Below are 43694 nucleotides of genomic sequence, written 5' to 3' on the forward strand. Positions count from 1 at the left end.
CCCCAGGCCCCGACCCCGGGCCTCAGGCACCACCCCGATGTAGGCCACCTCGGCCTCTTCGTCCCCCAGCTCGAGCTCGGCTAGGCCCACCGCCTGCCCCTTTCGGTCGTAGGCTAGGAAAAGCTCCACCCCGGCCTCCAAAAAGTGCTGGCAGAGCTCCTCGTCGGTCCAGCGCAAACGCAGGCTCCAGCCGTCCTCAGCCCGGCTGTAAAGCTCCCGGTAGACCTCGGGTTCGCAGCGCGCCACCCGTTCAATCCGAAAACCCCGGGGCACCGGATAGGAAAGGCCGGTGCGGGCAATGGTGAAGAAGTAGGTGGTGTGCTGGGCAGAAAAGCCCATCCCCTCCAGAAGCTCCCGGAGCTTGAGGTTGCAGGCCTCGGGAAAGGCGTACAGGGTAGGGTAGCCCCGCTGGCGGGCCTTGCGGATCAGGTGGACCAGCAGCGCCCGGCCATTTCCCCCTCGGACAATGGGGCCCTCAAGCGCCGCCCCATCCCAGAAGGGCACCAGGCCCCCATAGCCTTCCACCCGGCCTCCCTCGAGCCAAACCCAGGCCTGCTCCCCCTCCCCCGCCAAAAGCTCCCACCAGAGCCCTTCTGGGGTACGGGCCTCTGGGGCTAGGGCCCGGCGCTCAGGGGCCTGGTCCATCCAGGCCAAGAGTTCGGCGAGCTGGGAAAGGTGCTGCTGGGCCACCGGCCGGTTCACCGCACACCCCCACAAATGGCGTTTTGTGTATTGTACTACGGCTGTTTTTGTTAGAATCGGGCCACGCAAAATGAGCCCCTACGTCCTATTTGTCGTCAACCCCGCCGCCGGGCGGGGCAGGGTCGGCCAGATGCTGGAGCGCCTGGAGCGCCTCATCCACCAGCAGGCCAGTGGCCTAAAGGTTGAGGTGGCGGTAACCCAACGCCCCGGCCACGCCACCGAGCTAGCCCAGCAGGCCCCACCCCAAAGCCGGGTAGTGGCCGTGGGCGGCGACGGCACCGTGCACGAGGTGGTGCGGGGTCTGGTGGGCTCGGACAAGGTCCTGGGGGTGGTGCCCATCGGCAGCGGCAACGACTTTGCCCGGATGGTGGGCCTTCACCGGCTCGGCTTGGAAGGCGCAGTGGAGGCCGCACTGCGCGCCCCGGCGCAACCGGTGGACCTAGGTCTGGTCAACCAGCAACCCTATGGGGCCAGCCTGGGCATCGGGTTTGACGCCGCGGTGGCCCGCAAGGCCTTGGAGGCCCCCACTTTTCTGCGGGGCATGCCGCGCTACCTGTACTCCCTCTTCGGGGTGCTTCGGGAGCTCGAGCTGCCCCACCTGGAGCTTTACCAAGACGACCACCTGGTCTACCAAGGTCCGAGCCTGCTGGTGGCGCTTATGAACGCGCCCACCTACGGCGGGGGCATCCCCATCGTGCCCCAGGCCGTGCCCACCGACGGGCGGCTCTCGGTGGCGGTGGCGGGCAGGTTCAGCCGGCTGGGGGTGGTGGGCATCCTGCCCCGCCTGCTCACAGGCCGGCACGTCCACCATCCCCGGCTGCGCTTTTTCCAGGGGGAGGCCTTCCTGGTTCGCTTTGACCGCCCCGTCCCCGCGCACACCGACGGTGAGCTCATCCCTCCTTCCAGCGAATACCGGGTGCGGGTGCTGCCAAAGGGCCTGGCGGTGGCCGGCTTTGCAGGGTGATGTATAACCACACCGACCACGGGCCGGCTTGGTACAGTAAGTACACAGGGCTCAGCGCCCCTACGGGAGAGGATCAGCGTTGGTGAACGAGGCTAGCTGGAAGCTATTCGCACCGCTCTCAATTGAAGGGGCCACCCTCCTGATTGAGCACCAGGACCTGCCCTCGGGCATGGCCATCCGGCTGGGAGGGGCGGGGGGGGTGGTGCTCAAGCCCCAGGAAGCCCAGGAGCTCCTGCTCAACCTGCTCACCGGCGAGTCTTGGGTCAGCAGCCGGCTGGTCTGGGCCGCTCCTCGCCTGCACATCGGCCAACGGGGCTACAACCTGAACGAGCGGGCCAAGCTGGCCCTAATTGAAGCCCTGCAGGCCCTTTTGGTGGAGTCGCAGGGGACCGCCATCAACCCCATGCCCAAGGAAACCTGGCAGCGGGCCCTGCTCGAGCTCTCCCGGCAGCGCTTTATAAACGTGGAGGAGGCCCTGCCCAAACTGGGGGAGATGCTCATCGGGCTGGGGCTCAAGGGCCTCTGCCTCTGGCTGCGGGAGGGCAACCAGACCCTCCTGAAACCCGTGGGGCAGTACCCCGAGGCCGCCCCCCTCGAGGCCCTCTCCCCGGAGCGCCAACCGGTCTACTTCCAGGTCCTCGAACACAACCTTCTCATCGCCGCCGAGGACGCCCGCCAGGACGCCCGCATGAACGAGCTGAGGGAGGTGCTGTTGGGCCGCGGGCTGGGCGCGGTGCTGCAAGTGGTTCTGCACGGCGAAGGCGGTCTGCGGGGGCTTCTTTGGATTGAGAGCCTGCAGCCGCGCAAGTGGAACCCCAGCGACGAGACCATGGCCCTAGCCGTGGCCCAGGTCATTGAGCGCATCCTGCGCCCGTTGGGAAACGAGCTCAACATCCAAACCCCTGAGCGCCGTACCCTCGCGGTGCGGCGCGGCGAGTTTGAAATCAACCTGGCCCAGGCGCTTTCACTGGCCCAGCGGCATGGCCGCTCGTTGGCCCTGCTGCGCATCCGAATAGAGGGCATGAACCGGGCCCAGACCGAGCAGGCTGCCCGTGAGATCGCCTACACCCTGCGACAAAGCGACTCCCTGGCCTACCTGGGGGAGCAGGGCTTTGCCCTCTTGCTCTCCGAGGTGCGCTTTACCGCGGGGGCCAGCCGGGTAGCCCACCGCCTTTTGGGGCGGCTCAGGGCCGCTTTGGCCGGGCTCAAGGTGGGCATCGGGATTGCCATGTATCCTCAGGACGCCACCAGCCCAGAGGGCCTCTGGACCCAGGCCGAGCAGGCCTGCGCCAAGGCGCTGGAGAGCGGGGGGGGCATCCGCCTCCTAACCCCGGGGGCCAGCGAGTTCCAGGAGGCCCTAAACCAAAACAGCCTGACCCTGCACTTCCAGCCGGTCTACAGCCTGGGGGACCTTGAGCTCGCCGCGGTGGAGGCCTTGGCCCGCTGGCCCAAGCCTAAAGGGCTCTACCAGGCTGGGGAGTTCCTTCCCTTGGCCGAGCAGGTGGGCTTGCTCAGCGCGCAGGACCGCTGGACCCTAGAAAAAGTTCTAGACCAGGCCGCGCTCTGGAAGCCCTCTGGGGTAAACGCCCGGTTCAGCGTGAACATCTCCGCGGAAACCCTGGCCGATCCCAACTTCCCCACCCTGCTGCAGGAGATGCTCTCTGCTAAACGGCTTCCCGCCGACACCCTGATCCTGGAATTCAAGGAAGAGGCCATCCTAAGCGACCTGGAAACTGCCAGCCGCAGCCTGGAAATCCTAAAGCACCTCGGGGTGGCCATCGCCTTGGACAACTTTGGGACCAACCCCCTACCCCTCACCCAGCTCCGCCGCCTGCCGCTGGACTGGATTAAGCTCAACCCGGCCCTATCCACCTCGGAAAACGCTCCACTGGCCAAAGCCGCCATTGAGATGGTGCGCGCTGTGGGGGCCAAAGCGGTGGCCAAGGGGCTGGAGGAGCAGTCCCAGCTCACCCGCATGAAGGAGCTGGGCGCCGATCTCGGCCAGGGCCACATCCTGGGCTGGCCAGTGCCCGCTGAGGACCTGGGGGCCCTTCTGGTCTGGGGCATCGGCTCCTAAGCCATGACCGAGGGCGCCTTTTTGCTGCTCCGGCTGTTCTTTTGGCTTCTGCCGGGCCTGCTGGCTTTCCTATGTGGGCGGGCCTTTTGGAAGGGGCGTACCCGGGTCGCCCTGGGCCTGCTCACCGTCGCCCTGCTGGCGGCCTCCTTGAGCAAGCCTTTCCCGGCGGGCCTGGCCTCCCTCCTCCTCGGGGGCCTGCTCGGGCTGGTCCCTCCCCGGCCCTCCCGCTAGGCCTACTTCCTCCCAAAATCGGCTGGATTCTCGCCCCAGCGCTCGGTCTGCCACTTGAGGATGGGGTTGGTGTAGGCATTAGCACGCAGCCACGCCTCTGCCTCGGCGATGCGCTCAAAAAGCTCGGCGTTGGCTGGGGTCCGGTCCAGGCCGGTGCGGGCCCTTTTCCCCTTGACCCAGCGGATGGCGTTTAGGGAGTCGGTGTAGATGGGCCAGTCCCAGCCCCTTTCCTTACAGAGCCTCAGGGCCTCCACGATGGCCAAGAACTCCCCCACGTTGTTGGTCCCCTGAAGGGGGCCCTGGCGAAAAAGCTCCCGGCCCGTAGCGGTTTCCACGCCGCGGTACTCCAGCTGCCCGGGGTTGCCACTGCAGGCCGCGTCCACCGCCAGGCTGGGGATGATGGGGGGAGGCCCAGAGGGCCTCCTCCTCGGCCGGGGCCTTGGGTGCTCCTCCGGCCCCCTCAAAAGGGCCCGCTGGGCTTCGGCGAGGCTGGCAAAGGCCTTGTACCGGGCCCCGGGGAAGCCCTTGACCTGGGCCTCCGCCTCCGCCCAAGAACCAAACACCCCGGTTTGGCGCCCTTTCCAGACCACGTAGTACCGGCCCACCAGGCAGAGTCTACCCTAGCCCAGGGGTTGAAAGCTCAGGGAACTCCTGGAGGAACCGGGCCAGCTTGGGCGCAATCACGAAGGCGCAGTAAGGCTTGTGGGGGTTCCGGCGGTAGTAGCCCTGGTGGTACTCCTCGGCCGGGTAGAAGGCCTCAAAGGGAACCAGCTCGGTCACCAGGGGCTTATCCCAAACCTGGGCCGCCTCGAGCCGCCGCATGACCTCCTGGGCCTCCTCCTTTTGGGTGGGGGAGTGGTACAGGATGATGGAGCGGTACTGGGGGCCCACATCGGCACCCTGCCGGTCCTTGCTGGTGGGGTCGTGGATGGCAAAAAAGACCTCCAAAATCTGGCGGAAACTGACCTCAGCGGGGTCAAAAGTGAGCTGCACCACCTCGGCGTGACCGGTCTGCTGGCTGCAGACCTGCTCGTAGGTGGGGTTGGGCAGGTGGCCCCCCGCATATCCCGGGACCACCCGGCGCACCCCCCTCACCCGCTCAAACACCGCTTCCAGGCACCAAAAACACCCGCCCCCCAAAGTGGCTACCTCGAGCCCAGCCATTCCTCCCTCCTCAGTCCGCCGCCGCAAAGCGGGATGGGAAAAGCGGCCGGGCCTGTTGGACCAGCCGCCCCCTTAGCTCCAAGAACCGCTCCTTGGCCTGCTGCCCCAAGAACCCCGGTGGGGTGAGCTCGGGGGGCAGGCCAGGGTCCAGGAAGAGGTTCTTTCGGGCCTGATGAATCATATGGGTCAGCCGCGCAAAGGCCTCCTCGGGGGTTTTAGGCTGCGACACGGGCTGGGCCAGGAAAGCCTGATAGCGGGCCTGGGCCTCCTTGAGGTTGAAGGCTTTCTCCACCAGCTCTGCAGAGGGCGTGGCGGAGAACCGCTCGGCTTGAAAGAGTTCCACGTAGTTTTGAAGACCATAGAAGCCCACCAGGTCGCGGGCCGCCTCGAGCGAGGCGTTGGGGCTTACCCAGACCCCTGGGGCAGGGGTACCGAAGCCCAGAAGAATCAGCTCGTTGCGGAAACGGTCGCGCACCGTGCGCTTGGCCTCAGGAACCGCATACACCAGAATGCGCCAGCGGCCATCCCAAGGGGCCCCGTAGCCATACAACCGCTCCCTCACCCGCTCCACCTGCCAGGCCACCCGAGGAGAGAGCCGATAGTAGGCGCGCCGGCCCTCCTTCTCCGGAATTATCCAACCCCGCTTCACGCTGCGAGAGACCGCGGCCCGCACGGCGGGCTCGCTAAACCTCAGCAGCTGCATCCAGCGAATCAGGTCACCCACCCAAGCCCGGTTTTCCGGGTAGAGGTACTCCATGTAGAGGGTGAACAGGTACGACCGCGCCCGCATCGGGCCCAGTCTAACCCCAAGGGCCCTACCCCGCCAGGCAGGTAGCCCAAAACCCACCCAACAACCGAAGGGAAAAGGGCATCACCATTGGGTGTGTAAGGGGTCCTGTTCCTGGCTGTTTGGGCGGCGCAAAGGGGCTTCGTACCGGCCAAAGTACCCCTTGGAGGTCACCAAAACCCCCTCGCCTGGCCGTAGCTGGTTGACCACCAGGCCCAGCACCTGGGCGCCAATCCGGGTTAGGTTGTCCACTGCCACCCTCAGGCCGCGCCGGCTGGTGATCCCTACGCTGACCACCACCAGCACCCCCGAGACCTGGGGGGCCACCACCAGGGTATCGGTCACCGCCAGCACCGGAGGGGTATCTATGACGATGGTGTCCCACTCCCCCGCCTCACGCAAGCGGCGCAGGAAGGGGCGGAGCTGTTGAGAAAGCAGCCCTGAGGGGTCGTCCACGCTCTGCAAACAGGGCAGCAGGGAGAGCCCCCGCTCCACCTGGTGGGCGGCAACGCCGAAGAGCGGATCCCGCAACACCGAGACGACGTCTGGCCCGCTTTTTACGCCAAACTCCTCATGCAAAACGGGGCGGTGCAGGTCTAGATCAATGAGCAGGGTGCGCTTTCCGGTGCGGGCGTAGGCCCGGGCCAGGGCAATGGCCACGCTGCTCTTGCCGTCCTTGGCCTCTGGGCTGGTCACCGCCACGATCTTGGGGTCATCCTCGCTCATCAGCCCGCGGTTGACGTAGGTGCGCAGGTAGCTGGCCGCCTCTTTAGGCAGCTCGCGGCCGGGGCCCAATAGCCGGGGAAACTCCCCCAACACCTGCAGTCCGGTGAGCCCCATAGCCTCCTCGCTGCTGCGCACCGTGCGCACCAGGGCCTCCCGCAAAACAAAGAGCAAAACCCCCAGGGCCAAAGTGAGCATTCCCGCCAACAGGGCGTTGAGCAGCGGACGGGGCGCCACCGGCCGAAGGGGCACCTCGGCCAGGTCAAGCAGGCTGAGCTGGCCGGTGGCCCCCTGCTCCAGGGCCCGCACCAGGTCCAAGTCGCGCAAAAGGCTCCCCTGCAGGCTGCGCAGCCCCTCCCGACGCTCAGGGGAGTTGGCGCTCCGCTCCAGGTCGGCCTGCACGGTGCGGAGCTGGGCCTCGAGCGAGACCCGGTACCGGCTAAAGCTGCCCCGCACCCGCTGGTCGTCCCAACGGCGCAGGGCGTCGGCCCACTCGTTGGCCAGCCGGGCGGCTCGAGCCGGATCGTTGTCCCGCACGCTCAGAATGACGATACTAGACTGCCGCCCCTCCACGGTGCGCACCCGCAGCCGGCGGCGGAACTGCTCGAGGGTCTCCCGGCCCTGGGAGCCGCCGAGGGTTTCCTTGAGCACCTGGCTGCTCAAGGCCGCCTCGCGGTAGGCCTGGCTGTCCAAAGGGCTGGCGACGGGCAGGCTGTTGAGCCCGCTGGAGAAGGCGGTGGGCTGGGCCGCCAGAAGCCGGGCAGTAGCCTGGTAGACCGGGGTCTGCAAGCGGGAGAAAAAGTAGACCGCCAGCGTAACCCCCGCGCAGAGCAAAAGCAGAAGCCAGCCATACCGCCAAAGCTGCTTGGCAAGCTCGTTGAAGTCCACCCTAATCAGGCCCGGAAGCTCCCTCATTTGGACCGGATTGTACTACGAAAAAAACCCCAACCCCATCGTAAAAATGGGCATTACCCCGGGCTTCACGCAGCAAATCCGCCCCAGAGGCTATAGGCCCAGGGGCGGCTGTGGGGGTTACTTGGGATTAACGCTGGGCGTTGCGCCAGGCTTAGGGCTGCAGGCGCTCGTAGGCGGGCAGGGTGAGGAACTCCTTGAACTCGGGTTGTAGGACCAGCTCATCCAAAAGCTCGGCCGCTGCTTCCAGGTTCTTCAACCCCCCCAGCTTGGCCATCTCCTCCTGCTTGAGCTGCCGGTAGAGTTCTGGGGTAAAAGGCCGCCCGTCGTCCAGCTTCGCCCCCTTGCGCAACCACTGCCAGAGCTGGGAGCGAGAGATTTCGGCGGTAGCCGCGTCCTCCATCAGGTTAAAGATGGCCACCGCCCCGCTCCCCCCAAGCCAGGCCGCGATGTACTGCAGCCCTACGCTGATGTTGTTGCGCACCCCAGCCTCGGTGATCCTGCCACCCGGCACCTCAAAATTGAGCAGGTCCTGGGGCCGCACCTTCCCGTCCACATCCTCCCGCAGGCGGTCTTTTTGGTGCGGCTTTTCCCCTAGCACCCGGTCAAACACCGCCATCGCCACCGGCACCAGGTCGGGGTGGGCCACCCAGGTACCGTCAAACCCATCCCCCGCCTCCCGCTCCTTGTCCTTGGTGACCTGCTCAATGGCCCGGGCGTTCACCTCGGGGTCTTTGCGGCTGGGGATGAACGCCGACATTCCCCCGATGGCGTGGGCCCCCCGCTTGTGGCAGGTACGGACCAAAAGCTCGGTGTAGGCCCGCATGAAGGGTACGGTCATGGTCACCTGGGCCCGGTCGGGAAAGAGCACCTCGTGGGTGGCGAACTTCTTGATGCAGCTAAAGATGTAGTCCCAGCGGCCCGCGTTGAGGCCAGCGGCGTGCTCACGCAGCTCATAGAGGATTTCCTCCATCTCAAAGGCGGCCAGGATGGTCTCTATGAGCACTGTGGCCCGGATGGTGCCCCGTGGGATACCTAGGTAGTCTTGGGCGAAGTTGAAGACCTCGTTCCAAAGGCGGGCCTCCAGGTGATTCTCCAGCTTGGGCAGGTAAAAATAGGGTCCGCTGCCCCGCCTCAGGAGCTCGTGGGCGTTGTGGAAGAAGTACAGGCCAAAGTCAAAGAGGCTGGCCGAAATGGGCTCCCCGTCCACCAGAAGGTGCCGCTCCAAAAGGTGCCAGCCCCTGGGGCGCACCACCAGGGTAGCGGTCTTCTCCGCAAGCCGGTACTCCTTTTCCGGGGTGCTCAGGCTAATCGTGCGGCGCACCGCGTCCATCAGGTTCTGCTGGCCCTGTACCACGTTTTCCCAGGTGGGCGAGAGGGCATCCTCGCAGTCGGCCATGAAAACCTTGGCCCCCGAGTTGAGGGCGTTGATCATCATCTTGCGCTCGGTGGGCCCGGTGATCTCCACCCTGCGGTCGTTGAGGTCAGGGGGCGCAGGCGCCACCCTCCATTCCCCCTCCCGGATAAACCGGGTATGCTCCAAAAAGCCCGGTTTTTCCCCAGCCGCTATGCGCCGAGCCACCTCCGCGCGGCGCTGAAGCAAGCCTTTCCTCAGCGCGCCAAACTCCCGCTGTAAGCCCGCCAGAAAGGCCAGCGCTTCTGGGGTCAGCACCGACTCAGAGGCGGGCAGCCTAGGGCCTAGTATCTCCACACCACGGGGCATCTCGCTCATAAGCCTCTCCTTTTCCCCACCTTCGCCGTCCAAGCCTAGCGCCCGCCCACGGCATTTGTCAATAGATGACGCTGTTTTGCATCTATTGAAAAATATCGGCCCCTGGCTTAGCCTGCTGAAGTATGGAAGCCAAACGCCGCCCTGGGCGCAGCCGCAAGACCGAGGTGGGGGAGGTGAGGACGCTCGAGCGCGGTCTACACCTCCTGGAGGTGCTCTCTGAAGCCGAAACCCTATCCCTCTCCGAGCTGGCCCGAAGGACCGAGCTCTCCCCCAGCACCACCTACCGGCTCCTAGAGACCCTACGCCGGAGGGGTTTTGTGGACTGGGACGAGGGCAAAGGGCTGTGGAAGGTGGGCCTGCGGGCCTACCAGGTGGGGTCGGCCTTCCTAACCCGGGGAGGGCTGATTGAGGCCGCCATGCCGGAGATGGAAAAGCTGGTAGACGAGCTGAACGAAACCGTGAACCTGGCTGTTCTAGACGGCAACGAGGTGATCTATATCGCCCAGGTGGAGGGCCGGCAGCTCATCCGCATGTTCACCCGCATCGGGGCCCGGGCCCCCATCTACTGCACCGGGGTCGGCAAGGCCTTGCTTATGGAGCACTCCGAGGCCGAGGTGCGCCGAATCGTGGGGGCTGGCCCCTTTAAGCCCTACACGGCCAAGACCATCACCACCCTAGAAGGCTTCCTAGAAACGCTAAAAGAGGCCCGGCAGAGGCGGTACGTACTGGACGACGAGGAGCGGGAAGATGGGGTGCGCTGCATTGCCGCCCCTATCCACGACAACCGAGGGAAGGTGGTGGCCTCCATGTCCCTCTCGGCCCCTACCACCCGCGTGCCCGACGAACGGCTGCCCGCGCTGGGGGCCCGCATCCGTCAGGCTGCCGACGCGGTCTCCATCCGGCTGGGCTGGTCGCCCCACCTCACCCCCGGCTAGGCCCTGCGGCTAACCCACCCGTGCCTGCAGGTACTCCCGCTCCCCGGCCACAATCCGGCGGGCCAGCTCCACGTCCTTGGGGTACTCCTTACCCCGGTTGATGAGGTAGGTTTCATAGCGGCCGATCTCAAAGCGCTCCACCACGTACCCCAGCGCCTTGCCCAGATCAAATTCCTTACAGGAGAAAATATCCACGCTGATAAAGCGCTGGGCCGGGAAGGTGTGGATGGCAATGTGGCTCTCCGCGATGATGACCACCCCCGTGATTCCCTCAGCCTGCCCCAAGGCGGCCGGGTAGCGCTGCACCACCGGGGGCAGCACCTTGGTCATCTCCATCTCCTCGGGCAGCCGGTCCAAGACCTCCCGGACCAGTTCGGGGTCGGCCAGCTTTGCTGCGTTGGCGTGGTAGCCGTCAATCATCAGGTGCGGGCCAAAACCAAACAGTTCCAACCTCGTAACCTCCCAAAAGCCGGCGGGGTTCCCCGCGGCTCTTGTCAGACGGCCACCCGGGCCTCTTGACAGCCCCCCATTATGGGGTAGGGGGGGTGGGTGTCAATCTTGGCGCTGAAGGCTTTTCCTACCGAGACAAAGCCCATCCAGGCCGGAGGACTTCGGAATAATTACACCATCCGACGCTTTGTAGGCCCCTTTAGTTTCCCACCCTCCCCCAGAACGGGTATAGTTAGAGGGATGAGCGCGAAACCTGTAACGGGTACAGAGAATCGGCAGACGGAGCGGCAGGACAACTGGTGGATTGAGCCCCTGTTCACCGTGCTGAGCCTGGGCTTGTTTGGGGTCTACGCCCTCTGGGTGGCCTGGAACCGACAGCACTTTGAGTACGGACCCTACCTATCCCCCTTCTACTCCATACCTCTACCCGGGGTCCACGCCAAGGACCTGGAGTGGTTGCCGATCTCTCCAGCTTTCCTGGTGCTCTGGATTCCCCTGGGCTTCCGGGCCACCTGCTACTACTACCGGAAAGCCTACTACCGGGCCTTCTTCTGGGACCCCCCGGCCTGCGCAGTGCCCGAGCTGCGCAAGGCGTACAAGGGGGAGCGGGCCTTCCCCTTCGTGCTCAACAACCTGCACCGCTACTTCTGGTATCTCTCGGTGCCGGTGGTGGCCTTCCTTTGGTACGACGCCATCCGGGCCTTCTTCTTTGAGGACGGCTTCGGCGTGGGGGTAGGCAGCCTGATCATGCTGGGGAACGTTATCCTTCTCTCCTACTACACCTTCTCCTGCCACGCCTGGCGGCACCTGGCGGGGGGCTGCCTCAACTGCTTTTCCAAGCACAAGACCCGCTACACCCTCTGGCAGCGCATCACCCGCATCAACGAGGGCCATGGGTTCTGGGCGGTCATCAGCATGCTTTCGGTTTGGTTCACCGACGTCTACATCCGCCTCTGCTCCATGGGCACCATCACCGACATCCGGCTTTTCTGAAGGAGCCAGATATGGAGTCCTACACCATTCACGACTACGACGTGCTGGTCATCGGCGCGGGAGGGGCCGGTCTACGGGCAGCCATCGCGGCCATGGAGATGGGCGCCAAGGTGGGCGTGGTCACCAAGAGCCTCCTGGGCAAAGCCCATACCGTAATGGCCGAGGGGGGTATGGCCGCTGCCCTCGGCAACGTGCGCCCAGAGGACAACTGGAAGGTCCACTTCCGGGACACCCTCAAGGGTGGCGGCATGCTCAACAACTGGAAGATGGTGATGAACTACACCAAGGAGGCCCCGGAGCGGGTGCGGGAGCTCGAGCGCTGGGGGGCGGTCTTTGACCGCACCCCAGACGGCAAAATCAACCAGCGTAACTTCGGCGGCCACTCCTACCCGCGGCTGGCCCACGTGGGCGACCGCACCGGCCTCGAGCTCATCCGCACCCTGCAGGACCACGCGGTCAAGCTGGGCGTTCACGCCCACATGGAGACCACCATCTACCGCCTCCTGACCGACGCCGGCCGGGTGGTGGGGGCCCTGGGCTTCAACCGCCAGACCGGCGAGTTCCTGGTCTTCCGGGCCAAAGCGGTGGTGCTGGCCACCGGAGGCCTAGGCCGCATCTACCAGATCACCTCCAACTCCTGGGAGTGCACCGGGGACGGCTTCTCCCTGGCCAGCATGGTGGGGGCCGATCTGATTGACATGGAGTTCATCCAGTTCCACCCCACCGGCATGGTCTGGCCGCCCAGCGTGATGGGCATCCTGGTCACCGAAGGGGTGCGGGGCGAGGGGGGCGTGCTCAAGAACAGCCTGGGACGGCGCTTCATGTTTGACAACATCCCCGAGCGCTACAAGGGGGAGTTCGCCGAGACCGAAGAGGAGGCCGAGCGCTGGCTCCAGGGGGACCGGAGCGCCAGGCGGCCCCCAGAGCTGCTAACCCGGGACGTGGTGGCCCGGGCCATCCGCAAGGAGGTCAACGAAGGCCGGGGCAGCCCCCACGGCGGGGTCTTCTTGGACATCGCCAGCCGGCGGCCAGCCGATTACATCAAAAAGAAGCTGCCCAGCATGTACCACCAGTTCATGAAGCTGGGCAACCTGGACATCACCAAGGAGCCCATGGAAGTAGGCCCCACCTGCCACTATGTGATGGGCGGGGTACGGGTGGACCCCGACACCCAGGCCACCAACGTGCCGGGGCTGTACGCCGCGGGGGAGGTAGCCGGCGGGCTCCACGGGGCCAACCGCCTAGGGGGCAACTCGCTTTCCGACCTGGTGGTCTTTGGCCGCCGGGCCGGGATGGCCGCCGCTGAGTACGCCGCGCAGCAGACCGGCTCGTTCCAGGTAGACGAGGCTCAGGTGCGGGCCTACATCGCCGAGGCCCTCCAACCCTTCAACAACCCCCAGGGCGAGAACCCCTTTGCCCTTATGAAGGAGCTTCGGGCCTCCATGCAGAAAAACGCGGGCATCATGCGCGAAGAGGGGGAGCTTAAGGCCCAGCTTGACATCCTCGCTGACCTTAAGAAGCGGGCCTGGAACACCTCGGTCTCCGGGAGCCGGGCCTACAACCCCGGCTGGCACACCGCGCTGGACATCCGGCTGATGGTGGAGGTCTCGGAAGCGGTGGTGCTGGCCGCGCTGGCCCGCAAGGAGAGCCGGGGGGGCCACGCCCGCCTGGACTACCCCGACCCCGACCCCCACTTCGCCAAAATCAACCACGTCATCAAGCGCAACCCCGATGGCAGCCTGAGCGTGGTGGCCGAGCCGCTGCCCGAGATGCCCGAGGAGCTGCGCAAGATTGCTGAGGCCAAAGACCTGAAGGAGCTGAGCGAAATCGTAGGAGCCTGAAGATGCCTAGTGTGACCTTTAGAGTTTTCCGGGGCGACCAAGCCGGCGGTGAGCTGAAAGACTACACCGTTGAAGTGCAAGAGGGCATGGTGGTGCTGGATGTAATTCACAAAATCCAGGCCGAGCAGGCCCCCGATCTGGCCTGCCGCTGGAACTGTAAGGCCGGCAAGTGCGGTTCCTGCGGGGCCGAGGTCAACGGCAAGCCCACCTTGATGTGCATGACCCGGCTGGACACCATTGACACCAGCAAGCCGGTTACCGTCCGCCCCATGAAGACCTTCCCGGTGATTCGCGACCTGGTCACCGACGTGAAGTGGAACTACGAGGTCAACAAGAAGATCAAGCCCTTCACCCCGGCCCCCAACACCAACTGGATCATGTACCAGGAGGACGTGGACCGGGTGCAGGAGTTCAGGAAGTGCATAGAGTGCTTCTTGTGCCAGAACGTCTGCCACGTGCTGCGTGAGCACAACGAAAAGACCGGCTTCATCGGGCCGCGCTTTTTGGTGCGCACCGCGAGCCTCGAGATGCATCCCCTGGACGTAGAAAACCGCCTGGAGATGCTCAAGAACGAGGGGGGCATCGGCTACTGCAACATTACCAAGTGCTGCACCGAGGTCTGCCCAGAGCACATTCGCATCACCGACAACGCCATCATCCCCCTGAAGGAGCGGGTGGTGGATGAGTACTATGACCCGGTGATGAGCTTCTTCCGCCGGCTTTTCGCCAGCAAAAAGCGTCCGGAAGCGGCCGGCACAGCCGCCGACGACTAGCCTGGCCCAGCCTTGGACCCCTCGAGCCGGCTCGAGGGGGTTTTTGTATCCAGCGAGGGGAGGCCAGGTGGCCCGGCGTTGAACTTTTAGAGAAAGGTGTGGAGAATATGAAAGGCCGTGGCCCAAAACACCCTCCAGGAAGACACCACCGTCCCCATGCGGGCCCGGGTGTACTTCTTTATGCTGCCGGTGGCCGCCTGGGCAGCCCTCTTCGCCTGGTCGCAGCTTGACCTAAGCCAGCAAAACACCCTCTACGAGAAGTACTCCCTGCCCGCCATCGCCCTGTGGCTGGGCCTTTGCTGGCTGGGCCTTCTGGCCCCCCGGCGGGTGGGTTTCCGGGCGGTAGAGCAGGGGATTTTCTGGGGAACCGCCCTGCTGATGGTGCTCAACGTCTACTACAACCTGCTCTCCATCGGCAAGGAGGGGCTTTGGAACTCCTCAGTCTGGCTGGCCATCGTGTTTGTAATGGCCTACTTCGTTTTTGAGCCCAAGCAGGCCTGGTGGGTTTCGGTGGGCATCTTCTCGGCCTTCCTGGTGGTCGGACTGTTCGCGCTTACCCCCCAGGCGCTGCGGGGCCAACACCTGGACGCCAACAGCCTGGTGCAGCTTTACGTCTCCCAGCTATGCTACCTGGTGCTCTTCCGGCTTCTGGTGCGCTCTAAGGAGCACGCCCTGCGGGTGCAGCTCGAGGCGGCCCACCTACACCACCTGGCCCACACCGACCCCCTGACCGGGGTAGCCAACCGCCGCTCCATCCTAAAAAGCCTAGAAGAGGCCCTAGCCCACCACCAGAAGACCGCAGAGCCCCTCTGCTTGGTGCTGCTTGACCTAGACCGCTTCAAGCAAATCAACGACCGCTACGGCCACGAGATGGGGGACCGGGTGCTGCTCCATGCCACCCAGGTTCTGCAGCAGCACCTCCGGCCCACCGACCGGCTGGGACGCTGGGGCGGGGAGGAATTCATGCTGGTGCTGCCCAACACCTCCTTGACGGAGGCGGAGGGCCTCTGCACACGCCTACAGCCCCTTTTGGCCCAGCACGACCACCTCCCCCCTGTTTCGGCCAGCTTCGGTGTGGCCGCAGCCTTCCCGGAGGACGACCCAAAGAGCCTGATTGCCCGGGCCGACGCCGCCATGTACGCCTCCAAGCAAGCCGGGGGCAACCGTGTGGCCATCGCGCCTTAGCGGGCAACCTCAGCCCAGACGGCCAAACCTTTCTAGACGCGTTCACCCCATCCACGACAGTATCCTGACGCCCCACAGAGGGCTGGATGAGGCCTTTTATACCAACCCTAGATACCTTCGTGTGCTACTTGATCTAAAGCCCTTGGGTATGAAAAAAGAGGGGTACTATGGAAGCACACCGCCAGCACCCCATTTACTATCTTGACGCAGAAACCCTCCTGGTTGCCACCTACGTCTGGGTAGACGACGCCCTAAAGGCCCTCAAAGCCCAAGGCCTCAAGCTCCCCAAGGGGCAAAAGCATCAAAAGGCTACCTCGCGGCTAAGGTCACCCTACGCGCCGACTTCCCCTCCCTACCCCACCTTGCCCAAACCCTGGCCGGGGGGAATCGGGGGTTTCGCTGGGTGCAGGGGGTGAGGACGCCGCCTTACCGGTTGCGGGGGGGCCGGCCCGCACCACCTCAATCAGATACAAGGTCTACGTCTGGCCGGTGGGCGAGCAGGGCGGGCCTAGGCTCAACCAGAACGCCTTTGGGGTAGACCTCTCGAGCCCCCAACCGGCCCTCGCCGGCCTGAGCTACACGGAGACCATGCACGCCATCACCGTGGGCAAGGACGGCCGCCAGTACCACGTGGCCATCGCGCCCGCCAAGGAAAGCCCCATCAACCGGGGCGACTACTCCATCCGCGGCGGCACCAACGCCCTCACCGTATGGAGCCCTACTGGGTCATCGCTACCGACCCCTACCTCTCCACCCCCAGCAACCAGGTCTTCCGCAAGGGCATCCACGAGCGCACGGAAAAGCTCACCAGGGCCCTGGGCGAGGGCGGGGAGCCCAGCACCATCCAGGAAAGTGTTCAGAAGACCCTGGCCTTTCTCTACAACAACCCCGACGCCCTCTTCCTGGTGGTCCAGGACATCTACATGACGGAAACCGCCCGGGATGCCCACCTCATCCTCCCCGCCGCCTGGGGCGAGGCCAACGAAACCTCCATCAACTGCAATAGCCGCCTCCTAAGGCTCTACGAGAAGTTCATGGACCCGCCTAGGGAGGCCAAGCCCGACTGGGAGATCTTCAAGTGGGTGGGCCTGCGCATCGCCGAGCTCTACCGGCCCGAGGGCAAGGCCCAGGAGGCGGCCAAGTTTGAGTTCGGCAAGAACTGGCGGACGGACGAGGACGTCTTCCTGGCGGGGACCGAGGAGTTCGCCGACAACCGGGTGAGCGAGGAGGACAAGGCCAAGCTGGAGGCGGAGAACTACAAGGGCGTGACCTACGCCTTCCTCAAGCAGCTCGGTCAAAAGGGCATCCAGACCCCCGTGCGCCGCGACCCCAGGACCGGCCAGCTGGTGGGCACGGTGCGCCCGCCGCTACACCTACAAGTTCGGCACCGAGGACGGCAAGTTCAAGTGGTACGGCACCGACGACTGGGAAGGCTACCCGCAGGAGGTGGCCACGGCCCTGCCCCTGCCCTACGTGGAGGTGAGCCCCGAGGACGCCAGGCGCCTGGGCCTCCAGTCCGGGGACCTGGCGGAGGTCTACAACGAGGAGGGGAACGGCACCTTCCTGGTCTACGTCACGGACGCCGTGAAGCCGGGGATGCTCTTCCTGGTCATGTACCACTGGCGGGGCACCTCCAACTCCCTGGTCTCCGGCTACACCGACCCCAAAACCACCATCCCCTGGTACAAGGGCACCCGGGTAGCGATCCACAAGGTGGCAGGGACCATCCCCTCCGTGCAGCAGACGGCGAGCCTCCTGCAGCAGAACAAGTTTGACTAGCCCTCCCCAAAGGCCCCGCCCCCTCGCTCGAGGGGGCGGGGCCAGCCTTCGCTAGCCGAGGTGCCGCGGCGGGCGGCCTGAAGCCTCCCAAAGGTTGTACAGGGGCCGGACAATAACCCCTCCACCCAGCAGCCGCTCTCCATGGTAGAGCACCGCCGACTGCCCGGGCGCAACGGCGAACTGGGGCTCCTCAAACCGGAGCGAGAACCGGCCTGGGGTTATCTCCTCCACTCGAGCCGGCACCGGCCGGGTGCGGTAGCGCACCTGCACCTCCAGCCGTTCGGGCAGCTCCTCCGGCTCCAAGAGCAGGTTGACCTCCTGGGCCTCCAACCCTCCCCACATGCAGGCCTCCCGGGGGCCCACCACCACCTCGTTGCGGGCCACGTCTATTCGCACCACGTAGCGCTCGAGGTGGCTCTTCCAAAGGCCTAGCCCCTTCCGCTGGCCCACCGTGTAGAGCTGGGCCCCGCTGTGCTCGCCAATCTGCGCCCCAGTCTCCAGGTCTATAAGGGGCCCCGGTCTGGTCTCAATGTGCCGGGCCAGGAACTCCCTGAGGTCGCCCTGGACAAAGCAGATGTTCTGGCTCTCGGGTTTTTTGGCCGTGGGCAGACCAAACCGCTCGGCCAAGGCCCGCACCTGGGGCTTTTCCAGATGGCCCACCGGGAAGAGCATGTGGGGGATGGCCTCCTTGGGCGTGCCCCACAGGAAGTAGGTCTGGTCCTTTCTGGGGTCACCCCGGTAAAGCCCACCCTCCCGGTTAATCACGTAGTGCCCGGTGGCCACGTAGTCGCAGCCCAGCATGCGGGCCTTCCTGAGGAGCGAGTCAAACTTGACCCGGGTGTTGCAGTTCACGCAAGGGTTGGGGGTCTGGCCTGCTCGGTACCCTGCGATGAAGGGGCCGATGATTTTCTCCTGAAACTCCTCGCGGTAGTCAAGCAAGTAAAAAGGAATGCCCAGGATGTCCGCCACCCGCCGGGCCTCGTAGGCCGCATCGGGCGAGCAACAGGTTTCAAAGCAGTCCTCTTGCTTGTTGTCGGGCCAAAAGCGCATCATGGCCCCAATGACCTCGTAGCCCTGCTCCTTGAGCAGGGCCGCGCTCACGGAGGAGTCCACCCCTCCGCTCATAGCCGCCAGCACACGCTTACCCATAACCCCATAAAGCCCTAAAGCTCCCCAGACCCAGTCTAACCCAACACCTTTTAGCCTGCGCGCATTCCGTGGTTGACCGGCCCCACCTCCAGGGCTTAGCATAGCGGGCGGGCTTAGGCCCCAACCTTTAAGCCGATCCCGTGAGGTCGGAAAGGAGCGAAGATGCACACCGGTAAAAGACCAAAGGCCAAGCGCCCAAGCGGGCGTATTTTTTTGTCCTGGCCCAAGCTGGGTAGGCTAGGCTTGGAGGGAAGACCATGACCTTCAAGTCCCGCATCCTCAACGCCGACGAGGTACGCCGCGCCCTTACCCGCATCGCCCACGAGGTCATTGAGAAGAACAAGGGCACCCAGAGGCTCTGCTTCGTGGGAATTCACACCCGCGGCATCAGCCTGGCCAAGCGGTTGGTGGAGCTGGTGGAGCGCTTTGAGGGGCAGCGGGTGCCCATGGGCATCCTGGACATCACCCTCTACCGCGACGACCTAACCGAGATTGGCCTGCAACCCCGGGTGCGCGAGACCCGCATCCCCTTTGACCTAAACGGCAAAGCGGTGGTGCTGGTAGACGACGTGCTCTACACCGGCCGCACCGCCCGGGCCGCCCTAGACGCCCTGATTGACCAGGGCCGGCCCAGCCGCATCTACCTGGCGGTGCTGGTGGACCGGGGGCACCGCGAACTGCCCATCCGGGCCGACTTCGTGGGGAAAAATCTGCCCACCTCAAGAAGCGAGGTGGTAAAGGTCAAAACCCTCGAGGACGATGGCGAGGACGCGGTGGAGCTCTGGGAGGTGGGGGAGACGTGAGCGGGGCCACCTTTCCCAAACACCTCTTAGACTTCCAGGAGTGGGAGCGGGCCCAGCTCGAGAGCCTGCTGGAAACCGCCCAAATGATGCAGGAGGTCCTCGCCCGCCCGGTCAAGAAGGTGCCGGCCCTCACCGGATTCACGGTAGCCACGGTCTTCTTTGAGCCCTCCACCCGCACCCGCATCTCCTTTGAGCTGGCCGCCCGGCGCATGTCCGCCGATGTGGTGAGCTTCACGAGCAGCGCCAGCTCCACCGCCAAGGGCGAAACCTACCGCGACACCCTGCGAACCCTTGACCAGATGGGCATAGACGCCTACATCCTCCGCACCGATGCTGCCGGGGTGCCTCACCAGGCCCACCGCTGGCTGCAAAAGCCGGTCATCAACGCTGGGGACGGCTGGCGGGCCCATCCCACCCAGGCCTTGCTGGACGCCTTTACCCTGCGGGAAAAGCTGGGGAGCTTGGAGGGCAAAAAAATCGCCATTGTGGGCGACATTCTGCACTCGCGGGTGGCCCGCTCCAACGCCGAGCTGCTGCCCCGGCTGGGCGCCCAGGTGGTGGCCTGCGGCCCCGCCACGCTGCTTCCGGGCAAGCTGCCCGGGGCCTCCCTTACCACCAAGCTACGCGAAGCCCTAGAGGAGGCCGATGCGGTGATGGCCCTCCGGCTCCAAAAGGAGCGGATGGACAAGGGGCTGCTGCCCTCCCTGCCAGAGTACATCGCCGGCTACCAGATCACCGAGGCCCGCCTGGCCTGGGCCAAGCCCGAGGCCCCCCTCCTCCACCCCGGCCCCATGAACCGCGACGTGGAGATTGAGGGTACCCTGGCCGACTCCCCCCGCAGCCTGGTGGAGCGCCAGGTGGCCAACGGGCAAGCGGTGCGGATGGCGGTGCTTTACCACGTCTTGGTGGGGAAAAGGTAGGGCTGAATGAAGGGTGAAATCCTGTTCAAGAACGCAACCCTGGTGGACGCTCGAGGGGAACACGGCACGGCCGATGTGTTGGTTGGCGAAGGACGCATCCTCTCGCTCTCGGGAGGCGAGGCCCAACGGGTCGTTGAGGCCAAGGGACGCTGCTTGTCCCCGGGCTTCTTTGACCTCCATGCCCACCTGCGGGAACCCGGACAGGAGGTGAAGGAGGACCTAAGAAGCGGTCTGGAGGCCGCGGCCCGGGGCGGTTACACCGACTTGGTCTCTATGCCCAACACCACCCCCGTGGTGGACAGGGCCGAGGCGGTGCGGGCCCTGAGGGAGAAGGCCGCCCAGATTGACCGCGCCCGGCTCCACCCGGCCGCCGCCTTGACCCAGGGACAAGAGGGTCAGGTTCTGTGCGAGGCCCGGCTCTTGCGCGAGGCGGGGGCGGTGCTGCTCACCGACGACGGGCGCACCAACGAGGACGCCGGCGTGCTGGCCCTAGGGCTGCGCTACGCGGCCTCCTGGGGGCTCCCGGTAGCCGTGCACGCCGAGGACGCGGGGCTGCGGCGGGGCGGGGTGATGCACGAAGGGGAGGTCTCCTGGCGGCTTGGCCTGCCTGGGAATCCTGCCTACGCCGAGAGCGCCCGCATCGCCCGCGACTTGGAAGTGGTGCGCTATGTCTGGGAGGCCCTGGAGACGCGCCCCCAGGGCCGGAGCCTGCTCCACTTCCAGCACCTGAGCACAAGGCGAGGCCTCGAGCTGGTCCGCCAGGCCAAACGGGAAGGGCTGCCCATCAGCGCCGAGGTGACCCCCCACCACCTGACCCTGACCGATGCCCATCTGGAAGGCCTTGACCCCCTTTACAAGGTGGCCCCCCCGCTGCGCACCTGGGCCGACGTGGAGGCCCTGGTGGAGGGGCTTTTAGAGGGCAGCCTAGACTGCGTGGCCACCGACCACGCCCCCCACACCGAGGACGAGAAGTCCTTGGACCTGCTCCGGGCTCCCTTCGGCATACCCAGCCTGGAGGTGGCCTGGCCCCTGCTCTACACCGAGCTGGTTCAGAAGCGGGGTTTTCCCCTAAGCGTCCTGGTGGCCCGCTTCACCGATGGCCCCCGGCGCATCCTGGGCCTCCCCCCCATCCACCTGGAGGAGGGCGCCGAGGCCAGCCTGGTGCTCTGGGACCCCTCCCAAAGGCGGACAGTAGACCCCAAGGGCTTCGCCTCCAAGGCTCGGTACAGCCCCTGGGCGGGCTGGGGGCTCTCAGGCTGGCCCCTCCTGACCCTGGTGGAGGGGCGGGTGGTCTTTGAAGGGCTGGGCTAAAAAGCCTCATATCGGCCTTTGCTAATCTACACAGCATGCGACGCTGGACTCTCTCAACCCTTTCGCTTGTCCTGATGGCCTGCAGCAGCGCGCCTATATCGGTGCCCCTGCGGGATTTTGATGTGGACATCGCAGCAGTGCAGTCAAGCCAGGCGGTCTTCGTCAAGCAGAGCTTTGATAAACCCCCCCTGAGCCTGAGCAGTGTGGTCCTGAAGGGCACCCTCAGGTACCAGCAGGCCTCGGCCCGGTTCACCTTCTTCGTGAGCGATACCGAGCCCTGCTCCAGCCAGGCCCAAGGTTTTTACCTGTGCGATCCCAACGCCCCCCACATCCAGCGGGCCGGTGAGGCCAGCTTCCAAAGCGGCGCCTCTCAGCCCCTGGAGCTCACCGGAACGCGGCTCACCCAAGGCATCAACAGCGGCAACCTTTGGATAGGGGTGCGGCTGGAAAGCGGCCTGGCCACCGCGGGAACCCTGGAGTTTCGCAACATGGTGGCCCAGGTGGCGGTGCTGCCCTGAAGGGGACGAAGCGAAAGCGGCGCAGCCGGTGCGCCGCTTTTAGTCCTTCGCCAAAGGACCCCCACCCCTTCCCCAGGCCAGGGGCCGTTACATTTCGTTACGCCTCTTTTTGCCATCAGAAAGGGCTTTTTCTTTTCCTTAAGCCCGCCCCAGGTGGGGCAGTGGGTCTATACCCATCCGGGGTAGGTGACGGATGCACGGGACTCCAGCCCACCCCTCGCTAACCTAAAAACTCGGGTTGCGTGACAGCAACCCCACTTCAGGGAGGAAGGATGCACCCATTCCACTGGTTCGCAGCCGCGCTTCTCCTGCTGGGCAGCGCCCTGGCCCAGGGGCGGGAGGAGGTTCGGCTTGAGCTCAAGGCCTTCTTGGTGACCTCTTTGCAACAGGAGGGCCGGACGGTGGAGCGGCTCCTGCCGGCGTTGGAGGCCAGACCCGGCCAGGTGATTGAGTACCGGCTCGAGGCCACCAACACCACCGACCGCCCCCTGAGCCAGGTGGCCCTGGTTGTCCCGATTCCCACCACCACCCGCTACCTGGAAAACAGCGCCCAAGCCCTGCAGCGTGAGGGCTGGGTCCTCCCCGAGTTCAGCTTTGACGGGGGGCAGACCTACGGCCGCCCACCCCTCAAGCGGGTGGTCCGGGTGGTGGAAAACGGCAAGGAGGTCAGGAAGGAAGTAGAGGTAAAACCCGAAGAGTACACCCATGCTCGCTGGGTCATACCCCAGCTCGGTCCTAAGGAAAGCGTATCGCTCAGACTGCGCGCGGTCGTGCGCTAAAAGGAGGAACGAATGCCCAAAACCCTTTCCGCGCTGGCCCTGGCCCTATGGTTGGTCTTAGGCATCGCCCTGGCCCAACCCACCCCGGCCGGCACCAGCATCGCCAACCAAGCCTCAGCCAGCTACGTTGACTCGGCGGGACAGCCCCGAACCACCACCTCCAACCAGGTCATCACCGTGGTGCAGCAGGTCTACAGCCTGACCATCACCCCCAACGGCACCCAAACCAGCCCGGGCCAGACCCGCACCGCCCTGGCGGGCGCCACCGTCTACTTCGCCTACACGGTGAGCAACACCGGCAACGGCACGGACAGCGTCGCGCTTTCTACCCTGCAGGACTCCACCACCGACAACTTTGACCCCACCGGGGTGACCATCTATCGGGACAACAACTGCAACGGCGCTTTAGACGCCGGCGAAACCCCCGTGACCAGCCTGAGCCTGGCCCGGCAGGGGGCTTCCGGCAGCTCGGCCTGCGTGGTGGTGGCCGCCACCATTCCGGGCGGAACCCCGGGCGGCCAGTACGCGAACCTGAACCTGGTGGGCACCTCCTCGGGCGGCCCCAGCGACAGCGACAACTGGGCCCGGGCCACCGCTACTACCGCCGCGGCCCTCACCGCCTCCAAATCGGCCAGCCCCAGCGGGGCTGTGAGCCCCGGGGGAACCATCACCTACACCATCTTTGGCCAGAACACCGGGGGCAGCGCAGCAAGCGGGGTCAGCGTGAGCGGGCTCGGCACGGGCATCTTGGTCCGGGACACCATTCCCAACGGTTTGGTGGTGAGCACCCTGCCCACCGGCAGCGCGGGCGCAGGCACCGTGCAGATCGTCTACACCACCGACGGCAGCACCTGGCAACCCCTTGCTTCATCCAACCTACCCCTCACCGGCAACGGCACCGTCGCGGTTGGGATGTTCATCGGCGGAAGCGGGGCCTTCTTCCCGCAGGGGGCTAGCTACACCTTCAGCTTCCAGGCCACCGTGCCCAATGGGGCAGCCCAGGGCACCTCGTACACCAACACCGCCGCCGTCCAGTACAACAACGGCAGCCAGAACCAGACCCAGGCCACCAACAGCACCACCAGCACCGTGGGCGCGGCCTACAATGTGGCGGTAGGTCCCTTCGGCTTCCCCGCCGCGGGCGCCTCCGGCACGTACACCGCCGGGGGCTACACCATCACCCGCTCCGGCGACACCCAGAGCATCGCCTCGGCTTACAACGGGCAAACCCTGTTCTTCTACCATACCCTGCGCAACACCGGCAACACCCCGGACAGCTTCACCCTCTCGGTGAGCGGGGCGCCCACGGGCTGGTCCTGCGGCTTCCGGCACGCCGACCACATCACCCCCATCTCCGGGCCTGTGGGCCCCATCGCCCCAGGGAGCGACTTCAACTTTGACCTGGTCTGCGCGGTGCCCGCCACCTACACGGGCAGCACCGCGGTGAACCTCACCGTCACCGCCACCAGCACGAACGACAGCAGCAAGACCGACACCACCCAGGACACCGTGGCCCAGGTGGTCTCGGGCTACAGCGTGGACTTCGCCAGGCTGGGCACGGGCGGGGACGGCAACCCGGCCAACGACAATCCTCCCGCCGCGAGCGCCAACCCCGGCGGCGCGGTGAGTTTCCCGCTCGAGGTGGTGAACACCGGGGTCAACCCCGACAGCTTCAACCTGAGCGCCCCCACCCTCCCGTCGGGCTGGAGCGTGGCCTTCTATCCCGACGCGAACTGCGACGGGGCCATGGACAGCCCCACCCCAAGCCCCATCACCAACACCGGCCTGGTAAACCCTGGGGTGGCCAACAAGCGGTGCTACATCGCGGTGGTGCAGATTCCCACCGGCACCGCCCCCGGGAACAACCCCATAAGCTTCCGGGTGGACAGCGCCACCGACGCCGATGCCAACACCCCGGGTATCCAGCCCGTCTCTTCGGATGTGGTGTCCACCGCCATCAATGTGAACCTGGTGACCGGATTTGCCTTTGACCCCGACCGCAGCGGCACCGTGACCAGCCCCGGCACCATCACCTACACCCACAACCTGGTCAACACCGGGAACGCCCAGGCCACGGTGAGCATCCCCGCGGTGACGAGCGCCTACGGCTGGACCTACCAGCTCTCCACCGACGGCAGCACCTGGAGCGCCTCGCTCTCCGGGATTGCGGTCCCCTCGGGCGGCAGTGTGCCGGTCTACGTGCGGGTACAGGTCCCCGGGGGCCAGCCCATTGGCCGCAGCGAGAGCGTGACCCTCACCGCCAACGCCACCTACCCAGGCGGGGGCGCCGCCAGCGACACCGCGACCGTCACCACCACCATCGTGGGCGGCGAGCTCAGCCTCACCAAGTCGGCGGTGAGCTACGTGGGCAGCAGCTCCACGGTGCGCCATCCGAGCGGGGCGGAGGCCTTCCCAGGGGACCACATCGTCTACACCGTGGTGGCCAGCAACATCGGCACCGGCAACCTCACCAACGTTCGGGTCTCCGACCCCCTGCCGGCCTACACCAGCTTCGTCAGCGTGAGCGCCGCGGTTTCGGGCTTCACCGGCGCGGTGACGGTGCTTTACTCCACGAACGGGACCAGCTGGAACGCCACGGCGCCCAGCTCGCTGCCCGCCGGCAGCAGCCTCTACGTGGGCGTGGACACGGATGGGAACGGAACGATTGACAGCAACGACACCATGCCGCCCGGGGCCAGCCTCACCCTGACCCTGCGGGTGCAGGTCCAGTAGCGCGAAGCATGCGGGGGTCTTGGATGCGCTTCTTTAGGGCTCGGCCAAGGCCCCCTTTTTCCCCTTTCAGAGCCCGGAACATGAGAATAGGGCCTTTTCTAATCCTGATTTTTAGCCTCGGGGTGGGCCCCGCTTGGGGCCAGGCGGTCATCCGCAACCAGGCCACGGCCCAGGCCGACGGCCAGACCCGCCCCTCCAACCCTGTGGAAACCCGGGTGAGCCTTTCGCTCCTCCTCTCCAAGGAGGTGGACCGAAAGGAGGCCTCCGTGGGGGACCGGCTGGTCTACACCCTGACCCTGGTCAACCCGGGGCAGGCTCCCCTCCTCGTGGACCTGGAGGACCAGCCCCCGGCGGGCACCCGGTACGTCCCCGGAACCGCCGCGCCGGCAGAACCCAGCCTAGAGGGGAACAAACTGCGCTGGCAGGGGCTTCGGCTGGGCGTCGGGCCAGGGCAAGACCGGCTGGTGCTCAGCTACGCCCTGCAGGTCCTGCCCGGGGCCCCCGAGCGGCTGGTCAACATCGCCACCGCCACCGCCGCCCGGGAGGGGCAAGGGGCCCAGGCCAGGGCGGTCCTCTCGGCCACGGCGGTGGTAAAGCTCCAGCAGGGGGTGTTCGCCCCACCCCACAACCTGCTGGGACGGGTCTTCCTGGACGCCGACCGCGACGGTCGGTACACCGCGGGCCTGGACGTGCCGCTGCCGGGGGCCCGGGTACTCCTGAGCAACGGGTTGCAAACCCTGACCGACGGCGAGGGCCGCTACAGCTTCCGCAACCTGGTGGGGGGGCTGTGGGAGGTGATGCTCGAGCCCGCCTCGGCCCCCTTCCGGCCCCTCCCCCACCCCGAGGCCCTGGGGGACGGCTACCGCCACCGGGTGCGGGTGGAGGGCCTGACCACAAGCGACTTTCCGCTCGAGTACCCGGCTGGCCTGGCCCGGGCCCAGCGCGAGACCACGCTGGAGTTTGGGCCGCTGAAGGTGGAGAAAAAGCTGCTGCCGCTCCCGGGTGGGGTGCGGGTGGTGCTGGTGCTACGCTCTGCCGAAACCCTCACCGACCTGACCCTCACCGACCCGCTGCCCGAAGGCGGGGAACGGGTCTTCCGGTTTGAGCAGTTCCAGGGCGAGACCACCCTCACCTACGACCTGCCGGGCGGCCCCTTGACCGACCCCCAGGTGCGCTGGAGGTATCCGTGAAGGGGATAGGGCGGAAAGCACAGGGCTCAGGGCTCAGAAAGAGAGGCCTGTACCCTGGCGTGCTGTTACTGGCCCTGGGCTTTTGGCTCCTGGCTTTCGGCGGCCTTGCCCTGGCCCAGGCCCGCACCGACCTTGTGGGCATCGTGCCGGGCGACCGGCTGGGCTGGGAGATTCAGGAGTTCAGGGCCAGCGTGGTGGTGCGCAGGCCCACCCTCCTGAACCTGCAAATCTACTCGCCCGGCTTTGACCCCGGCGATTACCGCCGGGCCCTGAGGGGCGGGGAAGAACTGGGCGACGAACGCTACGACAAGGGCCGGGGCGAGATGGTGGCAGAGTTTGCGCTGGCGCGCGACGGAAGGCTTCTGGCCCAAGAGACCTACACGGTGGAGCCCCACCGCTGGGTGCTCTTCTTCCGGGGCCCGGTCGAGCCCGGCGTGTACCAGCTTTCCAGCCGCCTCTTGGGCCTGGGCAAGAACGCCTTCCGCTACCGCATCCAGACCAGCGTGCCGGAGGCCGCCGAGCTGCTGGTAGACCCCACCCTGCAGCTCTACGACGCGCGGAAGACCCAGAAGGGCTGGCTCGAGCCCTTCGCGCTGGAGGTGAGCCCCGAGGTGCTGCCCCTGCGGGTGGGCTTCTACGACGAGGACGGCCCCAAGGAGATGGAGGGCCGGGTACGGCTGCCGGACGGGCGTACAGAGCCGCGCGGCGTCTCCGGGGACCGCGACTGGGCCTACTACGAGATCCGCCAGCCGGGGGTGGTCGCCTTTGGCTTCCGCCAACCCAAAACCGCCACCCAGTACTCCAACACCCTCGGCTTCCGGGTGGACGCCTGTTTGGAGGTGGAGCGGGGCGCCTTCCGGGCAGTAGCCCCGCGCCCGGTGACGGCGGCGGTGGTGGATACCCAAGGCCGGCCCGTGGGCCTGCCCATCTTTACCGAGGGGGACAAAATCCGCACCGTTCGCCTGCCCTTCGTGCCCGAAGGCTACCGCCTGGTGCGGCTGGAGGCGCAGGGCGGCGAACGCCTGGATGAGCGGAGCGCGCGCTTTGGCTGCGCGGGGGGCCAGGCCCGTTTCGTGGTGGAGAAGCTTCCCGAGGCCACACCGCCGCCCCCTCCACCCACACCGCGGGCCACGCTGGAACTCGAGGCGGTGCTGGTGCGGCCCGATGGCGAAGAGCCCTTTGACCTGCCCCTTCGGGTAGGCGACCAAGCCGTGACCCTGCAAGAGGGCAAGGGCCGCCTTGACCTGCCCGCGGGGGCCCACACCCTGACGCCCGCTCTGGAGGGGGCCCGCGTTGAGGGGCCCAGATCGGTGCGGCTCGAGAGCGGCCAGACCGGGCGGGCGCGCTTTAGGGTCTACCCGGAGGTGCGGCTCAGCCTGGAGGCCAGCCCCACCCCCCTGCGGGTCGGCGAACAGACCCTCCTGACGGCCCGCGTCCACACGGCTTTCCCCCGCCTGCTGCCCGCCGAGGTGGAGCTTCTGCTCCCCCCCTGCCTGGAAGCGCTGGACGCGCCCCGCCTGACCGCCCCCGTGGCCCAGGGCCGCGACGCGGTGTTGGGGGTGCGGGTGCGGGCTATCTGCAAAAGCGAGCCCGTAGTGAGTGCCGTCCTGGCCCCCTGGCAGCAGCAAGCCCAGGCCCGGCTGCGCGTCCTCCAGCCCGCCACCTTCACCCTGCGCAAGGAAGCCCTCACCCCCAGCGTGGCGGTGGGCCGCGAGGCCGTCTGGCGCCTGTGGGTGCAGAACACCGGCGACGAGGCTGGCCGGGTGCGGGTGCAGGACCGCCTGGGGCCTGGGCTAGAGGGCCCGCCGCTGGACCAGAGCCTGGAGCTGTCGCCCGGCGAGGAGCGCGCGCTCGAGGTGCGCGCCCGCGTAACCCCCGAAGCCCCCACCACCCTTGCCAACACCGCCCGGCTGCTCGATGAACGGGGCGAAGCCCTGGCCGAGGCCCGCGCCGAGGTGCAGGTGCTGCGCCCGGTGGCCCAGCTCTCGCGCTCGCTGGACAAACGGGTGGTAGTGCCGGGGGAGGAGGTGGAGGTGCGGCTGGAGGTACGCAACACCGGCCAGGCCCCCCTGAGCTACACCCTCCAGGACACCTACCCCGAGTGGCTCGAGGTGGCGCAAGCCCCCGGGTTCAGCGGCGTGCTGGCCCCCGGCGGGAGCGCCACCCACACCTACAAAGCCCGGGTGCGCTTTGGCCCCGAGGCCGAAGGCACCTTTACCGCCCGGTTGGGCTCCAACGCCGACGCCCAGGAGGCCCGGCAAACCCTCCGAAGGGTGCCCCTACCCCTTGGGCTCGAGGTGGAGCCCAAACGCGTCCTGGTGGGCAGTGAGGCCCGCTACACCCTGACCCTGGGCAACCCCACCGACCATTCCCTCTCCCTGGAGTTCAGGCTGGCCCCCGAGCCCGGGCTGGGCCTCCAGCCCCCTGAGGACCTCCGGCTCACCCTGCGGCCTGGGCAGGAGGAGCGCCTTCCCCTCCCCGCCCAGCCCAGCCGGGCGGGTGGGCTGGCCCTGCAGGCCACGGCCTTTGTGAACGGGGTCCCGGCCTCCTTCCCCGCCAAGGCCGTGCTGACCGCCCTGCCCCTGCTGGAGCCCCTGCGGCTTTCCACCATTCACCTCGAGTTCAACCTCCAGAGCGGCGCCGGAGAACGCCTGCTGCTGACCCACCAGCCGCCGCCGGGGGCCTTCTACGAACCCGGTTCGGCCCGGCTGGACGGCCGGCCCCTGCCCGACCCCCGGGTGGACGAGGAGGGCCGGCTCTACTTCGAGCTGCCCTACCAGGCGCAGGGAACCCTCTCCTACGGGCTGCGGCACCGCGAGGCCCTGGGGCCCGTGGCTGAACCCACCCTGACCCTGCGCCTCGCCGACCGGGAGGTGTATTTGCAAGGCCAGCAAACCTTTGCCAGCTATGAAAGGGCCCGGCCCCTGGAGGTAAGGGGCCGCGAGGGGTTCATTCAAGAACCCCTGCCCGGCACCCTCTTCCGGGTAGACAAGATCCGGGTGGTGCTGCAAACCCCGCTGGACCCCCAAACCCGCCTAACCCTAAACGGCCAGCCTGTGGACGCCAAAAACCTGGGCCAAGCCGTCTACGACAGCGAACGAGGCTTTCAACGCCTGGAATACTACGGCCTGCCGCTGAAGGAAGGGCGCAACCTGATCGAGGTGCAGACCGCGGCAGGGGGCGACCAGGTGGAGGTCTTCTTGGCGGGGAGGCCGGTGCGGCTGGAGGTGCGCCCCCTGCGCCTGTTGGCCGATGGCCGCACCCCTTTGGAGCTGGAAATACGGGCCCTGGACGCCCTGGGGCTGCCCAGCGGCGACGGGCCCCTCACGGTAGAGGCCTGGCCGGAGCCCCTCGAGCCCGACGCCTTCCCGCTCCTCTCGGGCTACCAGGTGCTGCTCAAGGACGGGCAGGCCCTGCTGCGGCTCAAACCCACCGCCACCCCCACTTCCTTGCGCCTGCGGCTGGTTTTTGGCGAGCTCGAGGGCCAGGCCGAGTTCTTCGTGCTGGGCCGCCAGAACCGGGTGTGGCAGTTCCAGGGCAGCGTGGGGGCGCGGCTGGGCGAGAGCGTCCAGGTGTTCGGCCTGGGGCGCGGCTATCTGGAAAGCCCCTTGGGCGGCGGCACCCTGCGGGCCGCCCTGGATGGCTCGCTGCGCTTCAACCAGGGCCGGCCCGAGCCCGAAAGCGGCCTGCGGGACTTGCCCGACCCCACCGGGCGCTTCCCCCTCACAGGTGCGGGAACCGAGGCCCAAAGGCCCCTGCGCTCCGACGACCCGGTGGCCCTGCGCTACGACCAGGAGGGCTTTAGCCTGGGCTACTTCGCCGACCGGCTGAGCGTGTTCGGGGTGGGCGAGCTGCCCCAGGGCACCGCCCTGCGCCTGGAGACCCGCGACGACCTGGCCCTGCAAGGCTTCGTGGGCTGGCTGCCGGTGGGGAGCAAAACCGACCTCATCGTGCCCGATGGCACCCGCTTCTACCGGCTCTCCGGCCCCGCCGAGCCCGGCAGCGAGCAGGTGACCCTCCTGGTGGGGGCCAGCGAGAAGCGCCTGGAGCGCCTCAAGGACTACGTGCTGGACGCGGCCAGCGGCATCCTGACCCTCTCCGAGCCGCTCTGGCCTAGCGGCTCCGACTTCCAGCCGGTGCGGCTGCGGGTGGTCTACGCCCCGCTGGGCGGCGCCCGCGAGCTGGGCTACGGGGCCGGGGCCCGCTGGCGGCTGGGCGGGTTTAGCCTCGGGGCGGGGGCCGCGTACCTGCCCGGCAATGGCTGGCGCTACGGGGCCGAGGCCGCCTACCAGATACCGGGGTTTGGCCTGCGGGCCACCTACAGCCGGGGTACGGGGGAGCGCTTTGGCCTCGAGCTCTCCGGCAAGAATGGCCCCCTGGAGTCCACCGCCAACCTGAGCTACCAGGGCAGGCTCCAGGGCCAGGCCCAGGTGGCCTACAGCCTGAGCGAGGCCGACCGGGTCTCCCTAGAGCACCAGACCACCGAGACCAACCAGACCGGCCTGCTCTACACCCGCCGCCTGAACCCCGTCTTCTCGGTGGGGGGCGGGCTGGGTTACACCTGGGAAACCGCCACCCTCTTGGGCCTGGGGCGGCTGGGCTTTAGCAGCGGGCCCCTGAATACGGAACTCACCCACGCCCAGCCCTTCAGCCTGGCCGAGATGGCCACCACCCGCCTGCGCGGCAGCTACGCCTTTGACGCCAACCTCACCGCCGAGGCCGACCTGGCCCAGACCTGGGGGCAGGGCTTCTCGGGCAGCCTGGGCCTGAAGCAAAAGCTGGGGGGCGCCAACCTCTCGCTGGCCTATCAGCTCCCCGGCGCGGCGGGAGAGGGCAACCGGGCCCGCTTTGGCCTGGAAGCGCCCCTGCCCCTTTCCGACCGCTGGAGCCTGAACGCCAGCGCGGGCTACGAGCGCAGCCTCTCCACCGGGGCCGACCAGGCCGCCTTTGGCCTGGCCCTGCGCTACGGGGCCGAGGGCTTTAGCGCCACCCTGGGGGCCGAGACGGCCTGGGCCGCCGGGGGGCCCAAGGTGGTGCTCAGGGCCGGGGCCACCGGGCAGCCCGATGCCCAGCAGACCCTCTCGCTGGACGCCAACGCCCAGGTTGTGCCCACCTTCGAGGGCCGCTTCACCCTGGCCTACGCCCTGCGCGGGCGCGAGGTGTCGCTCCTCACCTACCACCGCCTGAACAGTGGGGTTGAGCGCGCCCTCGAGGGCGCCCTGGCCGCGGGCTACCACCCCGGGCCCCGCTTCCAGCTCCGGCCCAGCCTGGCCTACCGCCTCGAGCTGGACGACCCCGAGGGCCACACCTACCAGTTGGGCCTGGGCGGCAACTACTACCTCACCGACTGGCTGGGCCTGGGGGCCGCGGTCTACCACCAGCTCCAGCCCGGAACCGCGACGAGCGCCACGGCGTTCTCGCTCGAGGCCAGCTTCCGCCTGGTGGAGGGGGTGTGGTTCAACCTGGGCTACACCTTTGGCGGCTCCTTGGGCCTCACCCCGGACACCGCGCCCGGCTTCTACCTGCGGCTGGACTTTTTAGGAGGGGAAAGGTGAAAAGGCTCCTCTTCTTCCTGCTGGCCCTCGCGCTGGGCCTGGCTCAGGCCCAGGTGGTGCGAAGCTTCACCAACGTGTTCAACAGCAACACCACCGGCAACATTGTGGTCATCGGCAACACCCTGATGACCTGCGACAACAGCACCGTCACCCCCAGCAACCCCCCCAACTGCAACACCAGCGACACCAGCCTGAGCAACAACCTTTCTATGGTGTTCGTTGATTTTGATGGTGATGGCTCCACTCCCAATTCCTCCCGCGCCACCCTGAGCCTGCCCACCGGGGCCCAGGTGCTCTTTGCCGGGCTGTACTGGGGCGCCCGCGCCGACCCCAGCAGCACCACCCGCAACCAGATTCGCTTCCGCCCACCAGGAAGCAGCTACCAGACCCTAACCGCCGACTGGCTTGAGACCATCACCACCCAAGGCGCTGCCACCAGCCGCCCCTACGCCGCCTTCCGCGACGTAACCAGCCTGGTGCAGGCCGCGGGCTCAGGCGACTACTGGGTGGCAAACATCACCGCCCTCACCGGCAACGATGACCTAGGCTTTTATGCCGGTTGGAGCCTGGTGGTGGTTTACCAGCACCCCACCGAGCCCCTCCGCCGGCTCACCGTGGCCCAGGGGCTGGCTGTGGTGAGCAACGGCAACAATGTGACCCAAACCGTCTCCGGCTTGCTGACCCCCGCGGTGGGCGCCGTGGAGGCCCGCATAGGCGCGGTGGCCTGGGAGGGCGACGCTGGGATCACGGGCGATCAGCTCCAAATCCGACCCACCGGCGCCACCACCTGGGCCAGCCTCTCCGATGGACAAAACCCGGCCAATAACTTTTTCAACTCCAGCGTAAGCGCCCTGGGCAGTCGGTTTACCAACAAAAACCCCGACTATGTAAACCAGTTCGCCCTGGACGCCGACGTGGTGCAGTACAACAACCTGCCCAACAGCACCACCTCCATAGACCTGCAGTTCACCTCCACCCAGGACGTCTACTTCCCCCAGGTGCTCACCTTCGCGGTGAACATCTACGCCCCCAACCTCACCACCACCTTCACCAAGACCGTGAACGACCTCAACGGGGGCAATGTGCTGGTGGGCGACGTCCTGGAGTACACCATCAGCTTCACCAACACCGGGGGGGACGGGGCCACCAACGTGGTGGTGCGCGACCCCATCCCGGCGGGCACCCAGTACGTGCCGGGAAGCCTCCAGGTGCTCTCCAACGCCGCCGCGGCCCCTACCGGCACCTTCACCGACGCCAGCGGCGACGACATCGCCGAGTACGCCACGGCCTGCTCCGAGCTTTCGGGCAGCCCCCCCTGCGTGCGCTTCCGGCTGGGCACCGGGGCGAACGCCACCCAGGGCGGCCTGATCCTCCCCAGCCAGGGGGCCAGCGTGCGCTTTAGGGTGCAGGTGCTGCCCAGCGCCGCCGGTACCACCCTGACCAACACCGCCCAGGTCAGCTACAACGGCCAGACCCTGGGCACCGCTTTCAACCAAAGCGCAAGCGCCACGGCCAGCGCCAGCGTGCCCACCCCGCCCAGTCTGAGCAAAGCCTTTAGCCCGGGCAGCATTCCCGTAGGCGGCACCAGCACCCTCACCCTTACCCTGACCAACCCCAACGCCAGCCCCGCCACCCTCACCGCCGCCCTGGTGGACAACCTCCCTTCAGGCCTGGTGGTGGCTAGCCCCGCGGGCACCGCCACTACCTGTCCAAGCGGTACGGTTACCGCCAACCCGGGGAGCAGCACGGTGAGCCTGGGGAACGGGGCCCAGATTCCAGCAAACGGCTCGTGCACGGTGAGCGTGAACGTGACCGGCAGCGCCCCCGGCAGCTACACCAACACCCTCCCCGCCGGGGCTCTGCAGACCAACCAGGGCAACAACACTACCGCGGCCAGCGCCACCCTGAGCATCCTGGGGGCCAGCCTTTCGGGCCGGGTCTACGCCGACCAGGAACCCAACGGGATGGCCGAGCCTTCTGAGGGCTGGAGCGGGCCTACCGTGTATGTAAACCTGGTACAGGGCGGCAGCGTGGTCCAGTCGGTGGCGGTAAGCGCGGGCAGCGGCGCCTATACCTTTAGCGCGGTGCCCCCCGGCAGCTACACCCTGGTGGTGGCCACCACCCCTACGGCCACCACCCCCGCAGCCCCTACGGGATGGCTCTTTGTGAACCCAGCGGGTTCGCGGAGCATCGCCATGAGCGGCAGCAGCCTCGCGGGCCAGGATTTCGGCCTGTTCAACGGCTCGCGCATCCGGGGCACGGTGTTCCGCGACGATGGACAAGGCAGCGGTACCGCCAACAACGCCCTGCAAGACGGGGGGGAGCCCGGCATTCCCAACGTTTTGGTCACGGCCTCGAGCGGCACCAACAGCCGCAGCGCCTACACCGATGCCAACGGCCTTTACACGCTGTTTATACCGGCTAGTTTTGGCTCCTCCCTGACCCTGAGCCACCCTCAGCAGCCCGCCACCGGCAGCAACGTGGGGGGCTCGAGCGTGAGCTTGGCCGCCAGCTATGGGGCGCCAGCCGCCGCCAGCCGTACCATCGGCAGCTTTGCCGCCGGCCAGTATTACGAGGGCTACAACTTTGGGGTGGCGCGTGAGAGCCGCCTGAGCCCCGACCAGTCGGGGCAGACCACCAGCCCGGGCACCATCACCTACGCCCACCTCTTCCGCCCAGGCACCCTAGGCAGCGTGAGCCTTGGGGCAACCGGGGGCGGCTTCACCTACAGGCTCCGGCGGGATGCCAACTGCGACGGCGACTTTGATGACCCCGGCGAGGGCTTCGTCGCCCCGCCCCTGGGCTTCAGTGTGGACGCCACCTGGCCCCGCGAGCCGGACGGAAGTCCGCGGGCCTGCGCGGTGGAGCTGGAAGTGCAGGTGCCCGGGGGAGTACCCCACGGCAGCGTAGACCTGGTCCAGCTCAACCTTAGCCTAACCTGGGCGAACAACCCAAGCGTCGTGGAGGCCAAGCGGCTTGTGGACACCACCACGATCCTGCCTCCAGGAGGCCTTTCCCTCACCAAGGAGGTGCGCAACGTGACCCAAGGCACACCCTTTGCCAGGAGCGGCGCGGGGCGGCCTGGGGAGGTGCTGGAGTACTGCATCGCCTACCAAAACCTAGGCAGCCAGCCCATTACCGGGGTGGTCCTCACCGACCCCATCCCCTTCTTCACCCTCTACCAAGCGGGCAGCCTGCGGCTGGGCGGAACCCCCCTCACCGAGGCCGCGGACAGCGACCCCGGGGAGGTGAGCGGAGGGGTGGTCCGGGTGCAGATAGGTAACCTGGCCGCCGGGGCCGGAGGCAGCGTTTGCTACCGGGTTCAGGTGAAGTGAGTCCATTCCGCCCTCGCAAGGCCGAATAAACTGGAAATGTATGTCGCTAGGAGCGTTTCACCAGGCGCGGGGGGTGGTGTGGGGCCGGGAAGGCGAGGCAGAGGTGCCCTGGAGCTACGGGAACGTAGAGGAGGAGCTAGAAGCGCTGTACCAAGGAGCGGCCCTGCTGGACTTCTCCGAGCAGGGCCTTCTGGAGCTGAGAGGGGCCGACCGAACCGAATTCCTGCACAACCAGTGCACCTCCGACATTCGGGGAATGCCCAAAGAGAGCTGGTTCGAGACCCTCTTCCTAAACGCCAAAGGCCAGATTGAACACCTGGGGCGGGTCTTCCACCTGGGGGAGGCCCTTTGGGTAAGCTCCCCCAGCGCCCAGGCCCTAGCCCAGCGCTTCCACCGCTACATCGTCTTTGACCAGGTAGAGGTAGAGAGCCTACCCCGGGCCCTCCTGCGCTTGCAGGGCCCCCAGGCCGAAGCAGTGGGGCAGCAACTTTTCCCCCTACCTCCCCGCTGGGGCCTAAGCCGGACTCCCGGCGGGGTGGTGGCCCGCGATGAGCTGGGCCTCTGGTTGCTGCTCCCGCTCCCAGAAGCGGCCGTGCTGGCCCCCCGGCTGCTGGAACACGGGGCAACCCCAGTCGGCCGCCAGGCCTGGCATATCTGGCGGGTGGAGCGAGGCCAGCCCGACCTGGCGGAAGCCCTTGGGGAGCTGCCTCAGGAGGTGGGCCTGGGGAGCCGGGTGAACTACAAGAAGGGCTGCTATCTGGGGCAGGAAATCATGGCCCGGCTCGAGGCCCGCGGCCAGACCCGCTACCACCTGATGGCCCTGCTGGGGCAGGTCCAGATACCCCCGGGGGCCGAGGTCTTCCGGGAGGGCCGGCCGGTGGGACGGGTGGGCACCGCCGTGGAGTCGCCGGAATGGGGCGCGGTGGCCCTGGCTCTTTTGCGCAAGGAGCTGCGCCCAGGGGACCAGGTTCGGGTAGGGGACTGGTCGGCCACGGTGGCAGGCCTTCCCTTGGAGTAGCGCCCCTCTCCTTTTACGTATGATGAAGGGGAGGTAGTTCCATTTTTTCAAAAAAAGTATAAAATATGGAAGATAGTATGTTATCAGCAGAAATAATCGGGGTGGGGGACGAGCTGCTCTACGGCGAAACCGTGGACACCAACACCGCGGAAATCGCCGCCAGCCTTCGCCCCTATGCCCTAACGGTGCGGCGCACCCTGCGGGTGGCCGACCACCTAGAAACCCTGGCCCTGGAGGTGCGTCGGGCCTGGGAAGGGGCCCGGCTGGTGGTCCTCTCGGGGGGGCTTGGCCCCACGCCGGACGACATCACCCGCGAGGCGGTGGCCCAGGCCCTGGGGGAAGAGCTGGAAAGCGACCCCGAGATGCTGGCCCAGCTAGAGGCGCTCTTTGCCCAAAGGGGGTGGCGGATGCCCGAGGCCAACCGCAAGCAAGCCCTGAGGATTCCCTCGGCCCGCTGGATTCCCAACCCCCGGGGCACCGCCCCCGGCTGGTGGGTACGGCGGGACGGCAAGGACCTGGTGGCCCTACCCGGCCCCCCAGCCGAGTGGCGCCCCATGTGGGCCCAGCTCCTGCCCCAGCTAGGCCTGCCCCCCCGCCCCTACAAACAGGCCACCCTCAAGACGTTTGGCCTGGGGGAGTCGCGAATAGCCGAGCTGCTGGGCGAGCTCTTCCAGCGCAGCGGCCCAGTCCAGGTGGGCACCTACGCCCATACCGACGGGGTAGCGGTGGTGGTGCGGGGTGAGCCGGAGGCGGTAGACCGCCTGGTAGGAACCGTCCGTTCCTTGCTGAAGGAGGCCCTTTGGGGGGAAGACGGGGACAGCCTGCCCACCCTGGCCTTGGAGCGGCTGCAGGCTCGAGGGGCCACCCTAGCCACCCTGGAGTCCATGACAGGCGGCACGCTGAGCGCCCTGCTCACCTCGGTCGGCGGCGCTTCCAAGGTCTACCTGGGGGGGCTTCTGGCCTACCATCCCCAGGCCAAGGCCCACCTGGGCCTCCCGGCTGAAGGGATGGTCTCGGCTGCGGCCGCCGAGGCCATGGCCACCTTGGCCCGAGAACAGCTCGGGGCCACCTATGGCCTGGCCACCACCGGGGTAGCCGGTCCAGAGGAGCTGGAGGGGCAGCCGGTGGGCACGCTCTACGTGGGCCTGGCCGGACCGGAGGGAGCACGCTCGAGGCACTACCACTTGCCTGGGGCCAGCCGCGAGGTGCTGCGGCAGCGGGCCGCCCACGCCGCTTTGGCTTTCTTGCTGGGAGCGCTTCAATGAGGCTTTTCTACGCTCTTTTCCCTCCCCTAGCGGTGCAGCAAAACCTAGCCCAGATCCAAGAAAGGCTGCGCCCCTACAGGGGCTGGAGGCCGGTGCAGCCCCGCCAGATGCACATCACCCTGCTCTTCCTAGGAGAGCAGCCCGAAGACCGCCTGCCAGAGCTGCACCGGGCCGGAAAAGAGGTGGCCGCCCGGGTTCCCGCTTTTGAGGTGACCCTGGGGGGCACCGGCTACTTCCCCGCCGCCGGCCCTCCTCGGGTCTGGTTTGTCAAGGCCAGCGGCGCCGGCCTGGAACCCCTGGCCTCCGGCCTGCGGCAAGCCCTAGGGGTGGAGGAGGACAGCTTCCACCCTCACCTCACCCTAGCCCGAAAGAAGGGGCCTGCGCCCCGGGTAGGGCCGGTGGTCGTGAATCTGCACTTTACCGCCCGAGCGGTATGCTTGGTGGAGTCAAAGCTGGAACCCGCAGGGGCAAAGTATCGCGTTTTAGAGGAGTTTCCGCTGAATGGGAGTGGGTATGGATAAGGAAAAGCAGAAGGTTTTAGAGGGCACCCTGAAGACCATTGAAAAGCAGTTTGGAAAAGGGGCCATCATGCGCCTGGGGGAGGCCCCCAAACAGCAGGTGGACGTGATTCCCACCGGAAGCCTGGGCCTGGACATGGCCCTTGGGGTGGGCGGCATCCCCAAGGGCCGGATCATCGAGATTTACGGTCCAGAGTCCGGCGGCAAGACCACCTTGGCCCTCTCCATCATCGCCCAGGCCCAGCAGATGGGCGGGGTAGCGGCCTTTATTGACGCCGAGCATGCCTTAGACCCCCTGTACGCCAAGAGCCTAGGGGTCAACATAGACGACCTGTTGGTCTCCCAGCCAGACACCGGCGAGCAGGCCCTAGAGATAGTGGAGCTGCTGGCCCGCAGCGGGGCCGTGGACGTGGTGGTGGTGGACTCGGTGGCCGCACTGGTGCCCCAGGCTGAGATAGAGGGCAACATCGGGGACGCCTTCGTGGGGGTGCAGGCCCGGCTGATGAGCCAGGCCCTCCGCAAGCTCACCGCGGTGCTGGCCAAGAGCAACACCGCGGCCATCTTCATCAACCAGATTCGCGAAAAGGTGGGTACCATGTACGGCAACCCGGAAACCACCCCCGGCGGTCGGGCCCTCAAGTTCTACGCCTCGGTGAGGCTAGATGTGCGCAAGCAGGGCCAGCCCATCAAAGTGGGCAACGCAGCGGTGGGCAACCGGGTCAAGGTCAAGGTCACCAAGAACAAGCTGGCCCCCCCCTTCCGTGAGCACGAGATAGAGCTCTACTTTGGCAAGGGCATTGACCCGCTGGCCGACCTGGTGAACATTGCCATCGCCACCGAGGTAATCAGCAAGTCCGGCTCCTGGCTCTCCTACGGCGAGGTACGGCTCGGCCAGGGCAAGGAAAAGGCCGCCGAGTTCCTGAAGGGCGAGCCCCGGCTGGCCCAGGAGATCCGTGAGAAAGTTCTAGCCCAAGCTGGTAAGCTAGCTGTACTGACGGCCTCTTCCGAGGAAGGCGAAGCGGCAGAGGCCGCCGAGGTTTGAGCGAGACTTGTGGGGTTCTCCCAGGATGAAGGGCCCGGAAGACATGGGGGGAAGGATTCGCCCGGCAAGCCGCCGGGCTGAGCGGCTGGAAGGCGGTCTGGCCGCTGCAGGGCATCGGGCCTCGAGCCCAACCCGCGCTTTGTAGATGAGCTAGGCATCCACCCGACCCGAAACTGAGAGAACCTCCTTGCTGAGGAGGTAGCGATGGCTTTTACGATTTTAGACGCAATACTGGCCCTGATGGTGCTCGTGCTGGGGGTGGCGGTGGTGGCGCTGGCCCAGCGCAGCGCCCGGTTGGCCGAGGTCAACAAAGGCGAGCTCGAGGCCGCCCGTCGGGAGGCCCAGCAGATTCTGGAGGCGGCCCGCCGACAGGCCGAGGCGGTCTTAGAGCAGGCCAGAGCCCAGCTAGAAGCGGCCCGCCAGGAGGCCCAGCACCTCCGCAGCAGCGCCCTGGCCGAGGCCCAAAACCTGCGGCAAAGCGCCCAAACCGAGCTCGAGCGGCTACGCCAGCAAGGCGAGGAACGGCTGCGCCAGCAGCTAAGGGAGGAGCGCGAGCGCCTGCAGGCCAGCCTAGAGGCAGATCGGGCCTCCCTAAAGGCTGAGCGGGAGCGCTTGCAGAACGAGATGCAGGCCACTCGAGCCGAGCGGGAGGAGCTCAAGCGGGAAGCCGAGCGGCTGGCCCGGCGGGGAGAGCAGCTTGACGCCCGTGCGGCCCGGCTGGACGAGCAGGAGGAAAAGCTGGACGCCTTGGAAAAAAGCCTCCAGAACCGCGAGGCCGAGCTGGCCCAGCGGGAAAAGCAGATTGAGCTCAGGCTCCAAGAAGTGGCTGGGATGACCCAAGAGGAGGCCCGGAACCTGCTTTTGTCCAAGCTCGAGGCCGAGCTAGAGGAGGAGAAAGCCCTGCGGGTCAAGGCCAACCTGGAGAGGGTTCGGCTCGAGGTCAAGCGCGAGGCGCAAAAACTGCTGGCCCTGGCCGCCCAGCGCCAGGCCTCCGAGACCGCCGCGGCCCTGGCCGTCTCGGTGGTGCCCATCCCCTCCGATGCCATGAAGGGCCGCATCATTGGCCGCGAGGGTCGCAACATCCGCACCTTTGAGGCCCTGACCGGGGTAGACCTCATCATTGACGACACCCCCGAGGCGGTGCTCCTCTCCAGCTTCAACCCGGTGCGCCGGGAAATTGCCCGCATGGCCCTAGAACAGCTCGTGGCCGACGGCCGCATCCACCCCAGCCGCATTGAGGAGGTGGTGGAAAAGGCCAAGAACGAGATGAAGACCTTCATCTACGAGCGGGGGGAGGAGGCCGCCTTGGAGGCCGGGGTGGTGGGCCTGAAACCGGGGCTGGTGCAGCTTCTAGGGCGGCTACACTTCAGAAGCTCCTACGGGCAGAATGTGCTCAAGCACTCCATCCAGGTGGCTCACCTGACCGGCATCATGGCCGCCGAGCTGGGCCTGGACGCTGCGCTGGCCCGCCGGGCCGGCCTGCTGCACGACCTGGGCAAGTCGGTGGACCGCGAGATCGAGGGCACCCACGTGGAAATCGGCATTACCCTGGCCTCTCGCTTCGGCGAGCCCAAAGAGGTCGTAGATGCCATCGCTCACCACCACGACCCCGAGAACGGCGAGACCCTCTACGCGGTGCTGGTGGCCGCTGCCGACGCCATCAGCGCAGCCCGCCCCGGCGCGCGGCGCGAAAGCCTGGAGGAGTACATCCAGCGCCTAGAACAGCTCGAGCGGATCGCCCTCTCCTTCCCCGGTGTGGAGCACGCCTTCGCGGTGCAGGCCGGTCGCGAGGTGCGGGTCATCGTGAAGCCCGAGCGCATCTCCGACGCCAAGGCGGTGCTGCTGGCCCGCGAGATCGCTGGGCGCATTGAGCGGGACATGAACTACCCTGGCCAGGTGCAGGTCACGGTGGTGCGGGAAAGCCGGGCAGTGGAATTCGCCAAGTGATTTGTAGCCCTACCGAAAAACCTCCTTGCGGGGTGTGGGTATTCTCCTTGGTATGGCGCGGAGCGCAATCGTCATCGGCTCGGGCATCGGCGGGCTGGCCATGGGCATCCGCCTACAGAGCCTGGGCTTTGAGACCACCATCTTGGAAAAGCTGGACGGCCCAGGCGGACGGGCCTACACCAAGCGCGTGGACGGTTTCACCTTTGATATGGGGCCCACGGTCATCACCGTGCCCCACTTTATTGAGGAGCTCTTCGCCCTAGAGCGGGGCCGTCCAGGGCTTCACCTGCCCGACTTTCCCGAGTCGGTGCGGGGCGAGGACCAAAGGGTGCGGGAGGGGCCATCGGGGGGGCCTCATACCCGCCGGTACGTCCAGATCGTGCCCATCCTGCCCTTCTACCGCATCCACTTTGACGACGGGAGCCGCTTTGACTACGACGGCGACCCTGAGCACACCCGCCGACAGGTGGCCGCCTTGGGGGAGCCGGGGGACCTCGAGGGCTACGAGCGCTTCCACCGCGACGCCAAGGCCATCTTTGAGCGGGGCTTCCTCGAGCTGGGCTACACCCACTTCGGCGACCCCCTAACCATGCTGCGCATCGTGCCCGACCTCCTGCGGCTGGACGCGGTGCGCAGCCTTTTCAGCTTCACCAGCAAGTACTTCCGCTCCCCCAAGCTGCGCCAGGTCTTCAGCTTTGAGACCTTGCTCATCGGGGGCAACCCCCTGGCGGTGCCGGCCATCTACGCCATGATCCACTTCGTGGAAAAAACCTGGGGGGTCCACTTCGCCCTGGGGGGCACCGGGGCGCTGGTGCGGGCTTTGGTGCGAAAGTTCGAGGAGCTGGGCGGACGGATCCGCTACAACGCCGAGGTTGTAAGGATCAACGTGCTGCGGGAAGGCCGTAAAAAAGTAGCCAAGGGCGTAACCCTCACCGATGGCAGCACGCTTGAAAGCGACCTGGTGGTTTCCAATGCCGACTACGCCCACACCTACTTGAGGCTCATTGATCCCCAGTACCGCTTTTGGAACGCCGACTGGGTGGTGAAAAGGCGGCCCCAGAGCATGTCGCTGGTGGTCGTTTACTTCGGCTTCCGAGCCGACGGCCGCGAGGGGGAGCGGCTAAAGCACCACAACATCATCCTAGGCCCCCGCTACGAGGGGCTGCTGCGGGACATCTTCGGGAGGAAAATCCTGGCCAAAGACTTCAGCCAGTACCTGCACATCCCTACCCTTACCGACCCCTCCTTGGCCCCCCCGGGGCACCACGCAGCCTATACCCTGGTGCCGGTACCCCACAACGGCAGCGGACTAGATTGGGAGCTGCTAGGGGAGCCTTTTGCGGACAAGGTATTGCGCTTCCTAGACGAACGCGGCTACCTGCCGGGCCTGATGGAGCGGCTGGTACACAAAAGCTTCATCACCCCCGACTATTTTGAGCACACCCTGAACAGCTACCTGGGCAACGCCTTCGGCCCCGAGCCCATCCTGGCCCAGTCGGCCTTCTTCCGGCCCCACAACAGAAGCGAGGACATCCAAAACCTCTACCTGGTGGGGGCCGGGGTGCAGCCGGGGGCCGGCACCCCCAGCGTGATGATGTCGGCTAAGATGACGGCCCGGCTCATCGCCCAGGACTTCGGCCTTCTGGAGAAGGCCAAGGGAAGCCCCTCCGTCCCCCAGCCCGCCTAGTCCGGCCAGTCCCCCACCCGCTCCCGCTCGGGGTGGTAGCCGGCCTGCTCCAGCGCGCGCAGCACCGCCTCCCCGTGCTGGGCATCGCGGACCTCCAGCACCAGCTCCACCCCCACCTTGCCCAGCGGGGCCAGCCAGAGGGCCCTGCGGTGGAAGATGTCTACGATGTTGGCCCCTGCCTCGGCCACCAGCGAGACCACCCGGGCTAGGGCCCCAGGCCGGTCCACCACCGCCAGCTTGAGCAGGATATAGCGCCCCTGGCGTACCAGCACCTGCTCAATCACCCGAGAGAGCAGGTTGCCGTCTATGTTGCCCCCGCACAGCACGGTGGCTACGGTCTGCCCCGGAGAAAAAGGTACCTTACCGGCAAGCAAAGCCCCCATTCCTGCCGCGCCAGCCCCCTCCACCACCAGCTTGAGGTCCTGGGCACAGTGGGCAATGCCGCGGGCGATCTCGTCGTCGCTCACCTCCACCACCTGGTCCACGTACCGCTGGATAAGGGGCAGGGTCAACCTTCCCGGACGCTTGACCGCGATGCCGTCGGCGATGGTCTGGGCGGCCGGAACGCTCACCGGCGCCCCGGCCTTGAGGGAAAGGTTGACCGGGGCGCAGCCCTCGGCCTGCACCCCCACAACCCGCACCTCGGGGCGCAGGCTTTTGACCGCCACCGCAATCC

Annotated in this window: 35 protein-coding genes and 2 pseudogenes; 27 read left to right on the forward strand and 10 right to left on the reverse strand. The window is 66.8% G+C overall.

Going from position 1 to position 43694, the window contains the following annotated elements; all coding sequences use genetic code 11:
• A partial coding sequence (locus Mlute_RS02580) for a GNAT family N-acetyltransferase (RefSeq protein WP_147371023.1) occupies window positions 1-702 on the reverse strand: 702 nt, incomplete at its 3' end.
• 70 nt (window positions 703-772) lie between these two features.
• Between Mlute_RS02580 and Mlute_RS02585 the strand changes: the two genes are divergently transcribed.
• The 3 genes from Mlute_RS02585 to Mlute_RS02595 all read left to right on the forward strand — a co-directional run bounded on the left by Mlute_RS02585 (window position 773) and on the right by Mlute_RS02595 (window position 3974).
• Window positions 773-1666 (forward strand): diacylglycerol/lipid kinase family protein, encoded by an 894-nt coding sequence (locus Mlute_RS02585; protein WP_119359195.1) that lies wholly within the window; start codon window positions 773-775, stop codon window positions 1664-1666.
• An 82-nt stretch (window positions 1667-1748) separates the two neighbouring features.
• A complete protein-coding gene (locus Mlute_RS02590; RefSeq protein ID WP_119359221.1) occupies window positions 1749-3743 on the forward strand; it encodes a GGDEF domain-containing phosphodiesterase in 1995 nt (664 codons plus the stop codon).
• A 3-nt stretch (window positions 3744-3746) separates the two neighbouring features.
• A complete protein-coding gene (locus Mlute_RS02595; RefSeq protein ID WP_119359196.1) occupies window positions 3747-3974 on the forward strand; it encodes a hypothetical protein in 228 nt (75 codons plus the stop codon).
• 2 nt (window positions 3975-3976) lie between these two features.
• Here Mlute_RS02595 and Mlute_RS02600 read toward each other — a convergent pair whose 3' ends face one another.
• From Mlute_RS02600 to aceB, 5 genes are all read right to left on the reverse strand, one after another.
• Window positions 3977-4579 carry a ribonuclease H1 domain-containing protein gene (locus tag Mlute_RS02600; protein WP_245958824.1) on the reverse strand — a complete coding sequence of 201 codons (603 nt, stop codon included), beginning with the start codon at window positions 4577-4579 and terminating at the stop codon, window positions 3977-3979.
• Between the two features lie 10 nt (window positions 4580-4589).
• Complete coding sequence (gene msrA, locus Mlute_RS02605) at window positions 4590-5138, reverse strand: peptide-methionine (S)-S-oxide reductase MsrA (protein WP_119359197.1); 549 nt, start codon at window positions 5136-5138, stop codon at window positions 4590-4592.
• A 10-nt stretch (window positions 5139-5148) separates the two neighbouring features.
• Window positions 5149-5928, reverse strand: a complete 780-nt coding sequence (locus tag Mlute_RS02610) for a PaaX family transcriptional regulator (RefSeq protein ID WP_119359198.1) — start codon at window positions 5926-5928, stop codon at window positions 5149-5151.
• An 81-nt stretch (window positions 5929-6009) separates the two neighbouring features.
• A complete protein-coding gene (locus Mlute_RS02615) occupies window positions 6010-7563 on the reverse strand; it encodes a Wzz/FepE/Etk N-terminal domain-containing protein (protein ID WP_119359199.1) in 1554 nt (517 codons plus the stop codon).
• A gap of 151 nt (window positions 7564-7714) precedes the next feature.
• On the reverse strand, window positions 7715-9292 hold the full coding sequence (gene aceB, locus Mlute_RS02620; RefSeq protein ID WP_182482456.1) for a malate synthase A: 1578 nt from the start codon (window positions 9290-9292) through the stop codon (window positions 7715-7717).
• A gap of 122 nt (window positions 9293-9414) precedes the next feature.
• On the opposite strand from aceB, the gene Mlute_RS02625 reads away from it, so the two are divergent.
• Complete coding sequence (locus Mlute_RS02625; protein WP_119359200.1) at window positions 9415-10227, forward strand: IclR family transcriptional regulator; 813 nt, start codon at window positions 9415-9417, stop codon at window positions 10225-10227.
• A 9-nt stretch (window positions 10228-10236) separates the two neighbouring features.
• Here Mlute_RS02625 and speD read toward each other — a convergent pair whose 3' ends face one another.
• Complete coding sequence (speD, locus tag Mlute_RS02630) at window positions 10237-10677, reverse strand: adenosylmethionine decarboxylase (RefSeq protein WP_245958825.1); 441 nt, start codon at window positions 10675-10677, stop codon at window positions 10237-10239.
• Between the two features lie 240 nt (window positions 10678-10917).
• Between speD and Mlute_RS02635 the strand changes: the two genes are divergently transcribed.
• From Mlute_RS02635 to Mlute_RS15940, 7 genes and pseudogenes are all read left to right on the forward strand, one after another.
• Window positions 10918-11670 carry a succinate dehydrogenase gene (locus Mlute_RS02635; RefSeq protein WP_119359202.1) on the forward strand — a complete coding sequence of 251 codons (753 nt, stop codon included), beginning with the start codon at window positions 10918-10920 and terminating at the stop codon, window positions 11668-11670.
• Window positions 11671-11681: 11 nt separating this feature from the next.
• Window positions 11682-13511 (forward strand): fumarate reductase/succinate dehydrogenase flavoprotein subunit, encoded by a 1830-nt coding sequence (locus Mlute_RS02640; protein WP_119359203.1) that lies wholly within the window; start codon window positions 11682-11684, stop codon window positions 13509-13511.
• Between the two features lie 2 nt (window positions 13512-13513).
• A complete protein-coding gene (locus Mlute_RS02645) occupies window positions 13514-14284 on the forward strand; it encodes a succinate dehydrogenase/fumarate reductase iron-sulfur subunit (protein ID WP_119359204.1) in 771 nt (256 codons plus the stop codon).
• Between the two features lie 117 nt (window positions 14285-14401).
• Window positions 14402-15469: a GGDEF domain-containing protein gene (locus tag Mlute_RS02650; protein ID WP_119359205.1), complete on the forward strand. Its 1068-nt coding sequence runs from the start codon at window positions 14402-14404 to the stop codon at window positions 15467-15469.
• A 167-nt stretch (window positions 15470-15636) separates the two neighbouring features.
• Window positions 15637-15917, forward strand: a pseudogene (locus Mlute_RS16680) (hypothetical protein); the annotation flags it as partial.
• Window positions 15918-15958: 41 nt separating this feature from the next.
• Entirely contained in the window at window positions 15959-16396 is a 438-nt protein-coding gene (locus Mlute_RS16590) for a hypothetical protein (protein WP_407942635.1), read from the forward strand.
• Window positions 16393-16488, forward strand: a pseudogene (locus Mlute_RS15940) (hypothetical protein); the annotation flags it as partial. The gene Mlute_RS16590 and the pseudogene Mlute_RS15940, both read left to right, overlap by 4 nt.
• On the opposite strand, the gene Mlute_RS16595 reads toward Mlute_RS15940, so the two are convergent.
• A complete protein-coding gene (locus Mlute_RS16595; RefSeq protein WP_407942636.1) occupies window positions 16483-16767 on the reverse strand; it encodes a hypothetical protein in 285 nt (94 codons plus the stop codon). The pseudogene Mlute_RS15940 and the gene Mlute_RS16595 overlap by 6 nt on opposite strands.
• Window positions 16768-16948: 181 nt before the next feature.
• On the opposite strand from Mlute_RS16595, the gene Mlute_RS15945 reads away from it, so the two are divergent.
• Entirely contained in the window at window positions 16949-17248 is a 300-nt protein-coding gene (locus Mlute_RS15945) for a molybdopterin dinucleotide binding domain-containing protein (protein WP_245958829.1), read from the forward strand.
• Between the two features lie 51 nt (window positions 17249-17299).
• Here the strand turns inward: Mlute_RS15945 and mnmA are convergent, their stop codons facing one another.
• Window positions 17300-18397, reverse strand: coding sequence for a tRNA 2-thiouridine(34) synthase MnmA (mnmA, locus tag Mlute_RS02665; protein ID WP_119359206.1), 1098 nt, complete (start codon window positions 18395-18397; stop codon window positions 17300-17302).
• A 257-nt stretch (window positions 18398-18654) separates the two neighbouring features.
• Here mnmA and pyrR point away from each other — a divergent pair, with 257 nt between their 5' ends.
• The 15 genes from pyrR (at window position 18655) to crtI (ending at window position 43018) form a co-directional block, all read left to right on the forward strand.
• Window positions 18655-19200, forward strand: a complete 546-nt coding sequence (pyrR, locus tag Mlute_RS02670; RefSeq protein ID WP_119359207.1) for a bifunctional pyr operon transcriptional regulator/uracil phosphoribosyltransferase PyrR — start codon at window positions 18655-18657, stop codon at window positions 19198-19200.
• Window positions 19197-20120, forward strand: coding sequence for an aspartate carbamoyltransferase catalytic subunit (locus tag Mlute_RS02675; RefSeq protein ID WP_119359208.1), 924 nt, complete (start codon window positions 19197-19199; stop codon window positions 20118-20120). The genes pyrR and Mlute_RS02675 overlap by 4 nt, the downstream gene beginning before the upstream one ends.
• 6 nt (window positions 20121-20126) lie before the next feature.
• Window positions 20127-21431, forward strand: a complete 1305-nt coding sequence (locus tag Mlute_RS02680; RefSeq protein WP_119359209.1) for a dihydroorotase — start codon at window positions 20127-20129, stop codon at window positions 21429-21431.
• A 35-nt stretch (window positions 21432-21466) separates the two neighbouring features.
• The gene (locus tag Mlute_RS02685; RefSeq protein ID WP_119359210.1) at window positions 21467-21949 is read left to right on the forward strand and encodes a hypothetical protein; all 483 of its coding nucleotides are present in this window, start codon (window positions 21467-21469) and stop codon (window positions 21947-21949) included.
• 272 nt (window positions 21950-22221) lie between these two features.
• Entirely contained in the window at window positions 22222-22728 is a 507-nt protein-coding gene (locus tag Mlute_RS02690) for a DUF11 domain-containing protein (protein WP_119359211.1), read from the forward strand.
• Window positions 22729-22740: 12 nt separating this feature from the next.
• On the forward strand, window positions 22741-25461 hold the full coding sequence (locus Mlute_RS02695) for a beta strand repeat-containing protein (RefSeq protein WP_119359212.1): 2721 nt from the start codon (window positions 22741-22743) through the stop codon (window positions 25459-25461).
• Between the two features lie 80 nt (window positions 25462-25541).
• Window positions 25542-26651, forward strand: a complete 1110-nt coding sequence (locus Mlute_RS02700) for a DUF11 domain-containing protein (protein ID WP_245958826.1) — start codon at window positions 25542-25544, stop codon at window positions 26649-26651.
• 59 nt (window positions 26652-26710) lie between these two features.
• Window positions 26711-32206 (forward strand): hypothetical protein, encoded by a 5496-nt coding sequence (locus Mlute_RS02705; protein ID WP_245958827.1) that lies wholly within the window; start codon window positions 26711-26713, stop codon window positions 32204-32206.
• Window positions 32203-35541, forward strand: coding sequence for a DUF7933 domain-containing protein (locus Mlute_RS02710; protein WP_119359214.1), 3339 nt, complete (start codon window positions 32203-32205; stop codon window positions 35539-35541). The genes Mlute_RS02705 and Mlute_RS02710 overlap by 4 nt, the downstream gene beginning before the upstream one ends.
• Before the next feature lie 40 nt (window positions 35542-35581).
• Window positions 35582-36559, forward strand: coding sequence for a CAF17-like 4Fe-4S cluster assembly/insertion protein YgfZ (gene ygfZ / locus Mlute_RS02715; protein WP_119359215.1), 978 nt, complete (start codon window positions 35582-35584; stop codon window positions 36557-36559).
• Window positions 36560-36636: 77 nt separating this feature from the next.
• Window positions 36637-37824 carry a CinA family nicotinamide mononucleotide deamidase-related protein gene (locus tag Mlute_RS02720; RefSeq protein ID WP_119359216.1) on the forward strand — a complete coding sequence of 396 codons (1188 nt, stop codon included), beginning with the start codon at window positions 36637-36639 and terminating at the stop codon, window positions 37822-37824.
• Window positions 37821-38345: an RNA 2',3'-cyclic phosphodiesterase gene (gene thpR / locus Mlute_RS02725; protein ID WP_119359217.1), complete on the forward strand. Its 525-nt coding sequence runs from the start codon at window positions 37821-37823 to the stop codon at window positions 38343-38345. The genes Mlute_RS02720 and thpR overlap by 4 nt, the downstream gene beginning before the upstream one ends.
• Window positions 38338-39384 (forward strand): recombinase RecA, encoded by a 1047-nt coding sequence (gene recA, locus Mlute_RS02730; RefSeq protein ID WP_119359218.1) that lies wholly within the window; start codon window positions 38338-38340, stop codon window positions 39382-39384. Before thpR ends, recA begins: the two co-directional genes overlap by 8 nt.
• A gap of 204 nt (window positions 39385-39588) precedes the next feature.
• Window positions 39589-41331, forward strand: a complete 1743-nt coding sequence (gene rny / locus Mlute_RS02735) for a ribonuclease Y (protein ID WP_119359219.1) — start codon at window positions 39589-39591, stop codon at window positions 41329-41331.
• 52 nt (window positions 41332-41383) lie between these two features.
• Window positions 41384-43018, forward strand: coding sequence for a phytoene desaturase family protein (gene crtI, locus Mlute_RS02740; protein WP_119359220.1), 1635 nt, complete (start codon window positions 41384-41386; stop codon window positions 43016-43018).
• Here crtI and Mlute_RS02745 read toward each other — a convergent pair.
• On the reverse strand, window positions 43015-43694 hold a 680-nt coding region (locus Mlute_RS02745), incomplete at its 5' end, for a pyridoxal-phosphate dependent enzyme (RefSeq protein WP_119359225.1). The two genes, crtI and Mlute_RS02745, sit on opposite strands and share 4 nt — an antisense overlap.

It is taken from the genome of Meiothermus luteus (assembly GCF_003574085.1).
GTDB classification, from domain to species: Bacteria; Deinococcota; Deinococci; order Deinococcales; family Thermaceae; genus Meiothermus; species Meiothermus luteus.

Coding starts and splice junctions, on each gene's coding strand:
- Mlute_RS02700 (WP_245958826.1), top strand. CDS start 25,542: ATGAGAATAGGGCCTTTTCTAATCCTGATTTTTAGCCTCGGGGTGGGC.
- Mlute_RS02625 (WP_119359200.1), top strand. CDS start 9,415: ATGGAAGCCAAACGCCGCCCTGGGCGCAGCCGCAAGACCGAGGTGGGG.
- recA (WP_119359218.1), top strand. CDS start 38,338: ATGGATAAGGAAAAGCAGAAGGTTTTAGAGGGCACCCTGAAGACCATT.
- aceB (WP_182482456.1), bottom strand. CDS start 9,292: ATGAGCGAGATGCCCCGTGGTGTGGAGATACTAGGCCCTAGGCTGCCC.
- Mlute_RS02695 (WP_119359212.1), top strand. CDS start 22,741: ATGCCCAAAACCCTTTCCGCGCTGGCCCTGGCCCTATGGTTGGTCTTA.
- Mlute_RS02640 (WP_119359203.1), top strand. CDS start 11,682: ATGGAGTCCTACACCATTCACGACTACGACGTGCTGGTCATCGGCGCG.
- msrA (WP_119359197.1), bottom strand. CDS start 5,138: ATGGCTGGGCTCGAGGTAGCCACTTTGGGGGGCGGGTGTTTTTGGTGC.
- Mlute_RS02690 (WP_119359211.1), top strand. CDS start 22,222: ATGCACCCATTCCACTGGTTCGCAGCCGCGCTTCTCCTGCTGGGCAGC.
- ygfZ (WP_119359215.1), top strand. CDS start 35,582: ATGTCGCTAGGAGCGTTTCACCAGGCGCGGGGGGTGGTGTGGGGCCGG.
- Mlute_RS02645 (WP_119359204.1), top strand. CDS start 13,514: ATGCCTAGTGTGACCTTTAGAGTTTTCCGGGGCGACCAAGCCGGCGGT.
- Mlute_RS02680 (WP_119359209.1), top strand. CDS start 20,127: ATGAAGGGTGAAATCCTGTTCAAGAACGCAACCCTGGTGGACGCTCGA.
- Mlute_RS02615 (WP_119359199.1), bottom strand. CDS start 7,563: ATGAGGGAGCTTCCGGGCCTGATTAGGGTGGACTTCAACGAGCTTGCC.
- Mlute_RS02610 (WP_119359198.1), bottom strand. CDS start 5,928: ATGCGGGCGCGGTCGTACCTGTTCACCCTCTACATGGAGTACCTCTAC.
- Mlute_RS02685 (WP_119359210.1), top strand. CDS start 21,467: ATGCGACGCTGGACTCTCTCAACCCTTTCGCTTGTCCTGATGGCCTGC.
- rny (WP_119359219.1), top strand. CDS start 39,589: ATGGCTTTTACGATTTTAGACGCAATACTGGCCCTGATGGTGCTCGTG.
- Mlute_RS02635 (WP_119359202.1), top strand. CDS start 10,918: ATGAGCGCGAAACCTGTAACGGGTACAGAGAATCGGCAGACGGAGCGG.
- Mlute_RS02595 (WP_119359196.1), top strand. CDS start 3,747: ATGACCGAGGGCGCCTTTTTGCTGCTCCGGCTGTTCTTTTGGCTTCTG.
- pyrR (WP_119359207.1), top strand. CDS start 18,655: ATGACCTTCAAGTCCCGCATCCTCAACGCCGACGAGGTACGCCGCGCC.
- crtI (WP_119359220.1), top strand. CDS start 41,384: ATGGCGCGGAGCGCAATCGTCATCGGCTCGGGCATCGGCGGGCTGGCC.
- mnmA (WP_119359206.1), bottom strand. CDS start 18,397: ATGGGTAAGCGTGTGCTGGCGGCTATGAGCGGAGGGGTGGACTCCTCC.
- Mlute_RS02720 (WP_119359216.1), top strand. CDS start 36,637: ATGTTATCAGCAGAAATAATCGGGGTGGGGGACGAGCTGCTCTACGGC.
- thpR (WP_119359217.1), top strand. CDS start 37,821: ATGAGGCTTTTCTACGCTCTTTTCCCTCCCCTAGCGGTGCAGCAAAAC.
- Mlute_RS02585 (WP_119359195.1), top strand. CDS start 773: ATGAGCCCCTACGTCCTATTTGTCGTCAACCCCGCCGCCGGGCGGGGC.